The following is a 55,813-nucleotide window of genomic DNA, read 5'->3' as shown; positions in this document are numbered from 1 at the left end:
ACATGGAACGGTGCACCGGGCTCATTCTCGACGAACAGCGCGATGTTGGCGATTTCCAAGGGACGCAGCAGATACGGATTGAAATGGGCGCGCAAGGCCGTTTCGAAACGCGGCATCTCGGCCGGTGTCATCGGGCCCGTCAGCGTCATGTGAAAGCGGTATTCTTCCATCACGTAAGGGTTGCCCCAGCGATGAAGATTGGAAAACTGCGGTGCCGAGAGATCGCCGGGATCGGCGCGTTCCAGTTCGCCTTCCGAGAGCGGCGCCCGAAACGCATCGAATTCCTGCACGACGGCGCAGGCGAGAAACCGCATCCGCTCGCAGGGAAGTGCCGGCACAAGCCCGAAATAATTGCCGAGGCGGGCCACTTCGAGAGGCGGCAGTTCGAACGGATCATGGGCACCGGCAAAGCGCATCAGATGGCGCAGCAGCATCTGTTCGGTGATTTCAGGTGCCAGCCGGAACGGCGCCTTCAGCGTGGCGTGAAAACCGCAGCGGCGCGGCAGCGCGGTATGATAGGCGATCTCATGTAAACCAAGGTTGCAGATCTCGGGCGGCTCCATCGCCTCGCCGGAATAGGCACTGCGGCCGAGCCATTGCGCCGCGGCAAGCGTCAGCGGATCATGCGCAGGTGGCGTAAAATAGAGTGCGTAGCGCATGCGTCACCTTTTCTGCCCCTGTTCGTTTATTCACGCATGCTCATCAATCCCACGAATTGGGTTACGCGATTTGCGTGACAGATTAACGACGAGAAAGGGCCTAAACGCGCGTTTAACGCGTAGCAACCGCAAGATGATCCGAAAGTATAAAACTCTCGGGAAGCGAGTGCTCCTGGCCGATGACGAAACCGAGCGCGGCATCCGCAAGCCTGTGGGCAAACCCGAAGCTGACCTTGAAGCCGCCGGTGAGAGCAATGACGCGCGGATGGCCGGGATGCGGCCCCACCATAGGCTCGCGACCGATCGCCTTGGGCCTGAGGCCGGCCCAGCGCTCCACGACTTCCGCATCCTGCAATGCCGGCACCAGCGCCCGGGCGCGAACCAACAGATCGTCGAGCTTGGCATCGGTGGCAAACGGCGCGTCGAACTCCTCCTCGCTGGTGCTGCCGACCGCCACATGGCCATCGTCATGGGCGATCACATAGAGCCCGTTGAGAAACAGGATCGGCAGCGACGGATCGATATCGGCCTTCAACAGCGCCGCCTGCCCTTTCACCGGCTGTCCCAGCGGAACCGAGATGGATGGAGACAGGGGACCAAGCAGCGGAAACGACTGCGGACCGGCGGCAATCATGCAATGGCCAAAACCGATCGAGCGCCCATCGGCAAATTCGACGCGGTTTGCGACAGGGTCGATCCGCTCCGCCTGCAGTCCTTCGATCACGCTGACATGCCGGGCGTTGCCAAGGACGGCGGCGAGCGCTGCCATCAGATGGCGGGGGGAAACGCGGGCGGCAAACGTGTCGTGCACGATGCCGGCTTCGGTAAAGGACGGATCAGGCCAACCGGCAAACGGCGACGCATCCAGCACATGCCAGTGGAACGGATCGCCGTCGTGCCGCCAGTTGATCTCGGCCTCCTGCTGATGGCGAAGGGCGATGGGCCGCAGATGCGGTTTCGGCAGCGGGATCAGCCTGCCGGAGCGGCGATAACCGCAGGACAGCCCGGTCTCGCCTTCGAGCCGCGAAACTTCGTCTTCGAGGGCGACGAGTGCGTCGAATTGCGCCTGTTTCTTGTCGTTCCAGCGGTCGGGCACATGCGACATCAGCGCGCCCAGAATGCCGCCGCTGGCACCCTGCCCCAACCGTCCGGCTTCGACCAAAAGGGTTCGGATGCCGAGCCGTTCCGCCTTGACCGCGGCCCAGAGGCCCATGATGCCGCCGCCGATGATCAGGAGATCGACATGATCGCCGGGGAGATGCGGCATCGCTGGCGATTGACCCCGGGGACCTCGAGGATTATCCGCATCTTCCATGAGCAATCACGATCCCGAAATTGTAAAAGACGACGCCACGCCTGAAGCCCCGGCGCTCGACTGGCATGACGGCGATATGCCGTATTCGACCGAATTTGGCGACCACTTTTATTGTCGCACCGATGGCCGCCTGGAATGCGGCCATGTGTTTCTGGCCGGAAACGGAATGCCTGAGCGCTGGAACGACATGTCACCGACCGAAGACACGTTCCGGATCGGCGAACTCGGTTTCGGCACCGGCCTCAACGCCTGCGAGACCTGGCGCCAGTGGGCGCTTTTCCGCAAACCCGGCACACGGCTGCATTTCACATCGTTCGAACTCTATCCGATGCAACGCGACGAGATCGGGCGGGCACTGGCGCGGTGGCCGGAAATCGATCCGCAGCGGCAGGCACTGACGCAAGCATGGCCGGATGAGCCGAGCGGCCGGATCACCATCGACCTCGATGACCAGACGACGCTCACGGTTGTCTGCGACGCAGCGCTCGACGGCGTCACGGCTGAAGAGGCTGACTTCGATGCCTGGTTCCTCGATGGCTTCGCGCCGTCGCGGAATCCCGACATGTGGTCGCCGGAGCTGATGCAGGCACTTTTCGACCGCACCCGCCCGGGCGGCACGTTCGGAACCTATGCGGCGGCAGGCTTCGTCCGCCGCAATCTGGCGGCCGCGGGTTTCACCGTGGAGCGCCAGCCCGGCTTTGCGGGCAAGCGCGAGATGCTGCGCGGACGCAAGGACTGAGGCTCTAAGACCTCAGTTGCCATCCAGCGCCGAAACGACGACGGCGCCGTCCAGCCAGTGGCGGATCTTGTTCTCAAGCGCTTCGGGACTGATCGGTTTCGACAAATAATCGTCCATGCCGACCTGGAAGCAGAGTTCGCGGTCGCTTTCGAGCGCATGGGCGGTGACGCCGATGATCGGGACATGCGTGCCGGTCGCGTTTTCGAGTTCGCGGATCTTGCGGGTTGCCTGGTGACCGTTCATCACCGGCATCGACACGTCCATGATGATCACCGCCGGATCATACTTCTGCCAGGCCTCGACCGCTTCCGCCCCGTTCTTGACGATCTGGAACAGCCAGCCGGTCATCTGCAGGATCTGGGTAAAGACGATCTGGTTGACCTCGTTGTCCTCAGCGACGAGAACATCGAGCGTTGGTTTGATCACAGGAGCGACGGTGTTTTCCTGCGCCACCGGTTCTGCAGGCTTTGAGCCAGCTGTGTCGACGGCTGGAGTAAACGACGCAATGAGCGGCACCGCCTGCCCGGATGCGCGGCGCCGGGTGCGGATGACGCGGACGACGTCGATGATCGTGCTGCGCAAAAGGGCTGCGCGGGCGGGCTTCATCAGATGCGCCTGAACATTGAGCTCGGCAAACATCGTCTCGTCGTTTGCCATGTCCATCGACGTCAGGAAGACGATGCCGGTGAAATCGAAGCGCCTGTCGCGCCGGATCGCCTTGGCGCAGTCGAACCCGTTCATCTCCGGCATGTGATAATCCAGCACGACCACATCGATGACGATGCCGAGCCTGGTTGCTTCGTGCAGGAAAGCAAGACCCTCCGCCCCGTTTTCAGCGGCAACGGTCTCGAAGCCCCACATGCTCAGCTGCTCGGTGAGGATGCGGCGGTTCACAGCGTTGTCGTCGATCACGAGCACCCGGGCACCGCTGGTGCTGACCGGCAGCGTCACTTCCATCTTGCGTTCGGCAACCACGGCAAACGGCAGGTTGACGGTAAAGACCGAACCGCGGCCAAGCTCGCTCTCGACCTCGACGGAACCGCCGAACAGCTCGACCAGACCGGACGTGATTGCAAGGCCAAGCCCGGTGCCTTCATGACGGCGGGTGGACGACGTATCCACCTGGCTGAACTTTTCAAACACCGACCGAAGCTTTTCTTCGGGAATGCCAAGGCCGGTATCCTCGATGCGGATCGACAGCATCAGCTGGTCACCATCGATCGGCCGCGACTTCAAGTCGATGAAGACATGGCCCTTTTCGGTAAATTTGACGGCATTGCCGACCAGATTGGTAACGATCTGGCGGAAACGGCCGGCATCGCCGAGGACCGTTTCGCGCACCGAAACCTCGCCCCGGACGATCAGTTCGATATCCTTGTCGGCAGCGGCCGACGACAGAAGCGTCGCCACGTCCTCGATTGCCTCGACAGGATCGAACGGCGCCTTGCGCAGCTTCATCTGGCCGGCATCGATCTTGGAAAAATCGAGAATGTCGTTGATGATCGTCAAAAGCGCATTGCCGGATTTGACGATGATGTCGACGAAGGTTTTCTGGCGGGTATCGAGGCTGGACTTGGCGAGCAGTTCGGCCATGCCGAGCACGCCGTTCATCGGCGTGCGGATCTCGTGGCTCATGTTGGCGAGGAATTCCGACTTCGCCCGGTCGGCCGCTTCCGCCCGGTTGAGCAGGCGCGTCAGGTCCGCCTCGCGTTCCTTGCTCTCGGTGACGTCCGTGAAGACCGCAAGCCAGTGGTCGTCCCCGGTCGGACGGGCCTCGAGCTGGATCCAGCGGCGGTCCTCGACGCGGAACGAGGTAAATACCGGCTCTCCAGAGGCAACGCTTGCTTCCCATTCGCGCAACGCCGCGGTCGAGGTGCGCGCATCGCCAAGATCGCCGCGTTTTGCGCAGTAGCCAAAGACGTTGCGCCAGCTTTTGCCGATCGACAGCATGTCGGCCGGCATCTCCAGCATGGCGGCAAGCGCATCGTTTGAAAAGATAATCGCGCCGTCATGCAGGATGAGCAGCCCTTGAGACATTGCGCTGGTTGCGTCGCGCATCAGCGCGCCGTGTTTCTGCAGCGCTTCCTGCGCTTGCCGGATGTCCGCATCGCGTTGGCGCATCGCGGTGATATCGGTATGGCTGATGAGGATCTTGCCATCGGTCAGCTGCGTGCCCGAAATCAGCAGGTAATGGCCGCCATGCGTGCGGATCTCGATCGGCGGATGATCGTTGCTGGCTGTCAGTGCGGCGATGCGGGCATTGTAGATCGCATCGAAATCCAGGTCCGAGCCGGCATAGATACCGTTGTCGTAATTGACCTTCATGAAATCCCGGTAGGAACGGCCGGCCAGATCGAAGCGCTTGTCCGTATCCCAGGATGTATAGAAGGCGGGGTTGGCGTATTCGAAAACCAGATCCGCATCGAGAATACCGATGCCGACCGGCTGGGCCGACAGGATCGTCTGCAGATCCTGGCTGACCTTTTCCGCCTTTTGCTGCGCTTCCTTGATCAGCGACACGTCCGTGCGCGAGCAGACCAGATAGCGGCTGCCGTCGTCAACCTCGATCGAGCGCAGGCGTGTAAGAACCGGAATGACCGAACCGTCCGGGAAGGTCATATCCTCCGACTTGTCGATCGCCTCGCCGTCCAGCACGCGGGCGTTTTCGTCCCAGAACCGCTCCGCCGCCCAGGGAAACATCTGGGCTTCCGTCTTGCCGAGATAGTTTTCCCGTTCGCTGCCCAGCATTTGCTCGTAGGCGTGGTTGGCATAGGTCAGCTCGTGCTTTTCGTTGCGAACGAACACGGGGGCCGGCAGGTCTTCCAGGATGGCGCGGAAAAGCCCGGTTTCCGCCACCTGGCTGCGCAGCAGCATCTCCTGGTCCTTGAAGTCGGTGACGTCGTGGCGGATGGCGATCAGCAGGCCATTTTCCAGCCGCTTGTTGAGACTGCGCATCCAGCGACCATCCGGCAGCTTGTCGATCCGCTCGTGATAGGGAACGAGGAAGGCACGGAGACGCTGTTCCACCCACTTCTCGCGCGGCGCAAGCGTTAAGGACGCATTGCCGCTTGCCGCACGTTCCCGCTGATCATAGGCGCGGTGGATGATGTCCTCCAGCGCTATGCCCGGCTTGATGACGATGCCGCAGGCATCGAAATGGTCGACAAGCTGCGAATTGCAGTAAACGAGCACATTGTCGCGGTCGTAGATGCCGATGCCCATTTCGAGCATGTCGATCGCGTCGTCGAGAAGACCGTTCTCAAACAGCGAAAACGGCTTCGCTGCCGTCTCGAGCGGCGCGGGGACGCCATTACCCGTTGGGCGCGATGCAGCGCCGACCGGCAGGAAATGGCCGAAGACGTAGGAATGATCGTCCTCCGTCAAAAACCGTTCGATATGGATCTCATGGGAGAAAATCCCGTCGGCGTTGAACGCCAACGCCTTTTCTTCGGCACCGAACACCAGGGCGCGGCATTCCTTTTCCTTGCGCTCGTCCTTTTCGCCATCGCTGCCGAGGCTGCGGCTTGTCTGGCCGACGAGCTCCTCCGGGCGAGCGCCGACCATGGCCGCATAGGCGGGGTTGACGGCGACATATGCGAGCCGGCAGTTCTTGATATAGGCGGGTTCGGGGAGATCCACGATGCGGGCGCAGGCCCGCTCCAGAAACTTGCTTTCCAGGCGTTCGCTCTTCGTGTGCACCCTGCCCCGCTCACTCCCGCGCATGCGGGATCCCACCATTTTTCGGAAACCGACCCGATAACACCATAGCGAGTATTAACAACACGTTGCCCGGAACACAGGGTTGTTTAATATTTGCGTTTTCGCAAGTTCGAATGGAGTGCGGCCGGGGGCGTTTCACGCATCGAGGATCAACGCAATGACACTAAATCGGCAGCATCAGGCAACCTTGGACGCCGACGCCGGTTAACCCTGACGTGAAGCGAACAAAGGAAATTTTCGATGATGAAACTTGTGACGATTGCCACGCTGACGCTTGGCCTTGCAACATCGGCATTCGCTCAAGGTGCATCCGGTGGATCCGCAGGTTCCGGCGCATCTGGCGCAGGCGCTGCATCCGGAACGAGCAGCGGCACAACCGGCCAGACGCCGTCCAACACACCGTCCAAAACGCCGTCCAATAGCGCCAACGATGGGACGACCACGGGCAGCACGGATTCCAAGAGCATGACGACCGGAAACGGCACGAGCAAAGGCGGCTGCGACACGACGGGTGTCGGTGGCGCACCTTCGGCAACCAGCGGTTCGACCGACGGTTCCGGCACCACGACGAACAACTGCTGATCATCTCCGGCGCCGGGTTCAGACCCGGCGCTTTTTCTTGCCCGCCAAAACCGCCAGACAGCTCGAGCCACAATTCCTCCCGCAAATTGCCGGGTTTTCGCCGCAATTCAATCTCCGGGCAGACCCTGGGTTGCCGACACCTTTCGAAAAGCAATTTTTCCATGGTGGAGTCTGAATAGGCGTTCAGACTACGGCGATAAAACTTCCATCAATCCGCCGTGATTGAGAGCGACGCTCTGATCGTACCTCGAAACACCACGGGGAAAGGAACCAGGCATGTCGATCATGAAAAAGACCATTACTGCTGGCATTGCGGCTCTCTCAGTCGCCGGCGCACTTGCTGCGACGGCACCGGCAGCGCAGGCCCGCGATCACTACCGTCACCACGGCGACGATGTGCTGCTGGGTGCCGCGGCAGGGATTGCCGGCGGCCTGATCGGCGGCGCGATCGTGTCAGGATCGCAGCGTCCGGTCTATGTGGAGCCGCAATACGAATATGCTCCGCCACCACCGCCGCCGGTCGTCTACCGTCGCGCCTATTATGCCGCACCGCCACCACCACCGCGTTGCCACCATGAATGGGTGGAAAACGAGTATGGCGAAGCCTACCGCGCACGGGTCTGCTACTAAAGCGTCCAGGCGTCCATCAAGATTTGCGATACGGCGGTGCGATGCACCGCCGTTTTTCGTTTTGGGCCGCCACTCTGCGCGACCATTGCCTTGGGGATCGCCGTTCGTGTGGCCGCCGCTCGGAGGGCTGACGACTCGAGAAAATCCCCTGTGACGTGAGTGCCTACCGGGTCGCAGCTAGCGGACAGCCTGCGTCGTTTTGCAGAAGAACCTTGACTTTCGGCGGCAAATCAACCAAATGCATGCCAGCTTTCACCTTCCGGCAGCCGCGTGAGCTGCCCCGCGTCCATACTGACAGCGCGAAGAAGGAACAAGGCGCACAGATAGATCGCCCTCGGGATGAGGGTTCAAGCGCTGGAAAGTAATTTCCAACACACAAGTTCCCAAATCACGCGGGGTTCTTGACGCCACAAGCAGCCCGGATGGCATGGTGCCATTTCGGAGCGTCCGCTTTTGGCGCCCCGAAAGGTATTCGACTTGACGAATTTTGAATCTCTTGGCGTGTCCAAGCAGATCGTCGCCACGCTCACCGAGCTTGGTTTTGAAACCCCGACGCCGATCCAGGCCCAGGCAATTCCGCTTCTCCTCGAAGGCCGCGACCTGATCGGCCTTGCGCAGACCGGCACCGGCAAGACCGCAGCTTTCGGCCTGCCGCTGATCGAGCGCCTGATGGCCGACGCGACCCGCCCCGACAACCGCACCACCCGCGCGCTGATCCTCGCGCCGACCCGCGAACTGGTCAACCAGATCGCCGCCAACCTGAAGACCTTCATCAAGGGCCGCCCGCTCAAGATCAATCTCGTCGTCGGCGGTGTCTCGATCAACAAGCAGCAGCTGCAGCTGGAAAAGGGCACCGACATCCTGGTCGCCACCCCTGGCCGCCTGCTCGACCTGATCTCGCGCCGTGCGATCGGTCTGACGACGGTTCGCTTCCTCGTGCTCGACGAAGCCGACCAGATGCTCGACCTCGGCTTTGTGCATGACCTGCGCAAGATCTCCAAAATGGTACCGAAGAAGCGCCAGACCATGCTGTTTTCGGCCACCATGCCGAAGGCGATCGCCGATCTGGCCGCCGACTTCCTGACCGACCCGGTCAAGGTGGAAGTGACGCCTGCAGGCAAGGCTGCCGACAAGGTGGACCAGTTCGTCCACTTCGTTGCCGGCAAGGGTGACAAGACCGACCTTCTTCGCAAGTCGCTGATGGACAACCCGGATGGCCGCTCGATCGTCTTCATGCGCACCAAGCACACCGCTGAAAAGCTGATGAAGCACTTTGAAAACATCGGTTTCTCGGTCGCCTCGATCCACGGCAACAAAAGCCAGGGCCAGCGCGAACGGGCACTCAAGGGTTTCCGTGATGGCGAGATCAAGACGCTGATCGCGACCGACGTCGCGGCCCGCGGCATCGATATCCCGGCCGTCAGCCACGTCTACAACTACGATCTGCCTGATGTCGCGGAAGCCTATATTCACCGCATCGGCCGCACGGCCCGTGCCGGCCGCGAAGGCATCGCGATCGCTTTTTGTGCACCGGACGAAACGATGCTGCTGCGCGACATCGAAAAGTTGATGAACATCGAGATCAAGACGCTGACCGGCGAGCGCCCTGAGACGATGAACCGTCCGGTTCGCGCCAACGGCGGCAACAAGGGTGGCGGCGCCAATGCCCGCGGCGGCAACAAGGGCGGCCGTGGCGGCCAGCCACGCGGCAATGGCGGCGGCGAAGGCCGCGGTGCCGGTGCTGCCGGCGAAGCCCGTGGCCCGCGCCGCGAACGTCCGGCCCGCAAGCCGTTCTTCGCTGGTGACGGTGCAGAAGCGCCAAGAAGCCAGGCTCCCCGTTCACAGGCTGCACGGCCGGCAGCGGCAAGCGTAGCGCCCGACAACGATCTGTCCTCGACTTCGGATTTCCGTCCGGTCAAGAAGCAGTTCGGCAACCCGGGCGCAAAGACTGGCGGTCGTCCTGACAACCGTGGCTCAGCCAAGCCAGCCGGTTCCGGCAACCGCGACCATGCAAGCCACGGCGCGCATGAAGCCGGCAGCCAGCGCAAGGCCCATCAGGGCAATGCGGCCGCCGCATCCGGCGAAGCCAAGCCAAACCGGCACACGCCGGCCGCAGCCCCCAAGGGCGACGGTCGCGGCCCGGTCCGCTTCGGCAACGACAACCGCGGCCAGGCCCCCATCGACCAGCGCACCGCCGGCCATCAGGGCCGCAAGCGCACCACACGCGCTTAACGCGAGACACGGTTGAGAGAGTTCAGACGGCTGGGAGAAATCCTGGCCGTTTTGTTTGTGGGGTATTGGTATTGGGGGTGGCGCGAGCCGTCTCTTCCCAGCTTCCTGCCACGAAGCGAAGGATGCATTTAGGTGCCGATCGACTTCAACCTCATCCAGCAGATATGACGCAACGGCGTCTTTCAAATGGATTTCATGTACAATAGTATCCCGCAAATGACTGCCGCCTAGACAATCGGGGTGAAATCTTGCTTGGCCCGCTTTTGATTTTCGCACTGTTTTCAACGGACATGAGCTCGGACCGTTTTTCGATTTCGAGAGATTTGCTTCCGTTTGGCGTTCCTGCTGAGTTTGCCGACGGTCGGTCAGCGATTCTCGCCCCGGAAGAGCTGCGAGCCTGCATCATCAGATATGCTGCTGTCGAAAAGGAGCGGCTCCAGCTGAGCATCAAGCGCTTGGCGCTAGCTGTCGAAGAATCACACGGTGTCGTCAACAAGCAGCGTCAAAAGAGTGCTCCGAAAGACAGTTTGGACATGCAACTGGACGAGATCGAGAAATCGGTTGCCGAACAGAACGATTTGACAAAAAACACACGCGAATTCTTGCGGCTACGAGCCAACTTCTTTGCGGAATATCTTGCCTTTGCCGATGACTGCGGCTCCAAAACGTACCGCTCTTCCGACGTGCGGACGTTGTTTCCAAACGGCGTCCCGGATTGATGTGGTCGGCTGGTGCGGTGACGGCCACAAGCAGTCATTGGGGTTGCTGAAATTTATGCATTCCTTCCTTTCTCCATCGAGTATGGAGAAGACCCAAGCTGCAAGCAAGGCAAATGCCGCTACAAACAAGCACGATGGGTCGCAAACCGGAGACAAAGTTTCTGATCAGACCGCATCATCGCCGCGATCTACCACTGCTAATGGAACAAGAAACCATGCTTATACCTGGTGTTAAAGACACGATCACTTACACTATTGTTTTGGTAGAAGCGATAATGGTATTATCGTTTTTCAAGCAGTACACGAATATCATATACCTTAGTGGATTGGCGAGTATAGCAGCTGTTGTCACTCTTCGAATAAGGCACGCACGTTATACTTACACCCCGTTTTCAGATAAAAACGATCCTGTCATCAGGAATAAAGAAATAAGATGGGCAATTGTAATTTTCCCAATAATATTTATCGTAGGTCAAAGCTTTAAGGCGGTTGTCTCCCCTGGTGGTTTCGCGCAAGGCAATGTTGGAATCATCATGTTTTTAGCAGCTGCGTTTGCTTGGGCATTGCTTGAAGGATTTCTTCGCATACGAATAAAGTAAGCAATAATTTTAGACATGGGTGAGCATCAGTATTTAGCATTTTCGATGGCTTAGTCCTCGAACTATTGCATCGACAGAGTCGCCGGTCGGAATTAAAATTGTTACGCACCCTCCTAGCTGCTGCAACAAAACGGTCTCATCACGGAGCAAAGCTGCCAAGGTCGCCTTTCGGCCCAAAGCGGTCATGATAGAAGTTGCAAAAACCAGAGCAGTGAATAATGATTTTGAGATGGCAATTTGGCAATTCGCGTTTGATCTAATGCCGTCGTCGGCTGTAATTATTAATGGGGCGGTTGCCGTACGAATGACGCAAGCGCAGCTTAATGCTATCGAGCCGCACTTTTCAGCCGCAACAATACAGCTTCTGTTCGAACGAATGGGTTCCATACTGCCTGAAAAGTCATCGTGGAGCCCGAGCTTGCGTATATGGGGTGATGAGAAGACAAACGATGTGCAAGTCTTCCTTGGTGAGCCCGGTATTGAAGGGGTGCAGTTTCGTTTGGACGTTGCCAACCTTTCTATGCCGCTTGTGGCGCAAATTTGCTCACTTGCGCAGGATACAGCATGCGTGTTGGTAACGCGAGACGGCGCAATTGTCCGACCTAATGGGACTTCACTCATTCGGGCAGTCATGCGTTCAAACGCGGCGCGATATGTCCGTGATCCGGAACGTTTCATACGGGAATTCGCCGCAGATCATCCAGAACAAATTTGAAGCGAGGCCGTTGCATCAACGCCTGCTTTCGGCCCTAAGCTGACCTAACAGCCACGCATCGCTCTCGCTTGACGAACTACTTCCTCGTCCTAGTTGCTGCAGCGTTGACAAGATTGGTGGCGCCCGAGTTCGGCAAAGTCGGCGTCCGTCCAAACATTTCTAAAGCTCTTTGTTCTCAACAGGTCCAGCGTTCGTCGGCTTCCTAAGCATAAGTAGAGTGACGATCAGCCGAATTTGTCGTTAGTCATGCCGACACCAGTATCGTCCTTTTCCCGGAACAAGCCGTAGTAGCAATCGGAGCCTACGATCCTATCGTCGTTCCACACCGTCGACAGGTTGACTTCGCAGATTAAGGAGCCGCGTTTGGCGCGGTAGAACCGCTGAATGTAATCTTTGGGGGTCTCGTAGAAATCGCTGGCTGGCTCGATATGGGAAACGCAGGCGCTGAATTCTGCTTGACCTTCTCGGGAATGTACCGCCAGATTTGCAGCGTTCGTCGAAGGAACACACCATCGAGCCGGACCCTTCGTCGTTCTGAGGATGGCAGCCATGTCATCGATACGTCGATGGGCGGAGGTTGGCCAGAACAGCAGGTCGGCGGTTTCCCAAGGCTGCCACAGAGCTAATGCTCCCGACAGTGCTATGGTAAAAACGCACAGCAGCAGATTAATTCTTGAAAGCATGATGATCATTCAAAATGCTGCGCGAGAGTTCTTTGCTCAAACACCCGACTAATCCCTGGTTGGCCAATAGGCTTCGTAGAACGCATGATCCGCAAAGACGCATCCATATTCGGGCGTTGTTGTCGGGCGCTCATATGCCGACGTTAGACTTTCGAAGCAATGACCGCAATTGGCGCAAAGCTGCCGAGGTCGGCTATCGCTACTCCCAGAAGGTGGGCAACTCGCCCGTCTGCAAGTTGCAAAACATGCGTTTGCAAGTATGATATCGGGATGAAGATAAGGGCGATCAGTGCGGAATTGCTTGGCTTTGAGGAGGATTTGGATTGGACCCATCCTATCTCCGTTTGCATCAAGTTTTCAGACGATACTACAATTAGGTTTCGATGTGCGAGCGACGGCCAGAGCATTGCAACGGATGATCAGCCTCTCCGTGACCCCGTAGACATGGCGGAATGCGGAAGGATCGAGGTCCACGATCTATCTGACCGTCTCACCATTCCGTTCCTTACCTCGGACATCCAAGCAGTGGATCAGATCATCGATGAGAACAACGTCACGGTGGGTGTGGCTTTGATGAGTGACGATGGTCCCATTCTGTGCTTCTGGAACTACGGCGACGAGCTTGGTTATGGCAGTTTTGCTTCAATGGCTGATGAGCATGACTGGGGCGCTAGACCGAAGATTTCCGGCATGGCGCTTTCATTGAGATAACTGCAAGCGACTCACGCTATCTACAAAGTGGCCTGAAGGTCTGCCATTTTTCAACACTATCGGCCCAAAACTGCCCCAGGCTCATTGCCCACGTGCCAGCAATCAGGCCGCTTGCACGGAAGCCAGCTTCATCCCCCACCCCCGCATATCCCCCTACTTCTTCTTATCCTGATCCCGATGCCACTTGATGGCGAAGAACATGCCTGTGCCGAGCACGATGATCTTGAGCGGGAAGAAGACGATCGGGAACCAATCCCACATGTCGGTGATATCCAGGCTTTTGAGTGCATTAACGGGCGTGGCGGAGCAGTACATGAGAACGGCTGCGTACAACATCCGCCATGTTGACGCAGAGGAGGTCGGAGCGAGAGAGGTTCAGCCTCAAATGGCCCTCACCCCGCCTTCGCCTTGCGGTTCACCAGATACACGCCGAGAACCACGATCGCGGTGCCGGTGACCATGGGGAGGGTCAGGGGTTCGCCAAAGAGGATTGCTGCTTCGACGGCAACGACGGGCGGCACGAGATAGATCAGCGAGGCTGCGCGTGAAACCTGTCCGCGGCGGATGAGGTAGAGAAGCAGTGCGACGGCACCGAGCGAGATGCCGATGACGGACCAGGCCATGGCGGCGAGTGCCTGGGTGGTCCAGTCGAAGCGCATGGGCTCGATCAGATAGGCGACCGGCAGCGTCACGATGAACGCTCCGACATATTGCAGCGTGCCGATGGCGACGAGGTTGCCCTGCTGCAGGTAGCGCTTCTGGTAGATCGTGCCGTAGGTGACCGACCCCATCGCCATGAGATTAAGGAGAAGCGGCAGGCCAAGCCCGGTCATGCCGGCCGACAGGCTTCTAAAAAGCTGCGGCGAGATGGCGATGAAGATACCGGCAAAGCCGAGCGCGAGGCCGAGCTTCTGCCGGCGGGAAAGCGTTTCGCTAAGCAGGAACGGTGCGACCGCCGCCGTCATCAGCGGCTGCAGCCCGGCAATGATGCCCGACAACCCCGAGGGCACGCCCTGCCCGATCGCATACCAGACGCCGGCGAGATAAAGCCCGTGCAGAAAAATGCCTGAAAGCACCGCATGGCCGATCTCGCGTCCGGTCTTTGGCCACGTGACCCGCAGAGCAAGCCCGAGACAAAGGAAGACGACGGCCGCCAGTGCATGCCGGGCGGCCAGAAAGGTGACGGGGTCCGCATGGGCGGACGCATATTTGGCGACGATCCACCCGGTCGACCACAGGAAAACAAAAACGGCCGGAGCCAGACGGTCGAGCATCGGAATGTTCCGGAGAGTGGCTTTGACAAGGCCGGTGGACGGGAAATGATCCGGCGTCTGATTAGGCTGTGGCGGCGACGCGGTCAAAGTAGAAATACTCACCGTTCCCATCAGCGCATCTGACGGTGTGCGACCGCGATCCGGTCTCCGGTGTGATCAGCGATGAGGCAGTTGCTGCTTTGACGAGCGGTCTTTCTACGACCGAAGATGAGCCGTCGCTAATTCCATCGGCAGTTGCCCTTTTTGATCGTCGTTCAGGCCCTATCTCACCGCATCAGGACGGGTCGTATATTTGTCATACGCAACTGAGCATGGTTCTTGCATTGCCAATGCCGTTGTATTCTTATGACCAAAAATGGGGAACATACCTTTGGCATTTGATGAAATGTTAACCGCGGACGACCAGCCGCGTCTGCCCTATAAGACCTACCACGATTGGTATGCCAGCCAGGATACGGCGCATCTGATCCGCAAGACGCAGGATGCCGAAAACATCTTCCGCAAGACCGGCATCACCTTCGCGGTCTATGGTCATGCCGACAGTTCCGAAAAACTCATCCCCTTCGACATCATTCCCCGCATCATTGCCGCCCGCGAATGGCGCAAGCTCGCGCAAGGCATCGAGCAGCGCGTCGTGGCGCTCAATGCCTTTCTCGACGACATCTACCACAAGCAGGAAATCATCAAGGCCGGCCGCATTCCGCGCGAGCTGATCGAGAAGAACGTGGCCTTCCTGCCCGAAATGATCGGCTTCAAGCCGCCGGGCGGCGTCTATACGCACATTGTCGGCACCGATATCGTGCGCACCGGCGAGGACCAGTTCTACGTGCTGGAAGACAACGCCCGCACCCCGTCCGGCGTCTCCTACATGCTGGAGAACCGCGAAACGATGATGCAGATGTTCCCCGAGCTGTTTACCCTGAACAAGGTGCAGCGCGTCGAGGATTATCCGCGCCAGCTGCGCCAGTCGCTGGCCTCGCTCGCCCCGCCCGGCTGCAAGGGACGGCCGCGTGTCGCGGTACTGACACCCGGCATCTACAATTCCGCCTATTACGAGCACTCGTTCCTGGCCGACCAGATGGGCGTCGAGCTGGTTGAGGGATCCGACCTTCGCGTCATCGATGGCAAGGTGAAGATGCGCACCACGCGCGGCTACGAGGCGATCGACGTGCTCTACCGCCGCGTCGATGACGACTACCTCGATCCGCTGACATTCCGGCCGGATTCGGCGCTTGGCGTTCCCGGCATCATGGATGTCTACCGCTCCGGCAACATCACCATCGCCAACGCGCCGGGCACCGGCATCTGCGACGACAAGGCGATCTATTCCTACATGCCTGAGATCGTCGAGTTCTATACCGGCCGCAAGGCGCTTCTGGAAAACGTGCCGACCTGGCGCTGCTCGGAAGCCGACAGCCTCAAATACGTGCTCGAGCATCTCGAGGAACTCGTGGTCAAGGAAGTGCATGGATCGGGCGGGTATGGCATGCTGGTTGGCCCGACCGCGACGAAGGCCGAGCGCGCCGAGTTTGCCGCCAAGCTGAAGGCGCGACCAACCAACTACATCGCCCAGCCGACGCTGGCTTTGTCCACCGTGCCGATCTTCGTCAACAAGGGGGTTGCCCCCCGCCACGTCGATCTGCGCCCTTATGTCCTCGTGTCCGACAAGGTGAAGATCATTCCCGGCGGATTGACACGCGTGGCCCTGAAACAGGGTTCACTGGTGGTCAATTCCAGCCAGGGCGGCGGCACCAAGGACACATGGGTACTGGAAGATTGAGGGCGTAAAACATGCTGGGAAGAACTGCAAACGGCCTCTACTGGATGTTCCGCTACATCGAGCGTGCCGAAAACATCGCCCGACTCGTCGATGCCGGCCTGCGCGTCTCGCTGACGCGGGCCGGATCCTCCGACGAGGACTGGCACGGCGTTCTGGAAAGTGCGGGCGTGCGCGATGCCTATAAGCAGGTGCATGCCAAGCTGACGGCAGCCGACGCGGTGGATTATCTCCTGCGCGACACGGCCAATTCGTCGAGCGTCCTGTCCTGTATCGAATCGGGCCGCAACAATGCCCGCATGGTGAGAACCGCCCTGACGCGCGAGACCTGGGAGGCCACCAACGAGGCCTGGCTCGATCTCAAGGCACGGCTTGCGCGCAACCTCAAGGCCACCGAACTGCCGGAACTGATCGATGTCATCAAGCACCGCTGCGCCCTCATCCGCGGTGCCTTTCACGGCTCCATGCTGCGCAACGATCTCTACAATTTCTCGCGCATCGGCACCTTTATCGAACGGGCCGACAACACGAGCCGCATTCTCGACGTGAAATATTACGTGCTTCTGCCCTCCGTCAGCCAGGTCGGCGGCGCGCTTGATAATTTCCAGTGGGAATCGATCCTTCGCTCGGTTTCCGCACACCGCTCCTATGGCTGGGTCTATGACGGCGACTATCAGGCCGGCAATATCGCCGACTTCCTGATCCTGAAAGTTCAGATGCCGCGCTCGCTTGCCTATTGCTACGAAAAGATCGTCAGCAATCTCGGCTACCTGCAGCGGGAATACGCAGAGCGGCACACGGCCCACGACACGGCCGACGCGATCCGCGCGACGCTGACGCGGGGCTCGATCACCGAGATCATGGATCACGGCCTGCATGAGTTTCTCGAGGAATTCGTATCGCGCAACAACCAGTTGAGCGCCGAGATTTCGCAAGGCTATCGCTTTTACCAGTAGGACGGGCCGAGTGGCGTCCCTTGAGGATTTGAAACAATGCGCCTGAAGATTTCCCATACGACGGAATATACCTATGACGAACCGCTGCCCTATTCGCTGCAGCGGCTTCGCCTGACGCCGACCGCAGGATCCACCCAGAAGATCATCAACTGGACGGTGAGCGTGGACGGCGCCACGGTTGAGGCAGGCTATGCCGACCAGTACGGCAACCGCGTCGAACTGGTGTCGTCGGAAGGCGGCGAGAACACGATCCGCATCGTCGCATCCGGCGAGGTGGAAACCGTGGACAAGGCCGGCGTTTTCGGCACCCATCAGGGGTTCTGCCCGCTCTGGCTGTTTCTCCGCGAAACCCCGCGCACGGCAGCCGGCCCGCTGGTAAAGGCGCTGGCAGAAGGCCTGACCGGCGACAGCGAACTTGCCCGCATGCATGGGCTGATGGAAACGATCCACGAGACCGTAGCCTATACGCCGGGCACCACGACGACGGAGACCACCGCCGAAGAGGCGCTTGCCGCAAAGACCGGCGTCTGCCAGGACCATACCCACATCTTCCTGGCCGCCGCACGGTTGCGCGATATCCCCGCCCGCTATGTTTCCGGTTATCTTCTGATGGAGGGCACGACCGAACAGGTGGCGACGCATGCTTGGGCGGAGGCGCATATTCCGGGCCTCGGTTGGGTCGGCTTCGATGCGGCCAACGACGTCTGCCCGGACGAGCGCTATGTGCGGCTCGCCACCGGCCTCGACTACCGCGACGCAGCCCCGATCTCCGGCATGCGCATCGGCCGGGTCTCCGAGACGTTCGGCGAAAACCTCAAGGTGTCGCTGACGGTGGAGGATGAGGGCCAGACTCAAGCTCAAGGCTCACAGACCCAGGGTTCGCAAAGCCAGAGCGGTGGACAGAGCCAAAGCCAAGGTGGACAGAGCCAGGTCCAGGGCGGGCAAAGCCAGACCACGCAAGGTCAAAGCCAGTCGTGACATCAGGATCGGCTGCCTGAGACAGCCGTCGTTGTTTACGTAAATTTAACCGACTCTCGCGCAAGCCCGGCACCATCCAGGCATGATTGTCTGCGCCGATAGCAAGGGAGCGGAAATGCTGCTGGGACAATCGATCTTCCAGTCGGTGCTGACACGGCTGAAGCGCGAGCGCGACGACGACCAACCGACAGAGGCGGCAGCGGATTTCCGCGTCCGCGGCCTTGGAACGGGTTTCGTCATCTCGACGACCGACGAGGAACCAGAGACAGGTGCGACTGGCGACACCAACGCCTATTTCGCAGACCTCGCCGACATCTCGGAACTGGAACCAGGAGCCGGCACGCAGCAAGAGATGGAGGCGCAAGCTCCGCCTTCGCCAGGTGATTTCACATCCGAAACCCCGCAGCCGCAGCCGGTCGATCCGGTAGAACCGTCCATACCTGTACACCTGACCCGGTTGACGACGGATGAGATTGCCGGCGAACTTGCTATTGTCGACGTCGACACGGAAGCCACGCTTAACGACAAGCGAAGACGGTTTGCCAAGACCAACCATCCGGACGGCGTGGCCGAGCGGTTCCGTCCGGCGGCGACCACGCGGATGCAGATCGCCAACCTGCTGATCGACCAGGCGATCAGGGCGCGGGAAATCCACGCGCGGATGTTCGGCTGATTTTAAAGTTCAGGTCTTGTCGAACGTCCTGTCGGCAGGCTGTTCAGGCGCATTGCGCAGCTGCGCATCGTCGGCCAGCGCATCCTGGTCCTGTGCAGGGTCGGCCATCGTAACCGGTGCAGCCGGCCGCTTTTCGAGGAACAGCTTGTAGGCCGCATAAAGGCCGAGACCCCCGGAAATGACCGCCCAGGTGACCGAACCGGCATAAAGCTCGAACACAGCCCAGCCGAAGCAGATCGCCGGAATGAGGATCCGCCGCCAGAGCGGCCCATAAAACGGGTGGTTCGGATCGATCATGCGTGCCTGCTCCCCTCGCGGCCAGATACGGCCCTTCCCCGACGATATCCCTGTCCCCAGCGAAAATTGCAAGGGATCACTCCCACTTTCCCTCTCCCCGACGCAGCCCCGCGGGACGCCCACGGCCGCTATCTTGCCCACAGGCTGCGATTTCCCGATTTTGCCAATTGATGCCGCAAGCATCCTGGGTTAAGAACCGTCTCATCGGACGAAGCGAGTCATCGCTTTTCGGCATGCACCCGTAGCTCAGCTGGATAGAGTGTTGGATTCCGATTCCAAAGGTCACAGGTTCGAATCCTGTCGGGTGCGCCATTTTCTCTTTGAGTTCCTCCACATGAGAAGCAATCGGTCACCACCAGCCTATGGTGAAAATCTCGTTTTGCTTTACAACCATTAACTTGACGTTAGTCAAGTTTGCGGCACATAGATACCTGAAGTGCTCGATCTAAGATTGTAATAACGACACTCGAGCAGCCCTAGCCTCTCCGGCATAGGGACGGTCTTGCCATGATGGCAGGCACCCTGAGGGGGTTAACCGTAAACGTGATCCGATCATTGCTAGTCTTTCATCGATCTGCGGCGCAGTTCGAAGCGCTAGCCCATGCTTGTGGGGCTCTACGTGACCAGTATTTTGACCAACATCGCTGCAACAAATGCGCTTCAGACCTTGCGCACACTGAATTCGAACATGGAGCGCACGCAACAGCAAGTCAGTTCGGGCCTAAGGGTTCAGACCGCCGCCGACAATGTCGCGTACTGGTCCATTTCGACGACGATGCGGTCCGACACCGACGCCATAGCAGCCGCCAGCGATGCGCTCGGGCTCGGCACCGCCAAGGTGGACACTGCCTATCAGGGCATGGAGGCCGTGATCGATGTTCTGGATGAGTTCAAAGCCAAACTCGTCACCGCAAAAGAGACCAGCGTCGACAAGGGGCAGATCCAGCTCGAATTGGACAAGTTGAAAGAGCAGGTCGTCTCCATCGCCAACGGCGCGAGTTTCAGCGGAGAAAACTGGCTGAACACCGACATTGCCGACATCTATGACAACACGATCAACAAGTCGTCCGTGGTGTCAGGCTTCACCCGGACTGCATCCGGGGTATCAGTTCAGAAAATGGAATCTGATCTCTCATCGATTTCTCTGTTCAACACCACCGGTGGCGGCCTGCTTCAAGCCGATGCGCGCGATGCCTATACGGTCGGCGGAATCCGCTATCCGACCTCCTATTTCAGCTACTCCGACGCGACGGTATACTATACCGATGACGGGTCTATGGATTGGATGAACCCGAGACGATCCACTGGCAGTGCCGGCCTCTTCGCTCTGAACGATTTCCCGGATGAAGCGCCTCTCGATTTCAACACGGCCGGTTCGAACATCAGCTTCACACTCCTGCTTGACAAGGAAGTGGAGGACCCAAGCCAGCTTCCCGGGCCCTACTTTGGAGGAGTGAGCACTACGATCACAATCACCAAGGCTGACGTGGACGCCTACGATGCCAGTCTTGGTGGAGTCATATCGACCAACACGCAGTTCGCAGGCGTCCTCAACAGGCAGTTGAATCCACTCGGCGCCTTGGTTTCAGCCGACTCCTTCATGTACGATCCCCCGGATTCAAAAAATCGCGTCCACGATCCCAAGAAAATGAGCATCATGACGCTCCAGAAAAATGGTGACGGATCCTATGTCGGCATCTCGAACCTGAGTAGCACTGGCGTCAGCAACGGTGGTTTGAAAGAGAATTCTGCCTATGGCTTACGTGGGTCGAGCTTAAGCCTCGAGTTCCGAGACTTCACTCTATACAATGACGGCGAGAACGAAGACGGTATCGAGATCAACTTCAATTTCGCGGTCAATGGTGCGTCCCAGAAATCCTATTCCTTTGATCGCACCTATGTGAATACGCTGCTGAACAAGACCGACGGTACGGTCGCGACCGCAGAGGAGATGGAAACTCTGCTGCACTCGCTGCTCGACGCCGATTGGCCAAACCTAGTCATCGAGGCGACGGATGCCACCCACGTCACCATCAAGTCAGATCCCGCAGTCGATCGGAAATGGGGAAGCGGAACAAGCATAACGTTCAGCCAAATCCGCGTCAGCAACGAGCCTCGTCCGGCGCTCGACTTTCTCGACATCGACATCGAAGAGAACCCCGACAATATCGACAATTATCTGAGCTACATCGAAACCGCGAAATCGAGGGTCGTCGACGGCGCCGCGTTCCTTGGTTCGCTCCAGCAGCGTCTCGACATGCAGACAAGCTTCAACTCAAGCCTCATAGACAATATCGAAAGCGGTGTAAGCCGCCTTGTCGACACGGACATGGAGGAAGCCTCCGCCAGGCTGTCCGCAATCCAGACGCAGCAGCAACTTTCCGTTCAGGCATTGCAGATCGCCAACAGCAGCAGCGAGACGATTATGCAGCTCTTCAACTCCTGAACGCACCTGGAGCGCTGGCCGAAGTTCTTTCACGGATCCAGCCCTCCTTTCATTCTCTGGTCGACATCGTCATGACCAGGCGTTCGGTGGTTCACCGCGGTTCCGCTGTGGCGCGTATCGAGGCCACCCTGCCCTACACCATTGCCACCATCTGGCCGCTCACGCCACCGGACGCCCTCTCGCCGTACAAGGCGATGCCTCAGGCTCCACATCCACCAGCATGTCGTCACACTCGAGACAGGTCATGCAGATCCCGCAGCAATCCTGATCGAACTCCTCCACGGATCTTGGTTGTCGACAGCAGTCGCAGATGGGCGAGCCCGGGCCGGCGACCCGGGTGGGAGACAGAATTTCCATGACGTTGCCATCGCGTGCGTGCGCAGAGGTATCTGCCATCGCAACCTCCCTATTTCAGTTGATGATCATAAGATGGGAGCGACTAGCTCAAGAATCCAGAGAGGGCGTACAGACAGGAAGCACCTGAACCATCACGCGTTTGTTGCGTTCCTTCGGTAGATCTGGAGATGACCGCATGAAACGAACACTCATCGCCTTCGCCCTCTCGCTCGCAACCTCGCAGGTGTTTGCCATGGACAGCCTTTCACACCTCGAATGGAAAAAGCGTGTCCTCATCCTTTTCGGTGACAAGGGCGATGCATCGATTGCAAGACAGGTCGGCATCCTGACATCGCAAAAGGCGGAATTGGCGGAGCGCGACATGGTTGTGCTGCAGGTTTCCGGAGATGTCGTGGAAACGATCTATGGTGACGCCGACCGGATCGACGCGCGCAGGCTGCGCGCGGAGGCAAATATTGCGGACGGTGCGTTTCATGTCGTCCTTGTCGGCAAGGATGGCGGCGTGAAGCTGAAAAGCGATACGGTCGTCAGCGACGTCGAGATGTTCGACCTGATCGATCGCATGCCGATGCGCCGCGGCGGAAAAGGCTGAATGACCTCGGACGAGGTTGGGGTATCCGTGGCACGCAACGGCTCCAGTTTGTTCAACTTTTCGCGACCATTTCGGAAAACGCGGGCATATCCCCGATCGACATTTGCGTTGCGACGCGTTCACCCTACCTTAGGCGCCTAGGCCATGAATTGAAGGAGACGATGACAGATGAGCGCCGAATTCGGTCCGTACGTGCAGATGGGTAAGCTTGCTCAGGTGATGGCCCACCAGTACCAGAAGGACACCAACCTCGCTTTGGCGCCCCTGCTGTCGCATTACATGGACGAGGTCGAGGTCAACGTGGCCGCCGACAGTTTCAACCACTCCGGTTTCATGAACAATATCCGCGGGCCGCTCAAGGTCACGGCTGACGCAACGACGGACGAGCGGCGCAAGGCGTTCCTGCAGGCCGTCGTGGATGCGCTCCAAGAGCGCATGCAGCGCGTATAGGCCCTGCCGCAGCAGGATTATTCCAAGATTGAGCTCATAAAATCTGATGCAACGCGCCTTGTCGCGCACGTGCCGGCGTTGCGCTATGCACAGCGCGGATGGTCGTGGAAGACGGACGGGCTGCCGTCCCGACACGGTTTCGGCACGGCTGTTAGGCGGACGATCGGCCTTAACAACCGCCCTGATCACCGCGCCAGTTCACGAATCGACATACTTGGACACGCAAAATGAGTTCCCATTTCCCGTTTTTATGGTGCACTAGGTCTCAAAGATATTCGAGGGATCGATTCCGGTCCTTTTTGAGAGAGTTTGCGCCATGGAAAATCCGATCCCCCTGAAACGCATTTCCCAAAATGTCGTCTTTCGCAAAGGTGACGTGTTTGTTCTGTTCGGCGAGCTGTTCGGGCGCGGTTACGCGACCGGGCTGATCGAAGAGGCCAAGCGTGCGGGCATGAAGATCGTCGGCATCACCGTCGGGCGCCGCGACGAGAACAACGCGCTGCGTCCGCTGACCGATGACGAACTGCAGGCTGCGGAAACGCAGCTCGGCGGCAAGATCATTAACGTTCCGCTGATGGCGGGCTTTGATCTCGACTCACCGGCCGGCACGCCGACCCCGACCGATATTCTGGCCGACATGACGCTCGAAAGCTGGCAGACCGACAAACTGGACTGGGATCACATCGAGGCATGCCGCACAGTCGGCGTGGAGCGCTTCCGGAATTCGCTGACGAAAGTCATGGCGATCCTCGAAGACATGATCCCGGCCGGCAAGAATGTCTTCTTTGCTCATACGATGGCGGGTGGCATTCCCAAGGCGAAGGCTTTCCTCGTCATTGCCAACCGCATCTACAAGGGCCGCGGCGCCCGCCACATGTCCTCGCAGACACTGCTCGACAGCGACATGGGCAAGCTGATCCTTGCAAACTTCGACGAGGTTTCCGCCAACACCTATCACCACCTGATCGATCTCAGCACCGCCATCCGCACGCGGATCGAAGCAGCGGGCAACCAGGTGCGCTACACGGCCTATGGATATCACGGCACCGGCATCCTGATCGGCGACGAATATCGCTGGCAGACCTACACCAACTACACGCAGGGCTATGCCAAGATGCGCCTTGAGGATGTAGCGCGCAAGGCTTGGGCCGATGGCATCAAGGCGACCGTCTACAACTGCCCGGAAATCCGGACCAACTCTTCCGACGTGTTTGCCGGTATCGAACTGCCGCTCATCCCTCTCCTTCTCGCATTGAAGAAGGAAGGCGGCGGCGCCTGGGCTGAAGAACTGTGGCAGGCCTGCCAGGAGCGCCTGGCAGACGGCTACACGGTTGAAGACACGCTGCAGAAGATCATCGATCTTCAGGCAGACGAAGTCATGCAGCCCTTCTACGATTTCAAGCGTTGGCCGATGCCAAACAGCCAGGGCCAGTCCGATCTCACCATCGGCACCTCGGCCGAGATCACGCAGATGCACAAGGACAGCAAGGTTCTGATCAGCGATCTGCTGAGCACGCTGGTCGTTGAGGCAACCGGACAGCTGATCTTTGCGGAAACCTCGAACCCGACCGGTCCTGTCGTGTGGCTCAACCACGACATCGTCGCCCGCAAGCTCAATTCGACCCATGAGTCGAATGCGGATGCAGGCGTGACCGAAAAGGTCAGAATGCTCGCCTGAAAAAGGCCGCTGCACTCCATCGTGCCCGCCGACCCCGCGTCGGCGGCACCATCGATGCAAAGATACTCCCTGACCGTCGCCCGGCATCGCTTTGCCCCTCAGGCCCTAGTCCGGGTCTTGCCCTGACGGTTGCTCCGGCCTACCAAGCCTTGAACGATCAACCACCCTTGATCCGTCTAAGACGCCGGATGGGTGAGCCATGGAAACCGTGATGGCAGACGAGGACAGGCAGACCACATCCGGCGAAACGATTACTCTTTACGAGGCGATCGGGGGTGATGCGACGGTTCGGGCCCTCGCGGCGCGCTTCTACACCCTGATGGATACGCTGCCTGAAGCTGCCCGCTGCCGGGCCGTTCATCCGCAAAGTCTGACGGGAAGTGAAGCGAAGTTCTATGACTATCTGACCGGCTATCTCGGCGGCCCGCCCGTCTATGTGGAAAAACACGGGCACCCTCGCCTTCGCTCGCGCCATTTCGGGGCTGAGATCGGACCGGTGGAGCGCGACGAATGGTTGCTGTGCTTCCGCCGCGCCATGGACGAGACGATCGCAAGCCCGGCCCTGCGCGACATCATCTGGCCGCCGATCGAGCGGCTGGCTCATCACATGCAAAACAGGGAATAGAGCCTTGGCGAGACTCGATAAACTGCGGCCGTTCATTCTCTTTACGAGCGGTCTGATGGGCGCCTGCGGCGTAGGCCTTGCGGCTGCCGCAAGTCATGGCGGCGATACGCTTCTGCTCGGCTCTGCCTCGATGATGTGCCTGGCGCACGCGCCGGTGCTGCTCGCTCTTTATCTTGGACATCAGCAGATCCGCACAGCGACGCTGGCCGGTCTCATTCTGGGCCTTGGGACGATCGTGTTTGCGGGTGATCTGGTGGCGCGTCATTATCTCGGAAGCCGACTGTTTCCGTTTGCCGCGCCACTCGGTGGCAATCTTATGATTCTCGGCTGGCTCGCAATCGCGATCGGAGCGTTTTTGCGCGCCGTGGCCCGGCGCTAGAACGTCCGGGTTCGGCTCGAAGGTATCGATCTCGGCACAGCCGTATCCTGCGAGCGGTCCATCGCGAGCCGGTAAAGCTCGGTCACCATGCCGTCGCCGCTCTGCTCGGCGAGCTTGTGCAGGACGGCCATCGCGTCGAGATCCCGCCCCTCGCGATCGAGAATAGGCTGATCAGGATAACCTGTTTTCATCATTGCGATCCTTGATTGTCTGCAGCGCCCGCTCAAGGCTTGACTTCGACCCGTTGCGCAAGGGGATGAAGGTGACGCCGAACTTCTTGCATCCGGTCTTTACCCGCAGACACGCATCGTGGCTGATACAGTCGATCGGGCAGAACACGCAGTCAACCGAGGGAAGCACCGTATCGATGCGGGAAACCGCCTCGCGCAACCCACCGTCGTGATGGATCAGTTCCGCGCCGTGGCGGGTGGCGATGGCGCGCAGATGGGCCACCTGGCAGTCCCGACCGCCGACATAGAGAAAGCTGCGGATGTCGACCACTTCCCCGCCGATCCCGGAGGCGCCATTGGCAGCGCTGCGGTTCGAGGATGCCGCGGCATCGGATGCGGCATTGCCGCCATTCGTGTTTTTCCGCTTCTGTTTCTTCGCCATGATGCTCTCCGTATTGGGCCGGAATAATTCGGGGCAAACCCCGTCGTTGGCGCACCATATGAAACTTGAATTTGAGAGTAAAGATTAAAGTCGACTCTTTCACTCATATTAATTTAGGGCACAGCCCGCGTCGTTTTCGACCGACACGAGCGCCGCATGGCAGTTTTTCTGCTCACTGAGCGTATGTTAGCGGACCGTGGTTTTCAGGGGCATCGATAGGCGAGGCCGGCGTGGGCTTACAGCTGGATCAACGAAGCCTCGGGATTCGCAGCAGTTTTAGCGTACCCTATACTGAGCATTTGCTCAAAACCGAGAATAAATTCAAACCCTGGCGTGTACTGTCAGTTTTCGCCCAAGTCCGGACAAATATTCGCCCGCTATTTTAACCAGCGATTAGCGCAATTACGGCAATAGGTTAGGTGGGCGTCCTCGCGCATGCCGAGAATTGGCGGGTTGGGATGTATTGTTGGGCAAGTTGAAGTGGTGTGCACTATGGCAATTCGGGATATGGCTATTTCGAAGAAACTCGGCCTCGTTACCGTCGTAATGGGCCTTTCTTCTCTTATTATTGCAGGCGTTGCGGGAAGCGGGCTCTATGGGCTGCAAAAGGCAATCATTTCAGTCGGCGCGCGTGAAGAAGTCGCTCGTGAAGCGATGGATCTGCGGGTCGACATTATCGCAATTAGCCGCATGACCTATCAGTTGGCCGCGGCGCCGGACAAAGCCAAGGATTTCCGCATCGACGCCGAAAAGCGCGCCGGCGAAATGCTGGCCCGCCTGCCGAAGATCGAAGCAACCGCAGACGCTGCCGAACAGGATCAGCTGAAGACGGTGAGAGCCGCCCTCGACAGCTATTTCGTCTCGATCCGCAGCATGGTGGACACCGCCGAAAAGAATGCAGCCGACACCGCCGCCATCTCGGCTGCGCTGAAAAAGGCGCTGGATGGCCAGAAGGTCGTCACCGACTCCGTCAAGGTCTACAGCACCTATTCGGGCAAGGAACTGGCTGTGGCCCGCGAAGAAGCCGTTGCGTCCTCGACCACCGCCATGCTGGTTTCGGCGCTGTCGGCCCTCGCCTTCATCATCATCGGCGCCACGATCAGCACGATCGTCGCACGCCGTGGCATCGTTCGCCCCATCCGCGAGCTGACCGAAGCCATGACCCGCCTTGCCAAGGGCGATATGAACATCGATGGCGTCGACGCAAGCCGCGGCGACGAAATCGGCGCGATGGCCCGTGCCGTCGAGGTATTCCATACCAACGCTGTCGCCATGACCGACCTCAAGGCACAGGAAGCAGCCCTTCACGAGCGTTCCAGCGACCTGCAGACGTCGATTTCGAAAGTTGTCGCATCTGCTGTCGCCGGCGATTTTTCCGGCCGCATCCGCAAGGACTACCAGAACGAAGACCTCAACCGCTTTGCATCGGGCGTCAACCAGCTGGTGGAAAGCGTCGACAATGCCGTCACGGAAGTTCGCCGCGTCATCGCAGCGCTTGCCGATGCCGACCTGACCCAGAGCATGAACGGCCAGTTCCAGGGTGCATTTGCCGAGCTTCAGACCAACGTCAACTCGACGATGGACCGGCTGAGCGCCACCATGAGCAACGTGCGCGGCGCAGCCGGCACGATCAACGACAATTCCGCCGAACTGTCTTCGGCGGCAAACGACCTCTCCAAGCGGACCGAGCAGCAGGCTGCAGCGCTTGAAGAAACGGCAGCCGCCCTCGACGAGATCACCACGACGGTGCGTGCCGCCTCTGCCCGCGCCACCGAAGCCCGCGACATGGTCTATGAGACCAAGCAGAGTGCGGCAAAGTCGGGCGAAATTGTTCGCAGCGCCGTCACCGCCATGAGCCGCATTGAAGACAGCTCGACGAAGATCAGCCAGATCATCGGCGTCATCGACGAGATTGCCTTCCAGACCAACCTGTTGGCGCTGAACGCCGGCGTCGAAGCCGCCCGTGCTGGCGAAGCCGGTCGCGGCTTTGCCGTCGTCGCTCAGGAAGTGCGTGAGCTCGCCCAGCGCTCCGCCAATGCGGCAAAGGAAATCAAGACGCTGATCAGCGCCTCGGCTTCCGAAGTCGCAGGCGGCGTTTCGCTGGTGCGCTCGACCGGTACAGCACTTGTCGAGATCGAAAGCCTGGTCAACAAGGTCAACGAACATGTGGAATCCATCGCCACGGCTGCCCGCGAGCAGTCGACGGCGCTGGCCGAGATCAACTCCTCGGTCAACCACATGGACCAGATGACCCAGAAGAACGCCGCGATGGTGGAAGAAACGACCGCTGCAAGCGAGACGCTTGCAGCCGAAAGCCGCCAGCTTCAGGCGCTTCTCTCCAACTTCAAGCTGGAAGGTGGCAGCGATCTCGGCGGCATGGCACGCCGGATGCGCGCGGCCTGATAAAAGCCTGGACAATCAGACCGTAAAATCCCGGGGGCAGCGATGCTCTCGGGATTTTTCAATTCGGATTGGCCATCCGGCGATGGCCCGCAACGCTCAGCAGGGTTTCGGCCCCTGTTCCGGCTTGGTGTCGACCAGCGCACTGCTCACTGCTTCTTCATGATACCAGCAGTGGTCCTGCACCGCGACCGGGTAGGTCCCGACCGGCACCGTGGCGCCGTTCTCAAGACGGATCCGTGGCGTTAATGGAAATTGCAGGATCTGCGCTGTCTCACGATGGATGCCAATAACCATCCTATCGCCTCCTCCTCAATGCGCACTCAAACGCATACCAACCAGAGATATGCACATTTTTTGTGCTTTCTGCACTATTTTACATCATTTGCCTGTTCGGCGCTAGGCACGAATGAAAGCAAACGAGCTCAGGGCGATATAGTTTCGTCGGCGGAACTCAGACGCGAAGCAGAATTCCTTGTTTCAAGACCCCCGGTGGGTGCGCGAAAAATCGATTGATTTTCAAACGGGCTGGGATGATGGCGTTACAGTCGTCACCCGCAGACATGTAAGCCCGGCCAATCATACGACTTTTTTACCGGGATTTTTGGGCGACGACAAAAACTGGCACGGTATGTGCGTTCTATGTCTCATGCCCGGGATGCAGCGCTTTCGCGTCGCAGTCTCTGGATGGCTCAACCATGAACACCACGGCCTGAGAGATAAAATATGACCAAGTTTAAGCTCGAGTACATCTGGCTCGACGGTTACACCCCCGTCCCGAACCTGCGTGGCAAGACGCAGATCAAGGAATTCGACACCTTCCCGACGCTGGAGCAGCTGCCGCTGTGGGGCTTCGACGGTTCGTCGACCAATCAGGCCGAAGGCCGTTCGTCCGACTGCGTGCTGAAGCCGGTCGCCATCTACCCGGATCCGGCCCGCACCAACGGTGCGCTGGTCATGTGCGAAGTGATGATGCCTGATGGCGTTACCCCGCACGCGTCCAACAGCCGCGCGACCATCCTCGATGACGAAGATGCATGGTTCGGTTTCGAACAGGAATACTTCTTCTACGAAGACGGCCGTCCGCTCGGCTTCCCGGAAAGCGGCTACCCCGCTCCGCAGGGTCCGTACTACACGGGCGTCGGCTACAAGAACGTCGGTTCGGTTGCCCGCGAAATCGTTGAAGAGCATCTCGACCAGTGCCTCGCAGCCGGCATCAACCACGAAGGCATCAACGCCGAAGTGGCCAAGGGCCAGTGGGAATTCCAGATTTTCGGCAAGGGCTCCAAGCGCGCCGCCGACCAGATCTGGATGGCCCGCTACCTGCTTCTGCGTCTGACGGAACAGTACGGCATCGACATCGAGTTCCATTGCAAGCCGCTCGGCGACACCGACTGGAACGGCTCCGGCATGCACTGCAACTTCTCGACCAAGTACATGCGCGAAGTGGGCGGCAAGGACTATTTCGAGGCGCTGATGGCGCAGTTCGACAAGAACCTGCAGGACCATATCGACGTCTACGGCCCCGACAACCACCTGCGTCTCACTGGCAAGCACGAAACCGCGCCGTGGAACAAGTTCTCCTACGGCGTTGCCGACCGTGGCGCATCGATCCGCGTGCCGCATTCCTTCGTCAACAACGGCTACAAGGGCTACCTCGAAGACCGCCGTCCGAACAGCCAGGGCGACCCCTACGCGATCGCCTCGCAGGTTCTGAAGACGATTTCGGAAGTGCCGCTCGCAAAGTCGGCTGCTGCTTAAGACACAACGTCCTCCCAAGGACAACGAAGACGCCGGCCTCGCGCCGGCGTTTTTTTGTTTCGGGGGTTCTGCACGTGAGGCTTTCCCGGCACGCTCCCCTGGATCGGCACCTCTCCGCCCTTAGGGCTCAGGGCTCACCCCTATCCGCCCTCATCCCCCTCTCCGCACCCTGAACCCTCTCCACACCCTAATCCCTGTGCTCGTCACAGGGATTCAGCAGCGTCGCGTCCGCGGCGCGGAAGGGTCTTCTCAGCCCAAGGACTTGGGCTGACTGGATTCCTGTGACGAACACAGGAATGAGGGAGTGTGGGAGGACCGCTCGCGAAGACGGATGGCAAGGCTGTCGCCGCTGCGGCTTTTCGTATCGTTCTTCCTCACGCTAGGCGCCAATCCCCACCGCCACCCCGGCTCGACCTCTCCGGTCTCTGCAAATAAGCATCTCCGCCCTCACCCCTGTGCTCTTCACAGGGATCCAGCAGCGTCGCGTCTGCGGCGCGGGAAGGCTCTCCTTAGCCCAAGGACTTGGGCAGCCTGGATTCCTGTGACAGGCACAGGAATGAGGGAGTGTGTGAGGGACGCCTCGCCAAGACGGCTGCCGCCGGAGATGCAACATCGGCCGCCGCCTGTGACGCAAAGTCCTCCGGGAAGCCCTCAAACCTTCAGCCCCTCCAGAAACAGCCCCTCCAGAAACCGTGCCGCATCCTCGAAACGGTCCTCGCCGTCCTGGTCCTGGCCGAGGACGGCGCGGACCTGGACGTCGAAATCGGCGTAATGTTGCGTGGTGGACCAGATCGAGAAGATCAGGTGATAGGGATCGCAGGTACGGATCTTGCCGGCTTTTGACCAGGCGCGGATGACGTCTGCCTTTTCGTCGACCAGGTCTTTCAGCGGGCCTTTCAGTTCGTCCTCGATATGCGGCGCGCCCTGCAGGATTTCGTTGGCGAAAAGCCGGCTTTCGCGGGGGAAATCCCGCGCCATTTCCAGCTTGCGACGGATATAAGAGCGGATTTCCGATGCAGGATTGCCCGTGGCGTCGAAAGCCCGGAGCGGCTCCAGCCAGGTGGAGAGCACCCGGTCGATCAGCTGGCGGTGTATCGCTTCCTTGGTGCGGAAATAATAGAGCAGGTTCGGCTTCGACATGCCGGCCGCCTCGGCGATCTGGTCGATCGTCGTGCCGCGGAAACCGCTGACCGAAAACACCTCAAGAGCGGCCTCGAGAATGACCTCTTCCTTCTCCTCCTGGATGCGGGTGCGCCGCTGCGTTTTCGCCGCTCGTGGAATGGCCATCCGTATCCTGCCTTGCAGTCCCAAACGCTGATCCAGATTCGTATCACGAGGCCCATTTTCAGGGCATGTGGCGCGAAAATAGGCGAGTATTTTTCGTGATTTACGGCTTGAGTGGCGGTCGGGACATTGTATGTTTTACCAGTCGGTCAAATTATCGATCACAGACAAAACAAACGCAATGCCGATGTTTCAGATCGTGCAAACGTCGGTCTGGAACGCGGCTCAAGCAGGCATAACGGGTGAGGACAGGATGATGGCGGCAGCACCGGGCGAGAACATGCGTGTGAACGGCGACCGGCTGTGGGACATGCTGGAGGAGATGGCAAAGATCGGCCCCGGTATTGCCGGCGGCAACAACCGCCAGACCCTGACCGACGAGGACGGCGAAGGGCGCCACCTGTTCAAGCGCTGGTGCGAAGACGCCGGCATGAGCGTCGGCACCGACAAGATGGGCACGATGTTTGCGACCCGCGCCGGAACCGATCCCGATGCGCTGCCGGTCTATATCGGCTCCCACCTCGATACCCAGCCCACCGGCGGCAAATATGACGGCGTGCTCGGCGTGCTGGCGGGGCTCGAGGTTATCCGCTCGATGAACGATCTCGGCGTGAAGACGAAGCATCCGGTGGTCGTTACCAACTGGGCGAACGAGGAAGGTGCGCGGTTTGCGCCGGCCATGCTCGCTTCCGGTGTGTTTGCCGGTGTTCATTCGCTCGACTACGCCTATAGCCGCAAGGATCCGGACGGCAAGACGTATGGCGAAGAGCTGAAGCGGATCGGCTGGCTGGGCGACGAAGAGGTCGGCGCCCGCAAGATGCATGCTTATTTCGAATATCATATCGAGCAGGGCCCGATCCTCGAAGCCGAGCAAAAGCAGATCGGCGTCGTTACCCACTGCCAGGGCCTGTGGTGGCTGGAATTCACGCTGACCGGCAAGGAAGCGCATACCGGCTCGACGCCGATGGACCGCCGCTGCAATGCGGGGCTCGCGTTCGGCCGCATTCTGGAACTGGTGCAGGACGTGGCGATGGCGGAGCAGCCGGGCGCTGTCGCTGGCGTCGGCCAGGCGTTCTTCTCGCCCAATTCCCGAAACGTGCTGCCCGGCAAGGTGGCCTTCACCGTCGACATGCGCACGCCGACGCAGGAAAAGCTCGACCGCATGCGGGAAAAGATCGAGGCTGGCGCAATCGAGATCTGTGAAGCGCTCGGCGTCGGCTGCGCGGTGGAAGCCGTCGGCCATTTCGATCCGGTGACCTTCGATCCGGTTCTGGTCGGGCGCGTGCGCGATGCCGCGGTCAAGCTCGGCTACAGCCACCTGGACATCATCTCCGGCGCCGGCCACGATGCCTGCTGGGCGGCAAGACTGGCACCCTCGACGATGATCTTCTGCCCCTGCGTCGACGGCGTCTCGCACAACGAGGCCGAAGAGATTTCCAAGGACTGGGCGACAGCCGGCTGCGACGTGCTGCTGCATGCGGTGCTGGAAACGGCGGAGATTGTGGCATGAGCCGATCCGAGCTACACTCGACGCCGGCAACAAAAGCGGAGCCAGCCGCATGTCAACAGCACCGGAAAACCCTGATTTCGAGCCTCTGCGCGCCGTCAGCGCGACGCGGAAATGTGGGTCTGACAGCGTGCCGGCCGTCACCTGCCGCCCGATCCGGAAAACTCGTCCATAGCGCGGCATCGCGCCATCAGTGACAGGAGGCGATGACATGGGCAGGCCACGCGAAGTCTCTGAGGAAGAACGCGCCGAGCTGATCCGCAAGGGCTACCGGCCGATCGAGGTTTGGGTGCCGGACTTTACCAGCGAGGTCTATCGATTGCGGGCGGCGCTGCAGGCGAAGGCATCGGCAGAGGCGGATCGCAAGGCTGGCATCATCGAATTCACTGACGAAAGTCCTGCTGAAGACTGGGACCGGCCGTGAATTTGAAGCGAGGCGACATGGTCACTGCAGCGTTTCAGGGTGACCTTGGCAAGCCAAGACCCGCTGTGATCGTCCACGCCGATGAATTCATCGAGGGTCACGTCACGCTTCTCCTATGCCCGCTGACGACGTTTCTCTCCGATTCTCCGGATTTTCGGCCGACCCTGACGCCCTCAGCAACGAACGGGCTGCAGGCAATATCCCAGATCATGACCGACAAGCTGGCCCACCTTAGAAAGGCGTCGATCCGTCAGATCATCGGGCATCTCGGTGACGACGAGATGCAGCGGCTTGAGAGTGCGTTGATCAGTATTATCGGACTTCGGCAATCGGTGCTGCCGATCGCCACAATAAAATAAGGGAGCGAGCCATGACCACCATCATCAAGAACGGCACTGTCGTGACAGCCGACCTCACCTACAAGGCGGATGTGAAGATCGAGGGTGGTCGTATCGTCGAGATCGGGCCGGATCTCCGGGGCGAAGAGGTTCTGGATGCGTCAGGCGCCTACGTGATGCCGGGCGGGATCGATCCGCATGTGCATCTGGAAATGCCGTTCATGGGCACCTATTCGGCCGATGATTTCGATAGCGGCACGCGGGCGGCGCTTTCGGGCGGCACCACGATGGTGCTCGATTTCTGCCTGCCCGAGCCGGGTCAGTCGCTGCTTGATGCGCTCAAGCGCTGGGACAACAAGGCGACCCGCGCCCATTGCGACTATTCCTTCCACATGGCGATCACCTGGTGGGGCGAGCAGGTGTTTGACGAGATGAAGGCCGTGGTGCGCAACCACGGCATCAACACGTTCAAGCACTTCATGGCCTACAAGGGCGCGCTGATGGTCAATGACGACGAGATGTTCGCCTCCTTCTCGCGCTGCGCCGAGCTTGGCGCCCTGCCGCTCGTGCATGCGGAAAACGGCGATATCGTCGCCGCCATGCAGCAGAAACTGATGGACGCGGGCAATGACGGGCCGGAGGCGCATGCCTATTCGCGCCCCGCTTCCGTCGAGGGCGAAGCGACCAACCGGGCCATCATTATCGCCGATACCGCGGGCGTGCCGCTCTATGTGGTGCACACGTCGTGCGAACAGGCGCATGAGGCGATCAGGCGCGCGCGCCAGTCCGGCATGCGGGTCTATGGCGAGCCGCTGATCCAGCATCTGACGCTCGACGAGAGCGAATACGCCCATCCGGACTGGGATCACTCAGCCCGCCGCGTGATGTCGCCGCCGTTCCGCGACAAGCGCCATCAGGATTCGCTGTGGGCGGGCCTGGCGTCTGGTTCGCTGCAGGTGGTGGCGACCGACCACTGCGCCTTTACGACGGAGCAGAAGCGCACCGGGCGCGGCGACTTTCGCAAGATCCCGAACGGCACCGGCGGCCTTGAAGACCGCCTGCCGATGCTATGGACCCACGGCGTCGCGACAGGCCGCATCACCATGAACGAATTCGTGGCGGTCACCTCCACCAACATCGCCAAGATCCTCAACATCTACCCGAAGAAGGGCGCGATCCTGGTCGGAGCCGACGCGGATATCGTGGTGCTCGACCCGAAGGCCTCAAAGACGATCTCGGCCGCGACCCAGCAATCGGCGATCGATTACAACGTGTTCGAGGGAAAGCAGGTGACCGGCCTGCCGCGATTCACGCTGTCGCGCGGCAATGTCGCCTATGCCAATGGCGAGATCCGTACGAAGCCGGGCGACGGCAAATTCGTATCCCGCCCGCCGTTCCCGGCCGTCAGCAAGGCGCTGTCAGCCTGGAAGGAGATCACCGCGCCGCGCAAGGTGGAACGCTCCGGCATCCCGGCATCAGGCGTATGAGCGGTTTGATGACAGCGATACCCGATGAGGCGGAGGCCGGTGGCTCAGTCCACCAACGCATCCAGCTCCGGCAGCAGGACGACGCTCTCCTGCTCGTTGGGATCGGTGCGCGCGATGATCGCGGTGCAGGGCGTGCCCGACCGGTTGGCTGGCAGATGCGGAACACCGGCCGGAATATACATCAGCTCACCCGCATGCAGCACGACGTGGTTCTCCAGCCGGTCGCCATACCAGGTGTCGGCGGAGCCGGAGAGCATGTAGATCGCGGTCTCGTGGGTCTCGTGCAGATGGGCCTTGGCTTTTGCCCCCGGCGGAATGGTCAGAAGATGCATGCAGATGCCCATGGAGCCGACCGTTTCGGCGGAAATGCCCTGCACATAGGTGAGACCCTGCTTGCCGTCATAGGCGGCATCGGGCCTGACGATACGGCAGGTCGGTCTTGATGACGTGTCCATTGAAACTCCCCCTCTCCAGCAGAACCGCGGCAGCCTCCATGGCGCCGACGGCCGGATGTGCAGCGTGATGATACCAGAAAACCCGGCCTTTCAAACGATCAGCCACGCTTTCGACGGAGCGCGCCCATGACCTACTCCGTCGTCTCTGCGAGAAAGCTCGGCCTGACATTCGAGACCGGCGACGGGCCGGTTCATGCGCTGTCTGATGTCGATCTCGACGTGAAGAAGGGCGACTTCGTCTCCTTCATCGGCCCCTCCGGCTGCGGCAAGACGACGTTTTTGCGGGTAATCGCGGATCTGGAACGGGCAACCTCGGGCGAAATCCTCGTCAACGGCATGACGCCGGAGGAGGCGCGCAAGAGCCGCTCCTATGGCTATGTCTTCCAGGCGCCGGCGCTTTATCCGTGGCGGACGATCGAGAACAACATCGCCCTGCCGCTGGAAATCATGGGCTATTCGGCAGCGGAACGCGCAAGCCGCATCGAACGGACGCTCGATCTCGTCAATCTCTCGGGCTTCGGCAAGAAATATCCGTGGCAGCTTTCCGGCGGCATGCAGCAGCGCGCCTCGATCGCCCGGGCCCTCGCCTTCGATGCCGATCTCCTTCTGATGGACGAGCCCTTCGGCGCACTGGACGAGATCGTCCGCGACCATCTGAACGAGCAACTCCTGAAACTCTGGGAGCGGACGCAAAAGACCATCTGCTTCGTCACCCACTCGATCCCCGAGGCGGTCTATCTCTCCACCAAGATCGTGGTGATGTCGCCGCGACCCGGGCGGGTGACCGACGTGATCACCTCGACCCTGCCGAAGGAACGCCCGCTGGATATCCGCGAGACGCCGGAATTCCTGGCGATCGCTCACCGGGTCCGCGAAGGTCTACGCGCAGGGCACAGCTATGAGGAATAAGACCTGCGTCAGCAAAAAGACCCCTCCCCACCCTCCCCACAAGGGGGAGGGCTTAACTTGCCGCGCCCTCACCAAAAACCGTCTCTGCAGTGGAATATGGACTGAGCGGTGCAGCGTAGTCTCTCCCCCCTTGTGGGGGAGATGGCCGGCAGGCCAGAGGGGGTCTTTCTTTTACCGATCACATCAGCATGTCGCCGGGGTCTTGTCGTTTTTCGAGAAAGGAATTCGCATGCCGCATTCCAACATCGATCCCAGGACACGACGAAGCGCCAAACGGCTTCGCCGCGAACTGACCAAAGCCGAATCCGCGATGTGGACTATGCTCCGCGACTTCCGGCAGTTTGGCGCGCGCTTCAGGCGCGAGACTCCAATCGGTCCTTATATTGCTGATTTCGCGTGGCTTTCCGCCAGAATCGTGATCGAGGTGGATGGCGACAGTCATGAAACCGATCATGGTCGGGCTCACGACGTGCGGCGCGATGCGTTCATGAAGGGACAGGGCTTCACTGTCATGCGTTTCGATAACCATCAGGTCATTGACGGACCGGATTACGTCTTCACGACCATCGAAGCTCTAATCGCGCCTTTTCTGGAAAGGCCGCCGACATGACCACCCAGGACACACTGAAATCCCGCATCCTGCCCGTCGCAACAGTCGTCCTCGTCATCGTCGCGATCTGGTATGTCGGCGCGTATTTCATGAACGCGCCATTCCAGCGCGATCTCGACCGGCGCGCCGGTGTCACCTCGACGCCGATGGAATTCCTCGGCAAGACGATGTCGCAGCCGAAGCCGATCCTGCCGGCGCCGCACCAGGTGGCGTCGAATGTTTTCGAGAACACGTTTCTGCGCAAGCTCAACTCCAACCGCAGCCTCGTCTATCACGCCTGGGTCACCCTCTCCTCGACGCTTGCGGGCTTCGGTTTCGGAACGCTTCTCGGCATCCTGATCGCGGTCGGCATCGTCCACGTGCGCGCGCTCGACCGCAGCCTGATGCCGTGGATCATCGCGTCGCAGACCGTGCCGATCCTTGCCGTCGCGCCGATGGTGATCGTCACGCTCGGCGCGATCGGGATTTCCGGTCTGGTGCCCAAGGCAGTGATCTCAACCTACCTCTCGTTCTTCCCCGTCGCAGTCGGTATGGTGAAGGGCCTGCGCTCGCCGGAACTGATCCAGCTCGATCTGATGCGCACCTATCATGCCAGCGCCGCACAGACTTTCTGGAAGCTGCGTGTCCCCGCCTCGGTGCCGTTCCTGTTTACCTCGATGAAGGTGGCGATTGCCGCAAGTCTCGTCGGCGCGATCGTCGGTGAGCTCCCGACCGGCGCCGTCGCCGGCATCGGCTCGAAGCTTCTCGCCGGCGCCTATTACAGCCAGACGATCGATATCTGGGCGGCGCTGGTGGCGGGCTCCGTGCTCGCATCGCTTCTGGTCGCAGTCGTCGGGATCGCCGGAAAGATCGTCAACCGCAACATGGGAGGAAAGCCGACATGAGCGCATCTCTGCGAACCTCCCTCCTCCAGTCATGGCAGGGCTGGCTATCGCTGGTGCTGTCGCTCGCAGCGCTTGCGGCCCTGCCGCTCCTCGATCCCGATGCGGTGACACGTTTTGCACCGATGACGCTGTGTGCGATTTTCGCCCTGTCCATTGCAGGCGCTGTCGTTTCGTTTCTGCCGCTGCCGCCCCTGTTTCTCGCGGCAGCGATCTTCGTCTTCTGCCACCTGTCGACCAGCATCCTGGTTTCAGGCCTTTCCGGAAACGAGGGCAAGGCGGCAACCGCGTTCTTCCTGATGATCGCCGCCAACTGGCTGCTGGCATGGCGCTGCGTCAGCCTCCTGTCAGAGATCCGGACCCGTTCCAGGTTTGCGGATGGGCTTCTGGGTCTTGCGATCCCGGCGATCTTCGGCGCGTGGCTGCTGATCCTGTGGGAAGCGCTCACCCGCGGCTTCGGCGTGCCCTTCATCCTCATGCCGCCGCCCTCCTCGATCGGGCTGCGGATTGCAGCGTCGCTGTCGATCCTCTGGGCGGACGTGCAGCAGACCATCTTCAAGGCGGTGCTGGCGGGCTACATCCTCGGCTGCAGCGCGGGCTTCGTAGTGGCGATCCTTGCCGATCGCTTCGCCTTCCTGCGCGCGGGACTGATGCCGATCGGCAATCTGATGTCGGCGCTCCCGATCATCGGCGTCGCGCCGGTCATGGTCATGTGGTTCGGTTTCGATTGGCAGTCGAAGGCGGCCGTCGTCACGATCATGACCTTCTTCCCGATGCTGGTGAACACGGTGGCCGGGCTTTCGGCCTCCGGATCGATGGAGCGCGACCTGATGCGGTCCTATGCGTCGGATTACCGGCAGACGCTGATGAAGCTCAGGCTTCCGGCGGCCATGCCCTTCATCTTCAATGCGCTGAAGATCAATTCCACCCTGGCGCTGATCGGTGCCATCGTTGCGGAATTCTTCGGCACGCCGATCGTCGGCATGGGCTTTCGCATCTCCACCGAGATCGGCCGCATGAATGTTGACATGGTCTGGGCGGAAATCGCGGTTGCGGCGCTCGCCGGATCGCTCTTTTATGGCGTCGTCGCCCTTGCCGAGAGAGCAACGACATTCTGGCATCCGTCTAACCGTGGGGGTTAGCCGCTGACGATCCGCATCCCGAAAACGGGGGCGGCAACAAAAGAGGGAAACGACAATGAAAAAGATGATCATGGCACTGATGGCGGGAGCGTTCTCGCTCGCTGCATCCAATGCATTCGCCGCCGACAAGCTGACGCTGCAGCTGAAATGGGTCGCCCAGGGCCAGTTCGGCGGTTATTTCGTGGCCAAGGACAAGGGCTTCTACGAGGAGGAAGGCCTTGACGTGACGATCAAGCCGGGTGGTCCCGATATCGCTCCGGAACAGGTGATCGCCGGCGGCGGCGCCGACGTGATCGTCGACTGGATGGGCGGCGCGCTGGTTGCCCGCGAAAAGGGCGTACCGCTCACCAACATCGCCCAGCCTTTCGCCAAGTCCGGTCTCGAGCTGATTTGCCCGAAGGACGGCCCGGTCAAGACGGAAGCCGATTTCAAGGGCAAGACGCTCGGCGTCTGGTTCTTCGGCAACGAGTATCCGTTCTTTGCCTGGATGAACAAGATCGGCTTGAAGACCGAGGGCGGTAGGGATGGCGTAACGGTTCTGAAGCAGAGCTTCGACGTCCAGCCGCTGATCCAGAAGCAGGCGGACTGCATCTCCGTCATGACCTATAACGAATACTGGCAGGCGATCGACGCCGGCTTCAAGGCCGAAGATCTGGTCGTCTTCAACTATACCAAGCTCGGCAACGACCTTCTGGAAGACGGGCTCTACGCTCTCGACACAAAGCTGGCCGATCCGAAGTTCAAGGAGAACATGGTCAAGTTCGTGCGCGCTTCGATGAAGGGCTGGAAATACGCGATCGAGAACCCGGAAGAAGCAGCAGAGATCGTCATGGACAATGGCGGCCAGGACGAGAACCACCAGAAGCGCATGATGGGCGAAGTGGCAAAGCTGATCGGCGACGGCAAGCTGGACATGGCGACCTACGAGCGCACTGTAAAGGCGCTGCTCGACCAGAAGATCATCACCAAGCAGCCGGATGGTGGCTACACGACCGATGTAACGACCGCCGCTCTTAAATAAGCAGGCCCTGATCGAGCCGATCTAACCTGCCGAAAACAGTATATGCCCGGCGCGCTGCCGGGCATATTTTATGGGGCGGTAACCATCACTGATCTTGGTCTTGGCATTTCCGCGAGCAGATTGATTTGCGGCGACGGAAGCCGTAAAAACACGGGACATGAATTTGTCGGGTGACGGACTTGTGGCGGCTTTGGGTCGTCACCACCTCATCAGGAACTGCGCAGGGAGGGGCGCGGATCCCGGACGGCGAAATAAAGACCCTCTGGTGCATCGGAAGTCGTCGCATGTTTCGCATTTCGTCAAAGCTCGCGTTGTTGGCGGCGTCCCTCGCCCCTGCCCTGATCACGCTCCTCGCCTTTCCGGCATTGGCGCAGCAAGCACAGCCGACCGCACCGCAGAAGAACCTTCCGTCGATCATCGTGACCGAGGCCAAAACCCGCCCGATGACCGATCGGGTCATCGCGACCGGTACGATCCGCCCGATCGAGGAAATCTACATCCAGCCTCTGGTCGACGGTCTCTCTATCCGCAGCGTCGATGCCGATGTCGGCGACGAGGTGAAGCAGGACGCGGTTCTCGCAACCCTCAACGACGACTCGCTCATTCTGCAAAAAAGCCAGCTTGAGGCAAACAGGGCCAAGGCCGAGGCCGGCGTCGCGCAATACAAGGCGCAGGTGATCGAGGCCGAAGCCAATCTTGCCGACGCCATCCGCCAGCGCGACCGCACCAGAAAACTCGGACAAAACGGCACCAGCAGCCAGAGCCAGGTCGAACAGACGCAGGCCCAGGTTGAAGTCGCCGAAGCACGGCTGAACGCGGCGAAACAGGCCGTTTCCGTCGGTGAGGCCGACGTCAAGGTCGTCGATGCGCAGATCAAGGACGTCGACCTCAACCTTGCCCGCACCGGCGTCAAAAGCCCGGTTGATGGCGTCGTCACGGCCAAGAATGCGCGGATCGGCGCGATTGCCGCCGGCGCCGGCGAACCGCTCTTCACCATCATCAAGGACGGCGCGATCGAACTCGTGGCCGATCTTTCGGAAACAGACATCCAGAAGGTCAAGCTCGGCCAGAAGGCGATCATCACCATTGCCGGCGGCACACGCAAGATCGAAGGCAAGGTGCGGATCGTTTCGCCCTCCGTCGATGCGACCACCCGCCTCGGCGCCGTGCATATCGTCGTCGATGACGAGAGTGGTGCCCGATCGGGCATGTATGGCAGTGCGGAGATCGTCATCACCGAAACGACGGCGCTGGCCCTGCCGCTCTCGGCCGTGACCACCGCGCCGTCGGGCTCGGTCACCCGCAAGGTGGACGGCGATACCGTCAAGCAGGTCAAGATAGAAACCGGCATTCAGGACGGCGGCTTCATCCAGATCGTCAGTGGCATTGCCGAGGGCGACCGGGTCGTCGCCAAGGCCGGCGCATTCGTGCGCGACGGCGACAAGATCAACCCGGTCCTGCCGGGCTCAAAGGCTGGCGCCGACAAGGCCGAAGCTGACCGGGCCCCGCCCGCCGCCGTTTCGAATTGAGGACGCGAAGATGAACTTCTCCGCCTGGTCCATCCGCAACCCGATCGCACCGCTCCTCGGCTTTGCCCTGTTGCTGTACGTCGGCATCCAGTCCTTCTATGCGCTGCCGATCACCCGCTTCCCGAATATCGACGTGCCCGTTGTTTCCGTCACCGTCGTCCAGTCCGGCGCATCGCCTGCCGAACTGGAAGTACAGGTGACCAAGGAGATCGAGGATGCCGTCGCCTCGATCAGCGGCATCGACGAAGTCCAGTCCACCATCACCGATGGCCAGTCGCAGACGGTCGTCGTCTTCCGCATCGAAAAGCCCACGCCGGAAGCGGTGCAGGATACCAAGGACGCGATCGACAAGATCCGCGGCGACCTGCCGGCCGGCATCGAGGAACCGATCGTCACCAAGGTCGATGTCGAAGGACAGGCGATCCAGACATTCGCCGTCTCATCGCCCAACATGACGCTCGAGGAACTCTCGTGGTTCGTCGACGACACGGTGACGCGGGCGCTGGAAGGCCAGGCCGGGATCGGCCGGATCGACCGTTACGGCGGCTCCGATCGCGAAGTGCGCGTCTCGCTCAACCCTGCCAAGCTCGATGCCTATGGCATCACGGCGGCCGACGTGAACCAGCAGATCCGCGGCACCAATGTCAATCTCGGCTCCGGCCGCGGCCAGGTTGCCGGCAACGAACAGACGATCCGAACGCTCGGCGATGCCCGCGATGTGGCGCAACTGGCCGAGACGTCGATCAGCCTTTCCAACAATCGTTTCGTGCGGCTGTCGGAACTCGGCACCGTCACCGATACCTATGAGGAGCAGAAATCCTTCTCGCGCTTCAACGGCACGCCGGCCGTCACCTTCGCCGTCTTCCGCGCGAAGGGTGCAAGCGAAGTCTCCGTCGCCGAAACCGTGGCGGAAAGCCTCGACGGCGTGCGCAAGGCGCATCCAGACGTTGCGATCGCCATGGTCGACGACTCCGTCTATTTCACCTACGGCAATTACGAAGCAGCCCTTCACACGCTGGTGGAAGGCTCGATCCTTGCCATCATCGTCGTCATGCTGTTCCTGCGCAACTGGCGCGCTACACTGATTGCGGCCGTCGCCCTGCCGCTGTCGGCAATCCCCACCTTCTGGGTCATGGACCTGATGGGGTTCTCGCTCAACCTCGTCTCATTCCTGGCGCTGACGCTTGCGACCGGTATTCTGGTGGATGACGCGATCGTCGAGATCGAAAACATCGCCCGCCATATCAAGATGGGCAAGACGCCGTACAAGGCCGCACTCGAAGCGGCCGACGAGATCGGCCTCGCGGTCATCGCGACCAGCTTCACCATCATCGCCGTGTTCGTGCCCGTTTCCTTCATGCCGGGCGTTCCCGGACAGTATTTCATCCAGTTCGGCCTGACCGTCGCCTTCTCGGTCTTCTTCTCGCTGGCGGTCGCGCGCCTGATCACGCCGCTGATGGCGGCCTATCTGATGCGCGCCGAAGACGGGATGGAAGACCATCACGACAATGACGGCTGGATCATGCGCGCCTACACGCGCCTCGTCACCGGCACGACCCGCAAATGGTACTGGCGCTATGCGACGCTTCTTGGCGCCATCGCCTTCCTCGCCGGCTCGCTCATGCTGCTGAGCAAGGTGCCCGGCAGCTTCCTGCCGCCCGACGATTCCTCGCGCGTCGTTCTCTCCGTCGAGCTGCCGCCCAATGCGACACTGGAAGAGACCGCCGAGACATCTGAAAGGATCGACCACGCGGTTCGCGATATCGACGGCGTCGAAAGCGTCTTCGTGCTCGGTGGCGCCTCGCCCAAGGGTGATCTCGAACTGCGCCGCTCGACCGTCCGCGTCATCCTCGAAAACATCGACCATTCGCTGATCAAGACGCTGGTCAACAAGGGGCTGGGCAGCCTGCCGCTGATCGGCTCTTCTTTGCCGAAAATGGAAGAACATGGCCGTACCCGTCCGCAATGGGACGTGGAAAAGGACATCTTTGCCGCAATCCGCGATATCCCGGACGTGCGTATCTCGAAGGTCAACGACCGCGCCGAGCGCGAACTGGCGTTCAACTTCCTCTCCGACAACGAGGCGGACCTGAACGATGCGATCGGGCTCCTGGAATCGCGCCTGCGCGCTTCGCCGATCCTTGCCAACGTCTCCTCCGACGGCGCCCTGCCCCGGCCGGAACTGCAGATCCGTCCGCGCATGGCGGAAGCCGCGCGCCTCGGCATTACGCCGCAGCAGATCTCCGAAACGGTGCGCGTCGCGACCATCGGCGATATCGACGCCAATCTCGCCAAGATCAACCTGGATGACCGGCAGATCCCGATCCGTGTCCAGACCTCACTCGATGTGCGGCGTGATCTAGCAGCGATCAAGGCGTTGAAGCTGAGGACCGCAAGCGGTGCCACGGTGCCACTCACCAGTGTTGCCGACGTGGATTATTCGGAAGGCCCGAGCTCGATCACGCGCAACGACCGCAACCGCGTCGTGGCGATCGGCTCGGATGTGCCCTTCGGCACGGCACTCGACACGTCGTCGGCCGAGTTCAAACGCATCGTCGACGAAACCAACCTTCCGCCATCCGTTCGGCTGGCCGAAAGCGGCGACGCCAAGGTGCAGGCGGAAATGACCCAGAGCTTCGGCAATGCCATGCTGATGGGCCTGCTTCTGGTTCTGGTCGTGCTGATCCTGCTGTTCAAGGACGTCATCCAGCCGCTGACCATCCTGTTCTCGCTGCCGCTTGCGATCGGCGGCGTGGCGGTGGCGCTGATCGTCACCCAGAACGCGCTGTCGATGCCGGTTCTGATCGGTATCCTGATGCTGATGGGGATTGTCACGAAGAACGCCATCCTGCTCGTGGATTTCGCCATCGAGATGAAACGCCACGGACTGGAGCGTGTTCACGCGATGGTCGAAGCCGGCCGCAAGCGCGCCCGCCCGATCATCATGACGTCTATCGCCATGTCGGCCGGCATGTTGCCCTCGGCGATGGGTATCGGCGAAGGCGGATCGTTCCGCGCCCCGATGGCAATCGCCGTGATCGGCGGCATCATCGTTTCCACCGTCCTGTCGCTCCTCGTTGTCCCCGCCTTCTTCCTCATCATGGACGATCTTTCCGGCCTGCTCGGGCGGATCTTCGGTCGCCTGGTCGGCAAGAAAGAAGAGGAGGATTTCGGCCTTTCCAACGAGGAACTGACCCAGGAGAACCGTGACCTCGGCGAGCGGCTTCGCCGGCTGGAACGCGAAAACGGCATCGACCACGATATGCTCAGCGCCTCTGGCGGCGCCAAGGTCCTGCGGCTTCCGCCCATGGCTGCGGAGTAAAAACACCGTTCCGAGCAAGCGATTCCGGGTGGGGCAGGAGACGTCGAAGGGTGCGGAAATGCAAAAGCGCATCCCGATCGCAAAGAATCTTGGACGATTTGATCGACGTCAAAACGCGCTTCGGAGCACGTGTTAATTTAGAATAATTACATTCTAGGAAGCTCCCCGCCAGAAAAGAAGAACGGACATGGGCAACGGCGACATCAAACTCAACAATCGCGACCGCGCGGTTCTCATGAAAACGCCTTTCATGCACGGCCTGACCGGTAACTCGCTGGTCAAGATGCTGTCGGCGATGAGTGTCGAGACAGTGTCCGCCCGTGACCTCATCGTGCGAGAGGGCCAACGTGCCGAAGCGTTTTACTGTGTGCTGAACGGCTATGTCCGCCTCTACCGGCTGAGCCGAGACGGGCGCGATGCGGATATCCGCATTTCCGCACCGGGAGATACGTTCGGCGAGTGCATGCTTTATGCGGACCGGAAGTATCCCTTTTTCGCCCAGGCCGCAGAGACCTGCACGCTGGTGCGTTTCGACCTGCAGACGGTCAAGGATCTGGCTGAAGAGGATCCCGGTATTTCCCGTGCCGTGATGACGACCCTGTCGCGTCATCTGATCAGCACGATGGACTGTGTTGCCAACGACCGGCTGTTCACGGCGCCGCAACGGGTGGCAAACTACATCCTCAGCCGCTGCCCGGTTGACGGTGGACCGGCAGCGATCCGCCTGCCGTTCCAGAAAAGCCTGCTCGCCGGCATGCTGGGACTGGCTCCCGAAGCCCTGTCGCGCGCCTTTTCGTCCCTGCGCAAGACAGGTGTCACGGTTCGCGGCCGCATCATCCAGGTGGTGGACGTACAGGCGCTGCGGGAAATCTGAACCGTCGAAGCAAGTAACCCGGGAGGCCGGCCCGAGCAGGCCGGCCACTCGCGTGAGCATGGCTTGCCTCAACGGGTCAGAAAATCGCAGACCTCGTCATTGCGATCTCACAGCCCGCCCTGCGTTTCCAGAAAGCGCACCACATGCTCGACGCCCTCGCCGCGCTTGAGGTCGGTAAAGACATGCGGCTTCATCTCGCGCATCCGCGATGCATCCCTGTCCATCACGTCGATATCGACATCGACGTAAGGCGCCAGGTCCTTCTTGTTGATGATCAGGAGATCGGAGCGGGTGATACCCGGCCCGCCCTTGCGCGGAATTTCCTCGCCCTGGCAGGTGGAGATCACGTAGATTGTGATATCGGCGAGATCGGGGGAAAACGTCGCCGCCAGATTGTCGCCGCCGGATTCGATGAACACGATGTCGAGATCGGGAATGCGCTCGTTGAGACCGGCGATCGCCTGAAGATTGATCGTCGCATCCTCGCGGATCGCCGTATGCGGACATCCGCCCGTCTCGACGCCGACGATCCGGTCCGACGACAGCGCCTGCATCCGCACCAGCGCTTCGGCATCCTCTTTCGTGTAGATATCGTTGGTGACGACGGCGACCGAATATTTGTCGCGCATGGCCTTGCAGAGCTTTTCGGTGAGCGCCGTCTTGCCGGAGCCGACCGGCCCGCCGATTCCGACGCGAAGCGGTCCGTTTGCCGATTTCATACGGATTATCCTTTCGATTGCTGAAGCAGCTTATCCCGGTCGCTAGGACCGGAACAGCCGCGAATGCTGTGTTTCGTGGCGAAGCGACGCGATCTCCGCCTGCACGGCGGCACCGCCGAGATCATCGAGCGTTGCGCCTTGCGCCTTCTCCGCGACATCGCCGACCAGAGATTCAAGACCGGCCAGAATGCCGACGCCGTGGGCCTGACCGCACACACCAAGGCGGATGCCGGCCGAGACCGATTGCGAGACAGCCGCATGCAGATAGGCGGCGATTGCGCTCGTCTTCGGCACGCCATGGGCCGCCGAGATGGCGCCGACCGCGACCGGAAACGGCACCTGTTTCGGCAAAAGCTGCAGCACAGCGTGCGGCCAGGCGATGGCAGCCGTGACGAAGGCCTGGCCGAGCGATAACGTTTCCGCATGGCGCTCCGCCGAGCCTGCCAGCGCCAGACCGAGTTCGGAGAGGTCCTTCAACGCGTCAGGTTGATCGACAGCCTCGAACGCGCTCGAAAACAGCACCGCATCGTTCCACAGCGAACCGTGAACAAGGATGGTTTCGAGCCAGGATGTGAGATCGGGCGCCGACGTCACCAGCCGATCCGCCACCGCGCGCTCCAGCCCGCCCGACCAGGCAAAGCCGCCGATCGGGAACGCGGGAGACAGCCATGCCATCAGCCGAAGCAGAGCCTGCGTATCGAGCCCATGCCCAACCTTACCCTGCAGAGCCGGGTCTTGCGTCATACCGGTTCAGTCATGGGCATGATGACCGTGACTGCCGTGATCATGGCCGCCATGCGCGTGATAGGCGCCGCGGGCCGGCTGGAAGGGTTCGTCAATGTCGGTGACGGTTGCGCCGAGGCCCTGCAGCATGGAACGGATGACGTGATCGCGCAGGATGAGGATACGGCCGTCCTCGATCTGCGCCGACAGGTGCCGGTTGCCGAGATGCCAGGCAAGCTCGATCAGGTGCAGCGTATCGCGCGCCTTGACCTCGAACAGCTTTTCCGGCGCTGCCTGAACTTCCACCGTGTCGCCGTTTTCAAGCACCAGCCGGTCGCCATGGTGAAACAGCACCGCTTCCTTGAGATCGAGCATCACCATGTCGCCGTTCGACAAATGCAGCAGCTTGCGGCGCAGGTGCCGCAGATCATGCGGCAAGGTGACGACATCCACCGGCGGATCGCTGATTTCACCGGCGGGACGATAGGAATGGATATGCTGCATGAAAGTCTCCTTGAAGGCGGCATAATCACCAAGCGCGATGCTCGGCACAAGGCCTAGTTACGCTCCCGGCTGCAAAATCCGTGGCCGGGAAAAGCATGGGCCGTCAATTGAAAATCCGGAGCGACAGCGCCAGCAACTGCGGCAGTGGATTCCACAGCCCCGTGCGCAGTCCCGCGGCCCTCAGCGCCCGCGCGGTCCAGGTGTTGCAGCCGACAAGCGCGTTGAACGATCCATGCGCTTCAAAGAAGCGGTCATAGACGCCGTAGCCTGCGCCGGGGATGGGCACGACCTTGTTATCCACCTCCACGAAACTCGCACGAATGAAGTCGGACATGGCTTGGAATTGATCTGCATCGAGATCGAACGCCTGCACCGCCGGATGCGTGTCGTCTATACCGCCGGCGACATCGACATGCATGACCGAGGAATCGATGGTCAGCGCGCGGAAGGCCGGCATGGGTTTGAGATCGGCCCAGGTCGGCGTTTCCAGATAGAAGGACCGCCCTCCCCAGCCGATCACCAGCCATTCTGCCGCGGGATCGGCGACGGGAATGCCTGATGCTTCCAGAAACGAATAGGACGCCCGCGTTTCCGCATCGAGCGGGATGACGAGATCCGTATGGATCGGGTTCGAAAGAACCAGAATCCGGCGCGTGTTTTCGGCAGCGTGGGGGCGATCCGGCGCAAACAATGGCCGCGGCACGAATGTGCCGACGGCGACGGCGAGAACGATCAGGATAGCGATTGCCGGGATCGCCAGCAGCAACCGCCTTGCAAGCCTCTTCATGCGCCGTGTCCGGGAAGGTATTGCATCAGAAGAGGAAATACCGCTGCGCCATCGGCAGAACCGTTGCCGGCTTGCAGGTCAGGAGCTCTCCATCGGCGCGCACCTCGTAGGTTTCCGGATCGACCTCCACATGCGGCGTCAGCGAATTGTGGATCATCGACGCTTTCGAGATGCCGCCACGGGTATTGCGGACGGCGAGAAGCTTTTTGGCAACCCCCAGCCTGCCGACGATGCCCGCGTCGAGCGACGCCTGGGAGACGAAGGTGACGGAGGAATTGGTGCGCAGCTTGCCATAGGCTGCAAACATCGGGCGATAATGCATTGGCTGCGGCGTCGGGATCGATGCGTTTGGATCACCCATCGGTGCTGCCGCAATCGAGCCGCCGAGCAGCACCATTTCCGGCTTTACGCCGAAAAAGGCAGGGCTCCAGAGCACCAGATCGGCGCGCTTGCCGACTTCGACCGAGCCGATTTCATGGCTGATGCCGTGCGCGACCGCGGGGTTGATCGTGTATTTGGCGATATAGCGTTTGACGCGGAAATTGTCGTTATCACCGGTTTCGTCGGGCAGATGACCGCGCTGGCGTTTCATCTTGTCGGCCGTCTGCCAGGTGCGGATGGCAACTTCGCCGACGCGGCCCATCGCCTGGCTGTCCGACGAGATGATCGAGAAGGCGCCGATATCGTGCAGGATGTCTTCGGCTGCGATCGTCTCCTTGCGGATACGGCTTTCGGCAAAGGCGATGTCTTCCGGGATCGACGGCGACAGGTGGTGGCAGACCATCAGCATATCGAGATGTTCGGCCAGCGTGTTGATCGTGTAGGGCCGCGTCGGATTGGTCGAGGACGGAATGACGTTGGGATTGCCGCAGATCTTGATGATGTCAGGCGCGTGACCGCCGCCGGCCCCTTCCGTGTGGAAGGCATGGATGGTGCGGCCCTTGATGGCGCCGATCGTGTCTTCCACGAAGCCGCTTTCGTTGAGCGTATCGGTGTGGATCATCACCTGCACGTCGAAGGCATCGGCAACCGTCAGGCAGTTGTCGATAGCGGCGGGCGTCGTGCCCCAGTCCTCGTGAAGCTTCAGCGAGGACGCGCCGGCGAGGATCATTTCCTCGAGCGGCGCCGGCAGCGAGGCATTGCCCTTCCCGGCCAGCGCGAGGTTCATCGGAAACGCGTCGAAGCTCTCGATCATGCGCTCGATATGCCAGGCGCCGGTGCAGGTGGTGGCAAGCGTACCGTGCGCCGGTCCCGACCCGCCACCAAGCATCGTCGTGATGCCCGACATCAGCGCTTCCTCGATCTGCTGCGGGCAGATGAAATGGATATGCGCATCCATGCCGCCGGCGGTCAGGATCTTGCCTTCGCCGGCAATCGCCTCGGTGGATGGTCCGACGATGATCGTCACGCCCGGTTGCGTATCCGGATTGCCCGCCTTGCCGATCGCATGGATCCGGCCGTCCTTCAGACCGACATCGGCCTTGTAGATGCCGGAGTGATCGACGACCAGCGCATTGGTGATGACAGTATCGACAGCGCCCTCGGCCCGCGTTGCCTGGCTCTGCCCCATGCCGTCGCGAATGACCTTGCCGCCCCCAAACTTGACCTCCTCGCCATAGACGGTGAAATCCTTCTCGACTTCGATGATGAGTTCGGTATCGGCAAGCCGCACCTTGTCACCGGTGGTCGGGCCGAACATGGAAGCATAGGACGCGCGGGACATTTTGTAGGGCATGGATCAGACTTCCTGAGAAAGCAGAATGAAAGGCATGTTCGTGGCGGCGGCGTGGTCGAGTGTCACGGTTGGTGACGCGCCGGCAGCCGTGTTGAGTTCGGCAATAAAGTAATCGGCAAAACCGGCAGTTCCCGTCCTGAACGACGCAAGCGCTCTGGCAACCGCATCCGCCTCGCCAATGACAAGACGATCGGACGAGATAAGTCCTTCGATAAGGCTGGCCAATCGTTCGCGATCGTAACCAGATTTGCGACGCAGTACCCAGACGAGTTCCACCAGCGTGATGGGATTGATGAACCCCTGCCGGCTCGTGGAAAGTCTTTCGTCGAAAAACTGGGCCACCTGTGGCGACCAAAGAGGGTCATCGTCCAGAAAATATCGAGCAAGAATATTGGTATCGAGACCGATCAAGGATCATCCTCCGAGCGACCGGGAGACGTTCGGCGGGCGACCGTCTCCGTGATCGCCTCCTCGATATCCATTGGCGGGCCCTCGTGCTTGCCGAAAATGCCGCGCAGATGCGAAAGATCGCTCTTCTTCGCCTCGACGGTGACCTTGCCCTCGTCATCAACGATGAACTGCACCGAGCCGCCCGGCTTCAGGCCGAGCGCCTGACGCACCTCGACCGGGATCGTTGCTTCGCCATCCGTCGATGTTTTGGCTTCGAACCTGCCCATTATCGTGCTCCGGAGCTATCGATAGCGCCTAGTTTACCGCAAAAATTCCTGCCTAACCAATGTCGCTTCTGGAGCAGCAGAGGCTCAGTTCCCCTCTTCCGTCAGCTCCTTCAGCTCGTCCGTCCGCTTCGCGGTCAGATCTGCCTGGCAGCCGTAGATCAGCATCGGTTCCATCGATCCGCCGTGGGCCTGGAAGCCGTAGGAGGCGCATTGGGCGTCGCGGTAGGTGACCCAGGCGCGTTGCGCTGCGACGAGGGCTTTCTCCGCACCTGCCGTGGAGGGATCGGCATCCGCATCACGGGCCCGCATCAGGTCGCGGGTCTTTTTGTACTGCGTGTTGAGAAGCTTGTCGGCGGCGATGAATTCCTGCTCGGCGCAGTAGGTCAGTTCCATCTGGACCTGGGCGTTGTCGCAGTCCACGTCCGGCCTGTCTTCGCCGGACGCCGGGGCGTCGATCAGCAGCACGCAGCCACAGGCGGCCAGAAGCGCCAGCGATTTCATAGGGCACCCATGATCTTCTGCTGGAACCCGTAGACCTTGCGGGCGCCTGACAGCGGGATCAGCGTGATCGACCGGGTCTGCCCCGGTTCGAAGCGAACGGCAGTGCCAGCCGGAATATCGAGCCGCATGCCGCGCGCCTTGTCGCGATCGAACGCAAGGCCGTTATTGGTCTCGAAGAAATGATAGTGGCTGCCCACCTGCACGGGCCGGTCGCCGGTATTGGAGACCTCGATCGAAATCGTCGGAGCGCCGACATTGAGTTCGATCTCGCCTGCAACGGTAAAGATTTCACCGGGTATCATGGTCCACCTCCTCAGGCGCTCAATGCAAGTTTCGGCTGGGCACGTTTTGGCTGGCAGCCTTCGGCCTTCAGGACACGCACCGTCGAGGCCGGATTGTTGACGAGTGCAGCGGCCGGGCGCACCGGACGACGCACCAGTTCACCATTGCAATTCGGGCAGATACCGGCAAGCACGCTCGTCGCGCAATCGACGCAGTAGGTGCATTCGAACGTGCAGATCATCGCCTCGCGGCTGTCGGGGGCGAGATCCTTATCGCAGCATTCGCAGTTGGGGCGCAGTTCGAGAGCCATGGCGAACTCCTCAGCGGATCGGTTCGTGCACGGTAACGAGCTTGGTTCCATCCGGGAACGTCGCCTCCACCTGCACGTCGTGGATCATTTCGGGGATGCCATCCATCACCTGGTCGCGGGTGATGACATGCGCGCCCTCTTCCATCAAAGCGGCCACGGAGCGCCCATCGCGGGCACCTTCCACCACATAGTCGGTGATCAGCGCGATCGCTTCCGGATAGTTCAGCTTGACGCCCCGCTCCAGGCGACGACGGGCAACGACCGCGGCCATGGAAATCAAGAGCTTGTCTTTTTCGCGTGGGGTGAGGTTCATGGGCGTCCCGCAATCGGCGTCATCAATGACAAATCAGATGTTCCAGACTTTCGGCACTGGCGCGCCGTTACGCAATACGGAAATTGCCGGTACCAGGATTTTTCTCAGCTCGAACCCGGTCGGTGCCGTGAGACGCGCAACGATCTTGCCGTTGAACAAGCTCGCCCCGCCGGAGGTGGGTCCGAGACAGTCGCGCAGCTTCGGAAACAGGGCTTCCGCCAGCGGTCCGGAATAAAACAGCGTCGCGAACGCGACCTGGCCGGAAAGGACGGCGGCTGCTTCCGCCAGTCTCGCGATCTCGCCGTCGAAACGCATTTCTTCTGCATGAATGGGCGAGCCTGCGCGCCGGACACGCCAGCGATCGCGGAAGAAGCCGAGATTGACCGCTTCGCCCATCATCTTGCGACCGAGAATGACGGCCTCGACGGCGAGAAATTCGGCGGTTTCGGCCAGATCCACATCGAGCCGGCGGGTCAGCGAGGCGCGGTCGAACAGGATGGTTTCCTGCGGCAGCCAGTGGACGGAAGCGTTTTCGCCGACGGTGATATGAGTGGAGACGGAAGCGGTGTCTGCGGCCGCCTTGTAGATTTTCTCGTTGGCCTGCGTGGTGACCGAGAGGCGGGTGGAAGCGGATGCGGCGACGGACCAATCGATCACGTCGCCGCCCGTCAGTCCCCCTGACGTGTTGATGAGAATCGCCTCCATTTCAGGCGAAAAGGTTTCCGGAAGGCGTATTTTTGCGCAGCCCTCCTGGAAGAACTGGTCAAGCCGTGTGCGCCCGGCAAACGCCTTCGTTACAAGGCGTCCCGAACCCCTTGCCCGCTGCGGCGGGGTGTCGTCGGCTGAATGCTGCTGCACGTCGTGTCCTGCATGTTGATCTGTGTCGAGCAGTCAGACGCAACAGTCGTGCCAGACTTCGATCCGCTAGAGGATTTCGCCGGTGCCGCGGTGGCGACCATATCCGTCGTGTCGGCTTTCAAGAAGAAATCCCACATGCGGAAAGCCGGATCGACATTGGCGTCGAAGGCAGGCTTGGCCGGCACGACGCTCGAAACCTTGGTGACACCGGCAACGCCATCCTTGGCAGCAGCCATCACCGCTTCCCGGGCTTCGGAGGGCCTCGGCCAGTCATGCGTGCCCTTTTCGAAGACGTAGGTCGCGATACGGGCGCCGTTGGTGCAGGTGCCGTACATCGTGTAGGTCACGCCTTCGACAGTCTTTGCGTTACCGTTACCCTTGCAGCCGTCGAGATCGGTCCAGCGCTTGATCGCCGTCTTGAAACCATACTGCCAATAGGCGCTGCCGCCGCCGGCATAGGGGTTCTGCGCATCCTTTTCGCCCGCAAACGCCACGATCGAGATCGGCTTGGCCGGATTGCAGTTGGCGGCATCGGGCCCCCACTTGCCATCGGTCTCGACGGGACGACCGGCGCGCAGCGAATTGACGAAACCTGCCGCGACGAAATCGTCCTGACCGGAGCAGACATAAGCCGACAGCATGCGGCCGCCGCCGGAATAGCCGGACGCGAAGATGCGGTTCGGATCGACGCAAAGGTCTTCCTTCACCTCTTCGACGGCATCCTCGATATAGGCGATCTCGTCCTGGCCGCCCTGGGCGCCATTGGGAAGAATAGCCTGGCTGACCTGCACATGCGGAACGTTCCAGCCATAGGTGCCCGGCGCCTTGCCGGACAGGCTGCCTTGCAGCGCCACGGCGATAAACCCGTTCTTTTCGGCAACCTTGTCCCAGGAAGAGCGCTTCAACTGGCCGACCGGATTGCTGTTGCTGCCGTGAAAATCGAACACGACGGGCAGTTTGTCCTTGCCTGTATAGGAGGACGGCACGAAGTAGACGGCCTGGCGTTCGATACCGTCGGTCTCGATGGTGACCGGATGGAGACCCGGCGTCATAGGCTGGCCACAGCCGGCAAAAGCGGCACCTGCGGCCAAGAAAAACGCTCCGGTCGCGGTAGCGCGAAGGGCGGAGCGGGAACGAGAACCAACAATGCGTTCAAAGACCATCAGCGCCTCATCATGGGGTGCGGGGGTTATCTACGATGTTCGGAAGATGCGTTCATCTGCTGTTCATCTAGCACACAGGCCCAGGCTTTGAAACCGCGTTAACGAATAGAAGCCATGCAAACATTGACCCCTAAACAGTTAGGTGTCGCCTTGCTTCTGCCGTATCCAGTGTATCAGCGGCGCCTTCGTGCACGATCTCGCCACGATCCATAATATAGACATGATCTGCCAGCTCCCGGCAGAAGTCGAGATACTGTTCGACCAGCAGGATGGCCATGCCGGTGCTGTCGCGCAGGTAGCGGATGGCGCGGCCGATATCCTTGATGATCGACGGCTGGATGCCTTCGGTCGGCTCGTCCAGCACCAGGATTTTCGGCCGCGTGACCATGGCCCGCCCGATCGCCAGCTGCTGCTGCTGGCCGCCCGACAGATCGCCACCACGGCGTCCGAGCATGGATTTGAGCACCGGAAACAGCGCGAAAATGTCATCCGGGATGAACTTGTCCTTGCGCTCCAGCGGCGCGTAGCCGCTCTCAAGGTTTTCCTGAACGGTCAGCAGCGGAAAGATCTCGCGCCCCTGCGGCACATAGCCGATGCCGTGCTTGGCACGGTGATAGGGTGCAAGCCCGTTCAACGTCTCGCCCTGAAAGCTGATCGTACCCGCTGACACCGGGTGCTGCCCGGTGACGGCGCGGAGCAGCGACGACTTGCCGACGCCGTTACGACCAAGCACGCAGGTGATCTTGCCCATATCCGCCTTGATCGACACGCCGCGCAGGGCCTGTGCCGCACCGTAATGGAGATTGACGTTTTCGACTGTCAGCATGGTTGGTCTCTTTTCTCGTTGTGTCGGCCGCTGGAGTATCGACAAGCTTGCGGCACCCTTTCACCTCCCCCTT

At 60.5% G+C, this 55,813-nt stretch carries 54 protein-coding genes, 1 tRNA gene and 3 pseudogenes (1 of these 58 running past the window's edge); 33 read left to right on the top strand and 25 right to left on the bottom strand.

Annotated elements, in window-relative coordinates:
• Both ASF70_RS21935 and ASF70_RS21930 read right to left on the bottom strand, forming a co-directional pair.
• Positions 1–659, bottom strand: partial view of a DUF1045 domain-containing protein gene (locus tag ASF70_RS21935; RefSeq protein WP_062582757.1) — the 5' portion only. 49 nt of this gene lie to the left of the window's left edge; only the first 659 of its 708 coding nucleotides appear in the window; it begins with the start codon at positions 657–659; its stop codon lies off the left edge, out of view.
• Between the two features lie 112 nt (positions 660–771).
• The gene (locus ASF70_RS21930; protein WP_244474103.1) at positions 772–1,926 is read right to left on the bottom strand and encodes an FAD-binding oxidoreductase; all 1,155 of its coding nucleotides are present in this window, start codon (positions 1,924–1,926) and stop codon (positions 772–774) included.
• A 46-nt stretch (positions 1,927–1,972) separates the two neighbouring features.
• Between ASF70_RS21930 and mnmD the strand changes: the two genes are divergently transcribed.
• Complete coding sequence (mnmD, locus tag ASF70_RS21925; RefSeq protein WP_062582753.1) at positions 1,973–2,713, top strand: tRNA (5-methylaminomethyl-2-thiouridine)(34)-methyltransferase MnmD; 741 nt, start codon at positions 1,973–1,975, stop codon at positions 2,711–2,713.
• A gap of 12 nt (positions 2,714–2,725) precedes the next feature.
• Here mnmD and ASF70_RS21920 read toward each other — a convergent pair whose 3' ends face one another.
• Entirely contained in the window at positions 2,726–6,436 is a 3,711-nt protein-coding gene (locus ASF70_RS21920; protein ID WP_062582750.1) for a response regulator, read from the bottom strand.
• A gap of 237 nt (positions 6,437–6,673) precedes the next feature.
• On the opposite strand from ASF70_RS21920, the gene ASF70_RS21915 reads away from it, so the two are divergent.
• From ASF70_RS21915 to ASF70_RS21890, 6 genes and pseudogenes are all read left to right on the top strand, one after another.
• Positions 6,674–7,015: a hypothetical protein gene (locus tag ASF70_RS21915; RefSeq protein WP_062455440.1), complete on the top strand. Its 342-nt coding sequence runs from the start codon at positions 6,674–6,676 to the stop codon at positions 7,013–7,015.
• Positions 7,016–7,291: 276 nt separating this feature from the next.
• On the top strand, positions 7,292–7,645 hold the full coding sequence (locus ASF70_RS21910) for a hypothetical protein (RefSeq protein ID WP_062455439.1): 354 nt from the start codon (positions 7,292–7,294) through the stop codon (positions 7,643–7,645).
• Positions 7,646–8,072: 427 nt separating this feature from the next.
• Positions 8,073–9,559 (top strand): annotated as a pseudogene (locus ASF70_RS21905) (DEAD/DEAH box helicase); the annotation flags it as partial.
• Positions 9,560–10,125: 566 nt separating this feature from the next.
• Positions 10,126–10,596: a hypothetical protein gene (locus ASF70_RS21900; RefSeq protein ID WP_062582747.1), complete on the top strand. Its 471-nt coding sequence runs from the start codon at positions 10,126–10,128 to the stop codon at positions 10,594–10,596.
• 113 nt (positions 10,597–10,709) lie between these two features.
• Positions 10,710–11,195, top strand: a complete 486-nt coding sequence (locus tag ASF70_RS21895) for a hypothetical protein (protein WP_062582746.1) — start codon at positions 10,710–10,712, stop codon at positions 11,193–11,195.
• A gap of 184 nt (positions 11,196–11,379) precedes the next feature.
• Positions 11,380–11,910: a hypothetical protein gene (locus ASF70_RS21890; RefSeq protein WP_062582744.1), complete on the top strand. Its 531-nt coding sequence runs from the start codon at positions 11,380–11,382 to the stop codon at positions 11,908–11,910.
• 224 nt (positions 11,911–12,134) lie between these two features.
• On the opposite strand, the gene ASF70_RS21885 is transcribed toward ASF70_RS21890, so the two are convergent.
• A complete protein-coding gene (locus ASF70_RS21885; protein WP_062582741.1) occupies positions 12,135–12,602 on the bottom strand; it encodes a hypothetical protein in 468 nt (155 codons plus the stop codon).
• Positions 12,603–12,863: 261 nt separating this feature from the next.
• On the opposite strand from ASF70_RS21885, the gene ASF70_RS21880 reads away from it, so the two are divergent.
• The gene (locus ASF70_RS21880) at positions 12,864–13,304 is read left to right on the top strand and encodes a hypothetical protein (protein WP_062582740.1); all 441 of its coding nucleotides are present in this window, start codon (positions 12,864–12,866) and stop codon (positions 13,302–13,304) included.
• A gap of 392 nt (positions 13,305–13,696) precedes the next feature.
• Here ASF70_RS21880 and ASF70_RS21870 read toward each other — a convergent pair whose 3' ends face one another.
• A complete protein-coding gene (locus ASF70_RS21870) occupies positions 13,697–14,578 on the bottom strand; it encodes a DMT family transporter (RefSeq protein WP_062582736.1) in 882 nt (293 codons plus the stop codon).
• Between the two features lie 370 nt (positions 14,579–14,948).
• Here ASF70_RS21870 and ASF70_RS21865 point away from each other — a divergent pair, with 370 nt between their 5' ends.
• The 4 genes and pseudogenes from ASF70_RS21865 to ASF70_RS21850 all read left to right on the top strand — a co-directional run bounded on the left by ASF70_RS21865 (position 14,949) and on the right by ASF70_RS21850 (position 18,962).
• On the top strand, positions 14,949–16,358 hold the full coding sequence (locus tag ASF70_RS21865; protein WP_062582734.1) for a circularly permuted type 2 ATP-grasp protein: 1,410 nt from the start codon (positions 14,949–14,951) through the stop codon (positions 16,356–16,358).
• 11 nt (positions 16,359–16,369) lie between these two features.
• Positions 16,370–17,311 (top strand): alpha-E domain-containing protein, encoded by a 942-nt coding sequence (locus ASF70_RS21860; protein ID WP_062455418.1) that lies wholly within the window; start codon positions 16,370–16,372, stop codon positions 17,309–17,311.
• A 36-nt stretch (positions 17,312–17,347) separates the two neighbouring features.
• Positions 17,348–18,172, top strand: a pseudogene (locus ASF70_RS21855) (transglutaminase family protein); the annotation flags it as partial.
• Between the two features lie 232 nt (positions 18,173–18,404).
• Positions 18,405–18,962, top strand: a complete 558-nt coding sequence (locus tag ASF70_RS21850) for a hypothetical protein (RefSeq protein WP_082472049.1) — start codon at positions 18,405–18,407, stop codon at positions 18,960–18,962.
• A 9-nt stretch (positions 18,963–18,971) separates the two neighbouring features.
• On the opposite strand, the gene ASF70_RS21845 is transcribed toward ASF70_RS21850, so the two are convergent.
• Positions 18,972–19,259 (bottom strand): hypothetical protein, encoded by a 288-nt coding sequence (locus ASF70_RS21845; RefSeq protein ID WP_062455412.1) that lies wholly within the window; start codon positions 19,257–19,259, stop codon positions 18,972–18,974.
• A gap of 235 nt (positions 19,260–19,494) precedes the next feature.
• On the opposite strand from ASF70_RS21845, the gene ASF70_RS21840 reads away from it, so the two are divergent.
• The 7 genes from ASF70_RS21840 to ASF70_RS21810 all read left to right on the top strand — a co-directional run bounded on the left by ASF70_RS21840 (position 19,495) and on the right by ASF70_RS21810 (position 25,786).
• Positions 19,495–19,571, top strand: a tRNA-Arg gene (locus tag ASF70_RS21840).
• A gap of 307 nt (positions 19,572–19,878) precedes the next feature.
• Positions 19,879–21,705, top strand: a complete 1,827-nt coding sequence (locus ASF70_RS21835) for a flagellin (RefSeq protein ID WP_082472048.1) — start codon at positions 19,879–19,881, stop codon at positions 21,703–21,705.
• Positions 21,706–22,237: 532 nt separating this feature from the next.
• On the top strand, positions 22,238–22,654 hold the full coding sequence (locus tag ASF70_RS21830) for a DUF4174 domain-containing protein (protein WP_062455298.1): 417 nt from the start codon (positions 22,238–22,240) through the stop codon (positions 22,652–22,654).
• A gap of 168 nt (positions 22,655–22,822) precedes the next feature.
• Complete coding sequence (locus tag ASF70_RS21825; RefSeq protein ID WP_062455296.1) at positions 22,823–23,104, top strand: hypothetical protein; 282 nt, start codon at positions 22,823–22,825, stop codon at positions 23,102–23,104.
• Between the two features lie 316 nt (positions 23,105–23,420).
• Positions 23,421–24,782, top strand: coding sequence for a hypothetical protein (locus tag ASF70_RS21820; protein WP_062582729.1), 1,362 nt, complete (start codon positions 23,421–23,423; stop codon positions 24,780–24,782).
• Between the two features lie 211 nt (positions 24,783–24,993).
• The gene (locus tag ASF70_RS21815) at positions 24,994–25,407 is read left to right on the top strand and encodes a group II truncated hemoglobin (RefSeq protein ID WP_062457851.1); all 414 of its coding nucleotides are present in this window, start codon (positions 24,994–24,996) and stop codon (positions 25,405–25,407) included.
• Between the two features lie 55 nt (positions 25,408–25,462).
• Positions 25,463–25,786 carry a DUF423 domain-containing protein gene (locus tag ASF70_RS21810; RefSeq protein ID WP_082472047.1) on the top strand — a complete coding sequence of 108 codons (324 nt, stop codon included), beginning with the start codon at positions 25,463–25,465 and terminating at the stop codon, positions 25,784–25,786.
• Here the strand turns inward: ASF70_RS21810 and ASF70_RS21805 are convergent.
• Together ASF70_RS21805 and ASF70_RS21800 are read right to left on the bottom strand one after the other, a co-directional pair.
• Complete coding sequence (locus ASF70_RS21805; protein WP_062582724.1) at positions 25,783–25,977, bottom strand: hypothetical protein; 195 nt, start codon at positions 25,975–25,977, stop codon at positions 25,783–25,785. The genes ASF70_RS21810 and ASF70_RS21805 overlap by 4 nt on opposite strands.
• Positions 25,958–26,284 (bottom strand): annotated as a pseudogene (locus ASF70_RS21800) (DUF2325 domain-containing protein); the annotation flags it as partial. The gene ASF70_RS21805 and the pseudogene ASF70_RS21800, both read right to left, overlap by 20 nt.
• Before the next feature lie 606 nt (positions 26,285–26,890).
• Between ASF70_RS21800 and ASF70_RS21795 the strand changes: the two are divergent.
• Entirely contained in the window at positions 26,891–28,801 is a 1,911-nt protein-coding gene (locus ASF70_RS21795; protein ID WP_062582721.1) for a methyl-accepting chemotaxis protein, read from the top strand.
• 96 nt (positions 28,802–28,897) lie between these two features.
• On the opposite strand, the gene ASF70_RS21790 is transcribed toward ASF70_RS21795, so the two are convergent.
• Positions 28,898–29,095, bottom strand: a complete 198-nt coding sequence (locus tag ASF70_RS21790) for a DUF2735 domain-containing protein (protein ID WP_062455286.1) — start codon at positions 29,093–29,095, stop codon at positions 28,898–28,900.
• 429 nt (positions 29,096–29,524) lie between these two features.
• Between ASF70_RS21790 and ASF70_RS21785 the strand changes: the two genes are divergently transcribed.
• Entirely contained in the window at positions 29,525–30,559 is a 1,035-nt protein-coding gene (locus ASF70_RS21785) for a glutamine synthetase beta-grasp domain-containing protein (RefSeq protein WP_062582719.1), read from the top strand.
• 651 nt (positions 30,560–31,210) lie between these two features.
• On the opposite strand, the gene ASF70_RS21780 is transcribed toward ASF70_RS21785, so the two are convergent.
• Positions 31,211–31,846: a TetR family transcriptional regulator C-terminal domain-containing protein gene (locus ASF70_RS21780; RefSeq protein WP_062582717.1), complete on the bottom strand. Its 636-nt coding sequence runs from the start codon at positions 31,844–31,846 to the stop codon at positions 31,211–31,213.
• 253 nt (positions 31,847–32,099) lie between these two features.
• Between ASF70_RS21780 and ASF70_RS21775 the strand changes: the two genes are divergently transcribed.
• The 4 genes from ASF70_RS21775 (at position 32,100) to hydA (ending at position 35,599) form a co-directional block, all read left to right on the top strand.
• The gene (locus ASF70_RS21775; protein ID WP_062583166.1) at positions 32,100–33,353 is read left to right on the top strand and encodes a Zn-dependent hydrolase; all 1,254 of its coding nucleotides are present in this window, start codon (positions 32,100–32,102) and stop codon (positions 33,351–33,353) included.
• A 208-nt stretch (positions 33,354–33,561) separates the two neighbouring features.
• On the top strand, positions 33,562–33,774 hold the full coding sequence (locus ASF70_RS21770; protein ID WP_062582715.1) for an antitoxin MazE-like protein: 213 nt from the start codon (positions 33,562–33,564) through the stop codon (positions 33,772–33,774).
• Positions 33,771–34,133 (top strand): type II toxin-antitoxin system PemK/MazF family toxin, encoded by a 363-nt coding sequence (locus ASF70_RS21765; protein ID WP_244474101.1) that lies wholly within the window; start codon positions 33,771–33,773, stop codon positions 34,131–34,133. The genes ASF70_RS21770 and ASF70_RS21765 overlap by 4 nt, the downstream gene beginning before the upstream one ends.
• Positions 34,134–34,144: 11 nt before the next feature.
• The gene (hydA, locus tag ASF70_RS21760; RefSeq protein ID WP_062582711.1) at positions 34,145–35,599 is read left to right on the top strand and encodes a dihydropyrimidinase; all 1,455 of its coding nucleotides are present in this window, start codon (positions 34,145–34,147) and stop codon (positions 35,597–35,599) included.
• A 44-nt stretch (positions 35,600–35,643) separates the two neighbouring features.
• Here hydA and ASF70_RS21755 read toward each other — a convergent pair whose 3' ends face one another.
• Positions 35,644–36,054: a cupin domain-containing protein gene (locus ASF70_RS21755; protein WP_062582708.1), complete on the bottom strand. Its 411-nt coding sequence runs from the start codon at positions 36,052–36,054 to the stop codon at positions 35,644–35,646.
• Positions 36,055–36,180: 126 nt separating this feature from the next.
• Between ASF70_RS21755 and ASF70_RS21750 the strand changes: the two genes are divergently transcribed.
• From ASF70_RS21750 to ASF70_RS21715, 8 genes are all read left to right on the top strand, one after another.
• A complete protein-coding gene (locus ASF70_RS21750) occupies positions 36,181–36,963 on the top strand; it encodes an ABC transporter ATP-binding protein (RefSeq protein ID WP_062582706.1) in 783 nt (260 codons plus the stop codon).
• 229 nt (positions 36,964–37,192) lie between these two features.
• Positions 37,193–37,573 (top strand): DUF559 domain-containing protein, encoded by a 381-nt coding sequence (locus ASF70_RS21745; RefSeq protein WP_062455266.1) that lies wholly within the window; start codon positions 37,193–37,195, stop codon positions 37,571–37,573.
• Entirely contained in the window at positions 37,570–38,457 is an 888-nt protein-coding gene (locus ASF70_RS21740) for an ABC transporter permease (RefSeq protein WP_062582704.1), read from the top strand. Before ASF70_RS21745 ends, ASF70_RS21740 begins: the two co-directional genes overlap by 4 nt.
• Positions 38,454–39,596 carry an ABC transporter permease gene (locus ASF70_RS21735; RefSeq protein WP_062582701.1) on the top strand — a complete coding sequence of 381 codons (1,143 nt, stop codon included), beginning with the start codon at positions 38,454–38,456 and terminating at the stop codon, positions 39,594–39,596. The genes ASF70_RS21740 and ASF70_RS21735 overlap by 4 nt, the downstream gene beginning before the upstream one ends.
• Before the next feature lie 55 nt (positions 39,597–39,651).
• On the top strand, positions 39,652–40,617 hold the full coding sequence (locus ASF70_RS21730) for an ABC transporter substrate-binding protein (protein WP_062582699.1): 966 nt from the start codon (positions 39,652–39,654) through the stop codon (positions 40,615–40,617).
• Between the two features lie 284 nt (positions 40,618–40,901).
• Positions 40,902–42,146 (top strand): efflux RND transporter periplasmic adaptor subunit, encoded by a 1,245-nt coding sequence (locus ASF70_RS21725; RefSeq protein WP_082472011.1) that lies wholly within the window; start codon positions 40,902–40,904, stop codon positions 42,144–42,146.
• A gap of 10 nt (positions 42,147–42,156) precedes the next feature.
• The gene (locus ASF70_RS21720; protein WP_062582697.1) at positions 42,157–45,468 is read left to right on the top strand and encodes an efflux RND transporter permease subunit; all 3,312 of its coding nucleotides are present in this window, start codon (positions 42,157–42,159) and stop codon (positions 45,466–45,468) included.
• Between the two features lie 187 nt (positions 45,469–45,655).
• Positions 45,656–46,342, top strand: a complete 687-nt coding sequence (locus ASF70_RS21715) for a Crp/Fnr family transcriptional regulator (protein WP_062455259.1) — start codon at positions 45,656–45,658, stop codon at positions 46,340–46,342.
• A gap of 107 nt (positions 46,343–46,449) precedes the next feature.
• On the opposite strand, the gene ureG is transcribed toward ASF70_RS21715, so the two are convergent.
• The 14 genes from ureG to urtE form a co-directional block, all read right to left on the bottom strand.
• Positions 46,450–47,061 carry an urease accessory protein UreG gene (gene ureG, locus ASF70_RS21710; RefSeq protein ID WP_062582696.1) on the bottom strand — a complete coding sequence of 204 codons (612 nt, stop codon included), beginning with the start codon at positions 47,059–47,061 and terminating at the stop codon, positions 46,450–46,452.
• A gap of 42 nt (positions 47,062–47,103) precedes the next feature.
• Positions 47,104–47,805 carry an urease accessory protein UreF gene (locus tag ASF70_RS21705; protein WP_062582694.1) on the bottom strand — a complete coding sequence of 234 codons (702 nt, stop codon included), beginning with the start codon at positions 47,803–47,805 and terminating at the stop codon, positions 47,104–47,106.
• A gap of 6 nt (positions 47,806–47,811) precedes the next feature.
• A complete protein-coding gene (gene ureE / locus ASF70_RS21700; protein ID WP_062457838.1) occupies positions 47,812–48,288 on the bottom strand; it encodes an urease accessory protein UreE in 477 nt (158 codons plus the stop codon).
• 103 nt (positions 48,289–48,391) lie between these two features.
• Positions 48,392–49,075, bottom strand: coding sequence for a TIGR02117 family protein (locus ASF70_RS21695; protein ID WP_062582693.1), 684 nt, complete (start codon positions 49,073–49,075; stop codon positions 48,392–48,394).
• Between the two features lie 25 nt (positions 49,076–49,100).
• Positions 49,101–50,810 carry an urease subunit alpha gene (ureC, locus tag ASF70_RS21690; RefSeq protein ID WP_062582691.1) on the bottom strand — a complete coding sequence of 570 codons (1,710 nt, stop codon included), beginning with the start codon at positions 50,808–50,810 and terminating at the stop codon, positions 49,101–49,103.
• Between the two features lie 3 nt (positions 50,811–50,813).
• Positions 50,814–51,221, bottom strand: a complete 408-nt coding sequence (locus ASF70_RS21685) for a type II toxin-antitoxin system VapC family toxin (RefSeq protein WP_062582689.1) — start codon at positions 51,219–51,221, stop codon at positions 50,814–50,816.
• Complete coding sequence (locus tag ASF70_RS21680) at positions 51,218–51,487, bottom strand: AbrB/MazE/SpoVT family DNA-binding domain-containing protein (RefSeq protein WP_062582687.1); 270 nt, start codon at positions 51,485–51,487, stop codon at positions 51,218–51,220. The genes ASF70_RS21685 and ASF70_RS21680 overlap by 4 nt, the downstream gene beginning before the upstream one ends.
• A gap of 84 nt (positions 51,488–51,571) precedes the next feature.
• Positions 51,572–51,988, bottom strand: a complete 417-nt coding sequence (locus ASF70_RS21675) for a lysozyme inhibitor LprI family protein (protein WP_062582685.1) — start codon at positions 51,986–51,988, stop codon at positions 51,572–51,574.
• Complete coding sequence (locus ASF70_RS21670; protein ID WP_062582684.1) at positions 51,985–52,290, bottom strand: urease subunit beta; 306 nt, start codon at positions 52,288–52,290, stop codon at positions 51,985–51,987. The genes ASF70_RS21675 and ASF70_RS21670 overlap by 4 nt, the downstream gene beginning before the upstream one ends.
• A gap of 11 nt (positions 52,291–52,301) precedes the next feature.
• A complete protein-coding gene (locus ASF70_RS21665; RefSeq protein WP_062582682.1) occupies positions 52,302–52,580 on the bottom strand; it encodes a DUF1272 domain-containing protein in 279 nt (92 codons plus the stop codon).
• Positions 52,581–52,590: 10 nt separating this feature from the next.
• Positions 52,591–52,893, bottom strand: coding sequence for an urease subunit gamma (locus ASF70_RS21660; protein WP_062455242.1), 303 nt, complete (start codon positions 52,891–52,893; stop codon positions 52,591–52,593).
• A gap of 33 nt (positions 52,894–52,926) precedes the next feature.
• On the bottom strand, positions 52,927–53,751 hold the full coding sequence (locus tag ASF70_RS21655; RefSeq protein WP_062582680.1) for an urease accessory protein UreD: 825 nt from the start codon (positions 53,749–53,751) through the stop codon (positions 52,927–52,929).
• Complete coding sequence (locus tag ASF70_RS21650; RefSeq protein ID WP_156461905.1) at positions 53,688–54,842, bottom strand: polyhydroxybutyrate depolymerase; 1,155 nt, start codon at positions 54,840–54,842, stop codon at positions 53,688–53,690. Before ASF70_RS21650 ends, ASF70_RS21655 begins: the two co-directional genes overlap by 64 nt.
• Positions 54,843–55,044: 202 nt before the next feature.
• Complete coding sequence (gene urtE / locus ASF70_RS21645; protein WP_062582676.1) at positions 55,045–55,740, bottom strand: urea ABC transporter ATP-binding subunit UrtE; 696 nt, start codon at positions 55,738–55,740, stop codon at positions 55,045–55,047.
• Between the last annotated feature and the right edge of the window lie 73 nt (positions 55,741–55,813).

Source organism: Rhizobium sp. Leaf321 (assembly GCF_001423215.1).
GTDB lineage: Bacteria > Pseudomonadota > Alphaproteobacteria > Rhizobiales > Rhizobiaceae > Neorhizobium > Neorhizobium soli.
The sequence above is the reverse complement of the archived record's forward strand: the minus strand, read 5'-3'. Positions and strand labels throughout refer to the sequence as shown.

Excerpts from the sequence above, each read along its gene's own strand:
- ASF70_RS21720 (WP_062582697.1), top strand. The coding sequence starts at position 42,157 with ATGAACTTCTCCGCCTGGTCCATCCGCAACCCGATCGCACCGCTCCTC.
- ASF70_RS21885 (WP_062582741.1), bottom strand. The coding sequence starts at position 12,602 with ATGATCATCATGCTTTCAAGAATTAATCTGCTGCTGTGCGTTTTTACC.
- ASF70_RS21785 (WP_062582719.1), top strand. The coding sequence starts at position 29,525 with ATGACCAAGTTTAAGCTCGAGTACATCTGGCTCGACGGTTACACCCCC.
- ASF70_RS21790 (WP_062455286.1), bottom strand. The coding sequence starts at position 29,095 with ATGGTTATTGGCATCCATCGTGAGACAGCGCAGATCCTGCAATTTCCA.
- ASF70_RS21920 (WP_062582750.1), bottom strand. The coding sequence starts at position 6,436 with ATGCGCGGGAGTGAGCGGGGCAGGGTGCACACGAAGAGCGAACGCCTG.
- ASF70_RS21745 (WP_062455266.1), top strand. The coding sequence starts at position 37,193 with ATGCCGCATTCCAACATCGATCCCAGGACACGACGAAGCGCCAAACGG.
- ASF70_RS21750 (WP_062582706.1), top strand. The coding sequence starts at position 36,181 with ATGACCTACTCCGTCGTCTCTGCGAGAAAGCTCGGCCTGACATTCGAG.
- ureC (WP_062582691.1), bottom strand. The coding sequence starts at position 50,810 with ATGCCCTACAAAATGTCCCGCGCGTCCTATGCTTCCATGTTCGGCCCG.
- ASF70_RS21890 (WP_062582744.1), top strand. The coding sequence starts at position 11,380 with ATGATAGAAGTTGCAAAAACCAGAGCAGTGAATAATGATTTTGAGATG.
- ASF70_RS21705 (WP_062582694.1), bottom strand. The coding sequence starts at position 47,805 with ATGACGCAAGACCCGGCTCTGCAGGGTAAGGTTGGGCATGGGCTCGAT.
- ASF70_RS21825 (WP_062455296.1), top strand. The coding sequence starts at position 22,823 with ATGAGCGCCGAATTCGGTCCGTACGTGCAGATGGGTAAGCTTGCTCAG.
- mnmD (WP_062582753.1), top strand. The coding sequence starts at position 1,973 with ATGAGCAATCACGATCCCGAAATTGTAAAAGACGACGCCACGCCTGAA.
- ASF70_RS21695 (WP_062582693.1), bottom strand. The coding sequence starts at position 49,075 with ATGAAGAGGCTTGCAAGGCGGTTGCTGCTGGCGATCCCGGCAATCGCT.
- ASF70_RS21775 (WP_062583166.1), top strand. The coding sequence starts at position 32,100 with ATGGCGGCAGCACCGGGCGAGAACATGCGTGTGAACGGCGACCGGCTG.
- ureE (WP_062457838.1), bottom strand. The coding sequence starts at position 48,288 with ATGCAGCATATCCATTCCTATCGTCCCGCCGGTGAAATCAGCGATCCG.
- ASF70_RS21930 (WP_244474103.1), bottom strand. The coding sequence starts at position 1,926 with ATGCCGCATCTCCCCGGCGATCATGTCGATCTCCTGATCATCGGCGGC.
- ASF70_RS21830 (WP_062455298.1), top strand. The coding sequence starts at position 22,238 with ATGAAACGAACACTCATCGCCTTCGCCCTCTCGCTCGCAACCTCGCAG.
- ASF70_RS21795 (WP_062582721.1), top strand. The coding sequence starts at position 26,891 with ATGGCAATTCGGGATATGGCTATTTCGAAGAAACTCGGCCTCGTTACC.
- ASF70_RS21895 (WP_062582746.1), top strand. The coding sequence starts at position 10,710 with ATGCCGCTACAAACAAGCACGATGGGTCGCAAACCGGAGACAAAGTTT.
- urtE (WP_062582676.1), bottom strand. The coding sequence starts at position 55,740 with ATGCTGACAGTCGAAAACGTCAATCTCCATTACGGTGCGGCACAGGCC.
- ureG (WP_062582696.1), bottom strand. The coding sequence starts at position 47,061 with ATGAAATCGGCAAACGGACCGCTTCGCGTCGGAATCGGCGGGCCGGTC.
- ASF70_RS21730 (WP_062582699.1), top strand. The coding sequence starts at position 39,652 with ATGAAAAAGATGATCATGGCACTGATGGCGGGAGCGTTCTCGCTCGCT.
- ASF70_RS21880 (WP_062582740.1), top strand. The coding sequence starts at position 12,864 with ATGAAGATAAGGGCGATCAGTGCGGAATTGCTTGGCTTTGAGGAGGAT.
- ASF70_RS21845 (WP_062455412.1), bottom strand. The coding sequence starts at position 19,259 with ATGATCGATCCGAACCACCCGTTTTATGGGCCGCTCTGGCGGCGGATC.
- ASF70_RS21915 (WP_062455440.1), top strand. The coding sequence starts at position 6,674 with ATGATGAAACTTGTGACGATTGCCACGCTGACGCTTGGCCTTGCAACA.
- ASF70_RS21725 (WP_082472011.1), top strand. The coding sequence starts at position 40,902 with ATGTTTCGCATTTCGTCAAAGCTCGCGTTGTTGGCGGCGTCCCTCGCC.
- ASF70_RS21680 (WP_062582687.1), bottom strand. The coding sequence starts at position 51,487 with ATGGGCAGGTTCGAAGCCAAAACATCGACGGATGGCGAAGCAACGATC.
- ASF70_RS21770 (WP_062582715.1), top strand. The coding sequence starts at position 33,562 with ATGGGCAGGCCACGCGAAGTCTCTGAGGAAGAACGCGCCGAGCTGATC.
- ASF70_RS21735 (WP_062582701.1), top strand. The coding sequence starts at position 38,454 with ATGAGCGCATCTCTGCGAACCTCCCTCCTCCAGTCATGGCAGGGCTGG.
- ASF70_RS21740 (WP_062582704.1), top strand. The coding sequence starts at position 37,570 with ATGACCACCCAGGACACACTGAAATCCCGCATCCTGCCCGTCGCAACA.
- ASF70_RS21755 (WP_062582708.1), bottom strand. The coding sequence starts at position 36,054 with ATGGACACGTCATCAAGACCGACCTGCCGTATCGTCAGGCCCGATGCC.
- ASF70_RS21820 (WP_062582729.1), top strand. The coding sequence starts at position 23,421 with ATGGAAAATCCGATCCCCCTGAAACGCATTTCCCAAAATGTCGTCTTT.
- ASF70_RS21715 (WP_062455259.1), top strand. The coding sequence starts at position 45,656 with ATGGGCAACGGCGACATCAAACTCAACAATCGCGACCGCGCGGTTCTC.
- ASF70_RS21670 (WP_062582684.1), bottom strand. The coding sequence starts at position 52,290 with ATGATACCCGGTGAAATCTTTACCGTTGCAGGCGAGATCGAACTCAAT.
- ASF70_RS21805 (WP_062582724.1), bottom strand. The coding sequence starts at position 25,977 with ATGAAAACAGGTTATCCTGATCAGCCTATTCTCGATCGCGAGGGGCGG.
- ASF70_RS21850 (WP_082472049.1), top strand. The coding sequence starts at position 18,405 with ATGCTGCTGGGACAATCGATCTTCCAGTCGGTGCTGACACGGCTGAAG.
- hydA (WP_062582711.1), top strand. The coding sequence starts at position 34,145 with ATGACCACCATCATCAAGAACGGCACTGTCGTGACAGCCGACCTCACC.
- ASF70_RS21870 (WP_062582736.1), bottom strand. The coding sequence starts at position 14,578 with ATGCTCGACCGTCTGGCTCCGGCCGTTTTTGTTTTCCTGTGGTCGACC.
- ASF70_RS21860 (WP_062455418.1), top strand. The coding sequence starts at position 16,370 with ATGCTGGGAAGAACTGCAAACGGCCTCTACTGGATGTTCCGCTACATC.
- ASF70_RS21815 (WP_062457851.1), top strand. The coding sequence starts at position 24,994 with ATGGCAGACGAGGACAGGCAGACCACATCCGGCGAAACGATTACTCTT.
- ASF70_RS21675 (WP_062582685.1), bottom strand. The coding sequence starts at position 51,988 with ATGAAATCGCTGGCGCTTCTGGCCGCCTGTGGCTGCGTGCTGCTGATC.
- ASF70_RS21780 (WP_062582717.1), bottom strand. The coding sequence starts at position 31,846 with ATGGCCATTCCACGAGCGGCGAAAACGCAGCGGCGCACCCGCATCCAG.
- ASF70_RS21665 (WP_062582682.1), bottom strand. The coding sequence starts at position 52,580 with ATGGCTCTCGAACTGCGCCCCAACTGCGAATGCTGCGATAAGGATCTC.
- ASF70_RS21910 (WP_062455439.1), top strand. The coding sequence starts at position 7,292 with ATGTCGATCATGAAAAAGACCATTACTGCTGGCATTGCGGCTCTCTCA.
- ASF70_RS21660 (WP_062455242.1), bottom strand. The coding sequence starts at position 52,893 with ATGAACCTCACCCCACGCGAAAAAGACAAGCTCTTGATTTCCATGGCC.
- ASF70_RS21810 (WP_082472047.1), top strand. The coding sequence starts at position 25,463 with ATGGGCGCCTGCGGCGTAGGCCTTGCGGCTGCCGCAAGTCATGGCGGC.